Annotated in this window: 52 protein-coding genes and 2 pseudogenes; 23 read left to right on the top strand and 31 right to left on the bottom strand. The window is 71.6% G+C overall.

Annotated features, from left to right (window positions below; genetic code table 11):
- Both HLK59_RS20255 and HLK59_RS20250 read right to left on the bottom strand, forming a co-directional pair.
- Nucleotides 1-932, bottom strand: a pseudogene (locus HLK59_RS20255) (hydrolase); the annotation flags it as partial.
- A gap of 312 nt (nucleotides 933-1,244) precedes the next feature.
- On the bottom strand, nucleotides 1,245-2,159 hold the full coding sequence (locus HLK59_RS20250) for a helix-turn-helix domain-containing protein (RefSeq protein ID WP_171142888.1): 915 nt from the start codon (nucleotides 2,157-2,159) through the stop codon (nucleotides 1,245-1,247).
- Nucleotides 2,160-2,222: 63 nt separating this feature from the next.
- Here HLK59_RS20250 and HLK59_RS20245 point away from each other — a divergent pair, with 63 nt between their 5' ends.
- Nucleotides 2,223-3,029, top strand: a complete 807-nt coding sequence (locus HLK59_RS20245; protein ID WP_171142887.1) for a phytanoyl-CoA dioxygenase family protein — start codon at nucleotides 2,223-2,225, stop codon at nucleotides 3,027-3,029.
- 58 nt (nucleotides 3,030-3,087) lie between these two features.
- On the opposite strand, the gene HLK59_RS20240 is transcribed toward HLK59_RS20245, so the two are convergent.
- Nucleotides 3,088-4,056, bottom strand: a complete 969-nt coding sequence (locus HLK59_RS20240; RefSeq protein WP_171142886.1) for an aldo/keto reductase — start codon at nucleotides 4,054-4,056, stop codon at nucleotides 3,088-3,090.
- Between the two features lie 236 nt (nucleotides 4,057-4,292).
- Here HLK59_RS20240 and HLK59_RS20235 point away from each other — a divergent pair, with 236 nt between their 5' ends.
- The 5 genes from HLK59_RS20235 to HLK59_RS20215 all read left to right on the top strand — a co-directional run bounded on the left by HLK59_RS20235 (nucleotide 4,293) and on the right by HLK59_RS20215 (nucleotide 10,470).
- Nucleotides 4,293-7,040, top strand: a complete 2,748-nt coding sequence (locus HLK59_RS20235) for a LuxR family transcriptional regulator (protein WP_171142885.1) — start codon at nucleotides 4,293-4,295, stop codon at nucleotides 7,038-7,040.
- Between the two features lie 97 nt (nucleotides 7,041-7,137).
- A complete protein-coding gene (locus tag HLK59_RS20230) occupies nucleotides 7,138-7,962 on the top strand; it encodes an alpha/beta hydrolase (protein ID WP_171142884.1) in 825 nt (274 codons plus the stop codon).
- A 23-nt stretch (nucleotides 7,963-7,985) separates the two neighbouring features.
- On the top strand, nucleotides 7,986-8,819 hold the full coding sequence (locus tag HLK59_RS20225) for an alpha/beta fold hydrolase (protein ID WP_171142883.1): 834 nt from the start codon (nucleotides 7,986-7,988) through the stop codon (nucleotides 8,817-8,819).
- Nucleotides 8,820-8,838: 19 nt separating this feature from the next.
- Nucleotides 8,839-9,636 carry an alpha/beta hydrolase gene (locus HLK59_RS20220; protein WP_171142882.1) on the top strand — a complete coding sequence of 266 codons (798 nt, stop codon included), beginning with the start codon at nucleotides 8,839-8,841 and terminating at the stop codon, nucleotides 9,634-9,636.
- Between the two features lie 57 nt (nucleotides 9,637-9,693).
- Nucleotides 9,694-10,470: an MBL fold metallo-hydrolase gene (locus HLK59_RS20215; RefSeq protein ID WP_171142881.1), complete on the top strand. Its 777-nt coding sequence runs from the start codon at nucleotides 9,694-9,696 to the stop codon at nucleotides 10,468-10,470.
- On the opposite strand, the gene HLK59_RS20210 is transcribed toward HLK59_RS20215, so the two are convergent.
- Both HLK59_RS20210 and HLK59_RS20205 read right to left on the bottom strand, forming a co-directional pair.
- Nucleotides 10,460-10,975, bottom strand: coding sequence for a flavoprotein (locus HLK59_RS20210; protein WP_171142880.1), 516 nt, complete (start codon nucleotides 10,973-10,975; stop codon nucleotides 10,460-10,462). The genes HLK59_RS20215 and HLK59_RS20210 overlap by 11 nt on opposite strands.
- 9 nt (nucleotides 10,976-10,984) lie before the next feature.
- Nucleotides 10,985-11,443: a nuclear transport factor 2 family protein gene (locus HLK59_RS20205; protein ID WP_171142879.1), complete on the bottom strand. Its 459-nt coding sequence runs from the start codon at nucleotides 11,441-11,443 to the stop codon at nucleotides 10,985-10,987.
- Between the two features lie 95 nt (nucleotides 11,444-11,538).
- Here HLK59_RS20205 and HLK59_RS20200 point away from each other — a divergent pair, with 95 nt between their 5' ends.
- Both HLK59_RS20200 and HLK59_RS20195 read left to right on the top strand, forming a co-directional pair.
- Nucleotides 11,539-12,096 (top strand): TetR/AcrR family transcriptional regulator, encoded by a 558-nt coding sequence (locus HLK59_RS20200; RefSeq protein ID WP_171142878.1) that lies wholly within the window; start codon nucleotides 11,539-11,541, stop codon nucleotides 12,094-12,096.
- Nucleotides 12,097-12,285: 189 nt separating this feature from the next.
- On the top strand, nucleotides 12,286-13,092 hold the full coding sequence (locus HLK59_RS20195; protein WP_171142877.1) for a LysE family transporter: 807 nt from the start codon (nucleotides 12,286-12,288) through the stop codon (nucleotides 13,090-13,092).
- Here HLK59_RS20195 and HLK59_RS20190 read toward each other — a convergent pair.
- Nucleotides 13,055-13,519: a nuclear transport factor 2 family protein gene (locus HLK59_RS20190; RefSeq protein WP_171142876.1), complete on the bottom strand. Its 465-nt coding sequence runs from the start codon at nucleotides 13,517-13,519 to the stop codon at nucleotides 13,055-13,057. The genes HLK59_RS20195 and HLK59_RS20190 overlap by 38 nt on opposite strands.
- 185 nt (nucleotides 13,520-13,704) lie before the next feature.
- Between HLK59_RS20190 and HLK59_RS20185 the strand changes: the two genes are divergently transcribed.
- Together HLK59_RS20185 and HLK59_RS20180 are read left to right on the top strand one after the other, a co-directional pair.
- Nucleotides 13,705-14,154 carry a nitroreductase family deazaflavin-dependent oxidoreductase gene (locus HLK59_RS20185; protein ID WP_171142875.1) on the top strand — a complete coding sequence of 150 codons (450 nt, stop codon included), beginning with the start codon at nucleotides 13,705-13,707 and terminating at the stop codon, nucleotides 14,152-14,154.
- Between the two features lie 321 nt (nucleotides 14,155-14,475).
- A complete protein-coding gene (locus tag HLK59_RS20180; protein ID WP_171142874.1) occupies nucleotides 14,476-14,778 on the top strand; it encodes a DUF4235 domain-containing protein in 303 nt (100 codons plus the stop codon).
- A 2-nt stretch (nucleotides 14,779-14,780) separates the two neighbouring features.
- On the opposite strand, the gene HLK59_RS20175 is transcribed toward HLK59_RS20180, so the two are convergent.
- From HLK59_RS20175 to HLK59_RS20165, 3 genes are all read right to left on the bottom strand, one after another.
- Nucleotides 14,781-15,173 (bottom strand): VOC family protein, encoded by a 393-nt coding sequence (locus HLK59_RS20175; protein WP_171142873.1) that lies wholly within the window; start codon nucleotides 15,171-15,173, stop codon nucleotides 14,781-14,783.
- Nucleotides 15,174-15,251: 78 nt separating this feature from the next.
- Nucleotides 15,252-15,716, bottom strand: a complete 465-nt coding sequence (locus tag HLK59_RS20170; protein WP_171142872.1) for a pyridoxamine 5'-phosphate oxidase family protein — start codon at nucleotides 15,714-15,716, stop codon at nucleotides 15,252-15,254.
- A gap of 218 nt (nucleotides 15,717-15,934) precedes the next feature.
- Nucleotides 15,935-16,642: a TetR/AcrR family transcriptional regulator gene (locus HLK59_RS20165; protein WP_171142871.1), complete on the bottom strand. Its 708-nt coding sequence runs from the start codon at nucleotides 16,640-16,642 to the stop codon at nucleotides 15,935-15,937.
- A gap of 141 nt (nucleotides 16,643-16,783) precedes the next feature.
- Between HLK59_RS20165 and HLK59_RS20160 the strand changes: the two genes are divergently transcribed.
- The 3 genes from HLK59_RS20160 to HLK59_RS20150 all read left to right on the top strand — a co-directional run bounded on the left by HLK59_RS20160 (nucleotide 16,784) and on the right by HLK59_RS20150 (nucleotide 21,962).
- The gene (locus HLK59_RS20160; protein WP_171142870.1) at nucleotides 16,784-18,283 is read left to right on the top strand and encodes an APC family permease; all 1,500 of its coding nucleotides are present in this window, start codon (nucleotides 16,784-16,786) and stop codon (nucleotides 18,281-18,283) included.
- A 127-nt stretch (nucleotides 18,284-18,410) separates the two neighbouring features.
- Nucleotides 18,411-20,063, top strand: a complete 1,653-nt coding sequence (locus HLK59_RS20155) for an amidohydrolase (RefSeq protein WP_171142869.1) — start codon at nucleotides 18,411-18,413, stop codon at nucleotides 20,061-20,063.
- Nucleotides 20,064-20,243: 180 nt separating this feature from the next.
- The gene (locus tag HLK59_RS20150; protein WP_206327347.1) at nucleotides 20,244-21,962 is read left to right on the top strand and encodes a hypothetical protein; all 1,719 of its coding nucleotides are present in this window, start codon (nucleotides 20,244-20,246) and stop codon (nucleotides 21,960-21,962) included.
- Between the two features lie 70 nt (nucleotides 21,963-22,032).
- Here the strand turns inward: HLK59_RS20150 and HLK59_RS20145 are convergent, their stop codons facing one another.
- Genes HLK59_RS20145 through HLK59_RS20125 form a run of 5 tightly spaced genes read right to left on the bottom strand, consistent with a single transcriptional unit; the run spans nucleotide 22,033 to nucleotide 26,317 of the window.
- Nucleotides 22,033-23,283, bottom strand: coding sequence for a cytochrome P450 (locus HLK59_RS20145; protein WP_171142868.1), 1,251 nt, complete (start codon nucleotides 23,281-23,283; stop codon nucleotides 22,033-22,035).
- Nucleotides 23,280-23,885, bottom strand: coding sequence for an ATP/GTP-binding protein (locus HLK59_RS20140; protein WP_346779772.1), 606 nt, complete (start codon nucleotides 23,883-23,885; stop codon nucleotides 23,280-23,282). The genes HLK59_RS20145 and HLK59_RS20140 overlap by 4 nt, the downstream gene beginning before the upstream one ends.
- Entirely contained in the window at nucleotides 23,866-24,237 is a 372-nt protein-coding gene (locus HLK59_RS20135) for a DUF742 domain-containing protein (RefSeq protein WP_171142867.1), read from the bottom strand. Before HLK59_RS20135 ends, HLK59_RS20140 begins: the two co-directional genes overlap by 20 nt.
- Nucleotides 24,234-24,653: a roadblock/LC7 domain-containing protein gene (locus HLK59_RS20130; protein WP_171142866.1), complete on the bottom strand. Its 420-nt coding sequence runs from the start codon at nucleotides 24,651-24,653 to the stop codon at nucleotides 24,234-24,236. Before HLK59_RS20130 ends, HLK59_RS20135 begins: the two co-directional genes overlap by 4 nt.
- 5 nt (nucleotides 24,654-24,658) lie before the next feature.
- Complete coding sequence (locus HLK59_RS20125; protein WP_171142865.1) at nucleotides 24,659-26,317, bottom strand: sensor histidine kinase; 1,659 nt, start codon at nucleotides 26,315-26,317, stop codon at nucleotides 24,659-24,661.
- Nucleotides 26,318-26,648: 331 nt separating this feature from the next.
- Between HLK59_RS20125 and HLK59_RS51120 the strand changes: the two genes are divergently transcribed.
- Nucleotides 26,649-28,178, top strand: coding sequence for a helix-turn-helix domain-containing protein (locus HLK59_RS51120; RefSeq protein WP_346779771.1), 1,530 nt, complete (start codon nucleotides 26,649-26,651; stop codon nucleotides 28,176-28,178).
- Here the strand turns inward: HLK59_RS51120 and helR are convergent.
- From helR to HLK59_RS52020, 3 genes are all read right to left on the bottom strand, one after another.
- Complete coding sequence (gene helR, locus HLK59_RS20115) at nucleotides 28,168-30,333, bottom strand: RNA polymerase recycling motor ATPase HelR (RefSeq protein WP_171142864.1); 2,166 nt, start codon at nucleotides 30,331-30,333, stop codon at nucleotides 28,168-28,170. The genes HLK59_RS51120 and helR overlap by 11 nt on opposite strands.
- A 107-nt stretch (nucleotides 30,334-30,440) precedes the next feature.
- On the bottom strand, nucleotides 30,441-31,682 hold the full coding sequence (locus tag HLK59_RS20110; protein ID WP_171142863.1) for a glycosyltransferase: 1,242 nt from the start codon (nucleotides 31,680-31,682) through the stop codon (nucleotides 30,441-30,443).
- Nucleotides 31,683-31,824: 142 nt separating this feature from the next.
- Nucleotides 31,825-31,959: a hypothetical protein gene (locus HLK59_RS52020; protein WP_277349504.1), complete on the bottom strand. Its 135-nt coding sequence runs from the start codon at nucleotides 31,957-31,959 to the stop codon at nucleotides 31,825-31,827.
- Between the two features lie 218 nt (nucleotides 31,960-32,177).
- On the opposite strand from HLK59_RS52020, the gene HLK59_RS20105 reads away from it, so the two are divergent.
- Both HLK59_RS20105 and HLK59_RS20100 read left to right on the top strand, forming a co-directional pair.
- On the top strand, nucleotides 32,178-32,540 hold the full coding sequence (locus HLK59_RS20105; protein WP_171142862.1) for a DUF1304 domain-containing protein: 363 nt from the start codon (nucleotides 32,178-32,180) through the stop codon (nucleotides 32,538-32,540).
- Nucleotides 32,537-33,100 (top strand): TetR/AcrR family transcriptional regulator, encoded by a 564-nt coding sequence (locus HLK59_RS20100; protein ID WP_171142861.1) that lies wholly within the window; start codon nucleotides 32,537-32,539, stop codon nucleotides 33,098-33,100. The genes HLK59_RS20105 and HLK59_RS20100 overlap by 4 nt, the downstream gene beginning before the upstream one ends.
- A gap of 4 nt (nucleotides 33,101-33,104) precedes the next feature.
- On the opposite strand, the gene HLK59_RS20095 is transcribed toward HLK59_RS20100, so the two are convergent.
- Together HLK59_RS20095 and HLK59_RS20090 are read right to left on the bottom strand one after the other, a co-directional pair.
- Nucleotides 33,105-33,980, bottom strand: coding sequence for a hypothetical protein (locus HLK59_RS20095; RefSeq protein WP_171142860.1), 876 nt, complete (start codon nucleotides 33,978-33,980; stop codon nucleotides 33,105-33,107).
- A 66-nt stretch (nucleotides 33,981-34,046) separates the two neighbouring features.
- Complete coding sequence (locus HLK59_RS20090; protein ID WP_171142859.1) at nucleotides 34,047-34,997, bottom strand: helix-turn-helix domain-containing protein; 951 nt, start codon at nucleotides 34,995-34,997, stop codon at nucleotides 34,047-34,049.
- Between the two features lie 71 nt (nucleotides 34,998-35,068).
- Here HLK59_RS20090 and HLK59_RS20085 point away from each other — a divergent pair, with 71 nt between their 5' ends.
- Entirely contained in the window at nucleotides 35,069-36,019 is a 951-nt protein-coding gene (locus HLK59_RS20085) for an NADP-dependent oxidoreductase (RefSeq protein ID WP_171142858.1), read from the top strand.
- 70 nt (nucleotides 36,020-36,089) lie between these two features.
- On the opposite strand, the gene HLK59_RS20080 is transcribed toward HLK59_RS20085, so the two are convergent.
- A complete protein-coding gene (locus HLK59_RS20080; RefSeq protein WP_171142857.1) occupies nucleotides 36,090-37,196 on the bottom strand; it encodes an NAD(P)-dependent alcohol dehydrogenase in 1,107 nt (368 codons plus the stop codon).
- A gap of 40 nt (nucleotides 37,197-37,236) precedes the next feature.
- Nucleotides 37,237-38,691, bottom strand: a complete 1,455-nt coding sequence (locus HLK59_RS20075; protein ID WP_171142856.1) for an aldehyde dehydrogenase family protein — start codon at nucleotides 38,689-38,691, stop codon at nucleotides 37,237-37,239.
- A gap of 103 nt (nucleotides 38,692-38,794) precedes the next feature.
- Here HLK59_RS20075 and HLK59_RS20070 point away from each other — a divergent pair, with 103 nt between their 5' ends.
- Together HLK59_RS20070 and HLK59_RS20065 are read left to right on the top strand one after the other, a co-directional pair.
- Nucleotides 38,795-39,232 (top strand): MarR family transcriptional regulator, encoded by a 438-nt coding sequence (locus HLK59_RS20070; RefSeq protein WP_171142855.1) that lies wholly within the window; start codon nucleotides 38,795-38,797, stop codon nucleotides 39,230-39,232.
- 206 nt (nucleotides 39,233-39,438) lie between these two features.
- Nucleotides 39,439-39,819 (top strand): anti-sigma factor antagonist, encoded by a 381-nt coding sequence (locus HLK59_RS20065; protein ID WP_171142854.1) that lies wholly within the window; start codon nucleotides 39,439-39,441, stop codon nucleotides 39,817-39,819.
- Nucleotides 39,820-39,849: 30 nt separating this feature from the next.
- Here HLK59_RS20065 and tuf read toward each other — a convergent pair whose 3' ends face one another.
- The 3 genes from tuf to HLK59_RS20050 all read right to left on the bottom strand — a co-directional run bounded on the left by tuf (nucleotide 39,850) and on the right by HLK59_RS20050 (nucleotide 43,434).
- Entirely contained in the window at nucleotides 39,850-41,043 is a 1,194-nt protein-coding gene (gene tuf / locus HLK59_RS20060) for an elongation factor Tu (protein ID WP_171142853.1), read from the bottom strand.
- Nucleotides 41,044-41,099: 56 nt separating this feature from the next.
- On the bottom strand, nucleotides 41,100-42,053 hold the full coding sequence (locus HLK59_RS20055) for a ribose-phosphate pyrophosphokinase (protein WP_171142852.1): 954 nt from the start codon (nucleotides 42,051-42,053) through the stop codon (nucleotides 41,100-41,102).
- Nucleotides 42,054-42,243: 190 nt separating this feature from the next.
- Nucleotides 42,244-43,434 carry a cytochrome P450 gene (locus HLK59_RS20050; RefSeq protein ID WP_171142851.1) on the bottom strand — a complete coding sequence of 397 codons (1,191 nt, stop codon included), beginning with the start codon at nucleotides 43,432-43,434 and terminating at the stop codon, nucleotides 42,244-42,246.
- A 142-nt stretch (nucleotides 43,435-43,576) separates the two neighbouring features.
- Between HLK59_RS20050 and HLK59_RS20045 the strand changes: the two genes are divergently transcribed.
- Nucleotides 43,577-44,239 (top strand): DUF4230 domain-containing protein, encoded by a 663-nt coding sequence (locus tag HLK59_RS20045; protein WP_171142850.1) that lies wholly within the window; start codon nucleotides 43,577-43,579, stop codon nucleotides 44,237-44,239.
- Nucleotides 44,240-44,385: 146 nt separating this feature from the next.
- Nucleotides 44,386-45,000, top strand: coding sequence for a VanZ family protein (locus HLK59_RS20040; protein ID WP_240982529.1), 615 nt, complete (start codon nucleotides 44,386-44,388; stop codon nucleotides 44,998-45,000).
- A gap of 2 nt (nucleotides 45,001-45,002) precedes the next feature.
- Here HLK59_RS20040 and HLK59_RS20035 read toward each other — a convergent pair whose 3' ends face one another.
- Nucleotides 45,003-45,773 carry a sulfite exporter TauE/SafE family protein gene (locus tag HLK59_RS20035; RefSeq protein WP_171142849.1) on the bottom strand — a complete coding sequence of 257 codons (771 nt, stop codon included), beginning with the start codon at nucleotides 45,771-45,773 and terminating at the stop codon, nucleotides 45,003-45,005.
- Between the two features lie 71 nt (nucleotides 45,774-45,844).
- Nucleotides 45,845-46,081, bottom strand: coding sequence for a hypothetical protein (locus tag HLK59_RS20030; RefSeq protein WP_171142848.1), 237 nt, complete (start codon nucleotides 46,079-46,081; stop codon nucleotides 45,845-45,847).
- A gap of 111 nt (nucleotides 46,082-46,192) precedes the next feature.
- On the opposite strand from HLK59_RS20030, the gene HLK59_RS20025 reads away from it, so the two are divergent.
- Nucleotides 46,193-47,212, top strand: coding sequence for a PHP domain-containing protein (locus tag HLK59_RS20025; RefSeq protein ID WP_171142889.1), 1,020 nt, complete (start codon nucleotides 46,193-46,195; stop codon nucleotides 47,210-47,212).
- Nucleotides 47,213-47,506: 294 nt separating this feature from the next.
- Entirely contained in the window at nucleotides 47,507-48,472 is a 966-nt protein-coding gene (locus HLK59_RS20020) for an SDR family NAD(P)-dependent oxidoreductase (protein ID WP_171142847.1), read from the top strand.
- Between the two features lie 8 nt (nucleotides 48,473-48,480).
- Here the strand turns inward: HLK59_RS20020 and HLK59_RS20015 are convergent, their stop codons facing one another.
- The 5 genes and pseudogenes from HLK59_RS20015 to HLK59_RS20000 all read right to left on the bottom strand — a co-directional run.
- On the bottom strand, nucleotides 48,481-48,915 hold the full coding sequence (locus HLK59_RS20015; RefSeq protein ID WP_171142846.1) for a hypothetical protein: 435 nt from the start codon (nucleotides 48,913-48,915) through the stop codon (nucleotides 48,481-48,483).
- A 2-nt stretch (nucleotides 48,916-48,917) separates the two neighbouring features.
- Complete coding sequence (locus HLK59_RS20010; protein WP_171142845.1) at nucleotides 48,918-50,465, bottom strand: helix-turn-helix domain-containing protein; 1,548 nt, start codon at nucleotides 50,463-50,465, stop codon at nucleotides 48,918-48,920.
- Entirely contained in the window at nucleotides 50,462-50,743 is a 282-nt protein-coding gene (locus tag HLK59_RS20005) for a helix-turn-helix transcriptional regulator (RefSeq protein ID WP_171142844.1), read from the bottom strand. The genes HLK59_RS20010 and HLK59_RS20005 overlap by 4 nt, the downstream gene beginning before the upstream one ends.
- A 111-nt stretch (nucleotides 50,744-50,854) precedes the next feature.
- The gene (locus HLK59_RS52015) at nucleotides 50,855-50,986 is read right to left on the bottom strand and encodes a hypothetical protein (protein ID WP_277349503.1); all 132 of its coding nucleotides are present in this window, start codon (nucleotides 50,984-50,986) and stop codon (nucleotides 50,855-50,857) included.
- Nucleotides 50,987-51,151: 165 nt separating this feature from the next.
- A pseudogene (locus tag HLK59_RS20000) lies at nucleotides 51,152-51,247 on the bottom strand (TetR family transcriptional regulator); the annotation flags it as partial.
- Nucleotides 51,248-51,282: the final 35 nt, after the last annotated feature.

The following is a 51,282-nucleotide window of genomic DNA, read 5'->3' as shown; positions in this document are numbered from 1 at the left end:
GGGGTGGTGGGGGTCACGTCGAAGAAGGGTTCGCCGGGGACCGCCAGGGGCCGGGTCTGCGGCTGCTCGGGCACCGGCGCCGGTGCCGGCTCCTCCTGCACGGCGCTGCGGGACTCCGCGTAGGCGCGGCCGCCCCAGCCGAGCACGGCTTCCGCCAGGGCGACGCCGAGGTGGCCGTCGTTGAACTGGTGCAGTTGGTCGGCGGTGTCGCGGCAGTGCTTGCAGCGGTCCAGGTGTGCGTGGAGGTCGGGGTCGACGTCGACGCCACCGCGCCGGAAGGTGACGTCGAGCATCCTGACGTAGCTGCGGCACTCCTGTTCCGGGGCGAGTTCGCGGTGCACATGGAGGCACTCCTCGCGCAACCGCTCCCGGGCCCGGCGCAGTTCGACGCCGGCGTCCTCCTCGTCCAGTCCCAGGAGGGAGGCCGGAACCGACAGCGGCTCGGCCTCGACCTCGTTGTGCCACAGCAGGCAGCGGGCCGACTGGGGCAGCCGCTGGTACGCGCCGGACAGCAGCCGGCGCTCCGCGGGCGGCAGCAGACGGGCCGCGGCGCGGTCCCCGTCCCCGGTCCCGGAGCGCAGTTCGGGGTGGAGTTGTTCCTGTCTGCGGTCGCCGTCCCATTCGGCGGCGATCCGGCGCACGGTGACGAGCAGTTGGGGACGCCAGGCGGCGGTCGGGCCGTTCTGCCGCAGGGTTTCGCCGAAGAGCCGGGTGAAAGCCGCGGTCGTGAGCATTCCGGCCGAACGCGCGCTGTCGGTGCACAGCCGGGCATAGGCGAAGGCCGCTTCCCAGTGGCGGTCGAGGAGTTCACCGACGGGATGGAGCGCGGGCGTGGCCCCGGTCCACTTCTTCAGCTCAGCGCTGAGTTGTTCGTCCGTGGCGTCGGCATTCACGGCTGCATTCCTCTCGGGGGCATACGAAGCTAAGTCCATACCAAGGGGTATGCGGTCCCGACGACGACAGCTCTTGTGAAGCGTGGGGGACGTACGGGAGCGGTCAAAGGCGCGCGGATTCTCATGCCTGCACGCCGACAAGGCATAACCTTTGCACAGGTCAGCGAGATGTAACAAGAGATCATTCAGTTTTGTGCATTACGTTCGTAGCCAGCCCTATTGACGGCACGTCAATACTTGGAACCGATCCATGACGCCTTATCGACAACGTTATGGAGAACGATTTTCACCAGGCGTCGGCCCCAACCATTGAACGGCCACTCCACCCCGCGTCCGGCCGGTCCACGCACGTCACGCTCCAACCATTGGGCCGCCCGCCCGGTACACGCCGGGTGTCATACCGAATCGCTCCCGGAAGACCCGGTGGAAATGGAAGGGGCTCACGAAGCCCGATGCCGCCGCGACCCGTTCGACGGGCAGGCCGGTGCCTTCGAGCAGCCGCGCCGCGTGCCGCAGCCGCGCCTCTCGCAGGGCCCGCATCGGGGACTCACCGACCTGCCGGGTGAACAGGTGGGCCAGCCTGGAGGGCGACAGCGAGACCTGCGCGGCGAGCGAGTCGACGCTGTGCGCGGCGCCCGGGTCGGCGGCGAGGATCTCCTGGACCCGGCGGACACGGGGGTCGAGACCGGGCCGGGGCGTCGGCTGCCGCGCACCGGCGGCCGTGAGCAGGACGACCTCCTCCAGGGCGCACAGGGCCAGTTCACGGGCGGCGGTGTCGTGCGCCACGGCGATCCGGTCGTCCGGGACGGCCGAGGGACCGTCCGCACCCGGTCCGCGGGCGTCGACGAGCATCCGGTGGAACGCCGCCTCGACCCGGTCGTGCGGTGTGGCCGGGGCGGAGGCGACGACATGCACGCCGTCGCCGGTGCCGTACGGGCTCAGCCAGGGCAGCCAGGACGGTCTGGCCCGGCAGTGCACCCACCAGAACCGCCAGTGCCGCGCGCCCGGTTCGACGCCGTAGCCGTGCGGGACACCCGGCGCGAGCACCACCAGGTCCCCCGCGCCGGCCCGGACCGTGGTCACGCCCTGCCGCAGCCGACCCTGGCCCGCCGTGGTCCAGGTGAACAGCCAACTGTCCGAGCCCTGCGGCCGGTTGATGTCGTATCCCGGCGCCTCGTCGAAACGGCCGACCACCACGAGGCCCGGCGGCGGCGCCGGGGTGCCCTGCGCAGCAGTCCTGGACAGTCGGTCAGCGGTCACGGACATCCTCCCGGGGCGTGGAAAAACCTAGCGTGACATGCGAAGGGCATCCGAGCGAGGAGTGGACGCATGACAGTCACAGGCAGCACCCCCGTCCTGACCGAGGCAGGGCTTCGGCAGTTCCAGGAGGACGGATTCACCGTCGTACGCGGATTGTTCGGATACGACGAGATCGACCGGCTGTGCGGCGAGTTCACGGCGCTGCACGCGGCCGGCGCGGTGCCCGGGCACTTCGAGCCGCGGGGCGGCGCGGACCCGCTGGGGGTGTACCCGCGGGTGATGCAGCCGCACGAGATCAACGCGCGCGCCCGGGAGGTGCTGCTCGACGCGAGGTTGCGGGAGGTGCTGGAGGCGCTGTTCGGGGAGGAGGTGCTGGCCGCGCAGAGCATGTTCTACTTCAAGCCGCCCGGGGCGCGGGGGCAGGCGCTGCACCAGGACAACTTCTATCTGCGGGTCGAGCCGGGGACGTGCGTCGCGGCGTGGGTGGCGTGCGAGGTGATCGACCGGGAGAACGGGGGGCTGGAGGTCGTGCCCGGGACGCACCGGATGGACCTGTTCTGCCCGGAGGAGGCGGACGAGGGGGTGTCGTTCGCGCGGGAGTACGTGCCGCCGCCAGCGGGGCTGGCGACGGTGCCGGTCGACATGGCGCCGGGGGATGTTCTGTTCTTCAACGGGAGCCTGGTGCACGGGTCGCAGCCGAATCGCAGCGACGGGCGTTTTCGGCGGTCGTTCATCGGTCACTACGTGGGGCGGTCGGCGGAGCGGATCGGGCAGTACTACCGGACTCTGTCCATGCGGGGTGACCGCGTCGCTCTGGCCGAGAGCGAAGGTGCGGGCCCGTGCGGTACGGAGTTCGCACCGCAGGGGCCGCACTAGGGCGTATCGCGGCCGGGGGGACGTCGTGGCCGGCCGCGCCCCTTGAAGGGGCGGCGCCTCAGTGGCCGGAGATCGGACGTGCCGTGTACGGCTGCTCCAGTTCCTCGATCTCCTGCTCGCTCAGCTCCAGTTCCACCGCGGCCACCGCGTCATCGATGTGGTGCGGTCTGGCGGCGCCCACGATCGGTGCCGCCACCGTGTCCTGGTGCAGGAGCCAGGACAGGGCCACCCGGGCGCGGGGGACGCCCCGGTCGGCCGCGATGCGGGTGACCGCCTCGACGATGGTGCGGTCGCTCTCCAGGTAGAGGCGGCCGCCGAAGTTGTCGCCCGCGCTGCGTTCGGTGACGGTGCCCCAGTCGCGGGTCAGCCGGCCTCGGGCCAGGGGGCTCCACGGCAGTGCGCTCACGCCCTGGTCCGCGCACAGGGGCAGCATCTCGCGCTCCTCCTCGCGGTAGAGGAGGTTGTAGTGGTTCTGCATGGAGACGAACTTGGTCCAGCCGTGCCGCTCGGCCGTGTACTGCATCTTGGAGAACTGCCAGGCGTACATCGAACTCGCCCCGATATAGCGCACCTTGCCCGCCTTGACCAGGTCGTGGAGGGCCTCCATGGTCTCCTCGACGGGGGTGTGGGGGTCGTAACGGTGGATCTGGTAGAGGTCGACGTAGTCGGTGCCGAGACGGCTCAGACTGTGGTCCATCTCCGCCATGATCGCCTTGCGGGACAGTCCGGCGGCGTTCGGCCCGGTCCGCATCCGGCCGTTCACCTTGGTCGCCAGGACGATCTCGTCACGGTTCGCGAAGTCCCGCAGCGCCTTGCCGACGATCTCCTCGCTGGTGCCGTCGGAGTACACGTTGGCCGTGTCGAAGAAGTTGATGCCGGCGTCCAGCGCCTGGCGTATCAGCGGCCGTGACGCCTCCTCGTCGAGGGTCCACTCGTGGACGCCGCGGTCGGGCAGGCCGTAGGTCATGCACCCCAGACAGATCCGCGACACGTCCAGGCCGGTCGAACCGAGCTTCACGTACTGCATCGTTGGTGCTCCCACCTTCCGGATGGTCTTGCAGGGGAGGGTACGGCGTGCGGTGCGCGTGGGGTTCCACGTGTCACGAGCGTCTCGCCGGATCGCGTCACCGCGGACGCCGGGTAACCGGCGCGTGAACGCCGTGCCGTTCCCGGGACGCGACTCGCCCCTAATTGGTTGAATGACCGGACTTCACAAAAACTACAGAGTGCCCACACAATCGGGCCTTCCTGAAGGGCGTTCGCGTGATCCTCAAGGGGCGGGTCAGGGAACGGAAAGAGCTCGAAGGCCTGGTGTCGGCCCTGCGCGAGGGGCTGAGCCGGGTCGTGCTGCTGCGCGGTGACGCCGGGGTCGGGAAGACCGTACTGCTCGACCACGCGGCCGCGGAGGGCGCCGACCTGCGTGTGCTGCGGGTCGCGGGGGTGGAGGCGGAGTCCGGGTTCCCGTTCGCCGCGCTGCACCGACTGCTGGTACCGGTGCTGGAGGGGCTCAAGGAACCGGGTGCGCTGCCCGTCACCCAGTACGAAGCGCTGCGGGTGGCGTGCGGGCTGGCCGACGGGCCGGCCCCCGACCGGTTCCTGGTGGGGCTCGCCACCCTCACCCTCCTCGCGGAGGCGGCGAAGCGACGGCCGGTGCTGGCCTGCGTGGACGACGCGCAGTGGCTGGACGAGGAGTCCCTGGCGGTGCTCGCGTTCGTGGGCCGGCGGGTGCACGCGGAGGGCGTCGGGCTGCTGTTCGCGGCACGGACGGGGTTCGAGGCGCCCGCGGGGCTCCCCGTCACCGAAGTCGCCGGTCTGGAGGAGCCGTTCGCCCTGGAGCTGCTGCGGGAGACGGTCGCCGGACCGCTCGACGCGCGCGTCGCGGCACGCATCGTGGCGGCGACCGCGGGCAACCCGCTCGCGCTGGCCGACCTCGGCCAGGAGCTGACCGCCGACCAGCTCTCCGGCTCGCTCGCACTGCCCGAACCGCTCCCCGTGGGCGGCCGGCTGGAGGCGCACTACCAACGGCGGGTGCGCGCCCTGCCGGGACCGACGCAGACCTGGCTGCTGCTCGCCGCCGCCGAGCCGAGCGGCGACCTCGCCTACCTCACGGCCGCCGCGCGCCTGCTCGGGATCAGCCCCGAGGCGTCCGAGCCGGCGGAGTCCGCGCGGCTGGTGACGCTGCGCTCCACCGCGGAGTTCCGCCATCCGCTGGTCCGGTCCGCGGTGTACGGCGGGGCCACCAGCGTCGAGCGCACCCGGGTCCACCACGCGCTCGCCGAGGTCATCGACCGGCCGGCCGACACCGACCGGCGGGCCTGGCACCTCGCCTCGGCCACGAGGGGGCCGGCCGCCGCCGTGGCCGCGGAGGTGGAGCGCGCGGCGGACCGGGCGGGCGCCCGGGGCGGTGTCGCGGCCCGTGCCACCTTCCTGACGCGAGCCGCGGAGCTGACACCGGAGGCCGGCCCGCGCGCCCTGCGGCTGCTCGCCGCGGCAGAGGCCGCGCTGGCCGCGGGGGCGGCACTCCAGGCGGAGGCGCTCCTCGACGCGATCGACATCTCCTTCCTCGGCGACACCGAGCGGGGGCGGGCCCTGCTGGTCCGCTCGCACACGGTGTTCGCGCTCGGCGACGCCGGCTCCTTCGCCCGCGCCCCGGCGCTGTGTCTGCGCGCCGCGCGTCTCTTCGCGGGTCGGGCCCCCGAGCTCGCCCGCGAGGCCCTGCTGCGGGCCGCCGACCGCTCCATCACCGCGGAGCACCTCATGCAGGACGTCACCCTGGACGACATCGCCCGCGCCATCGACGAACTGCTGCCGCGCTCCACCGCCGTCACCGGGCCCGATCTGGTGCTGCGGGCGTTCGCGGTCCTCGTCAGCGACGGCTACGAGGAGGCGGTGCCGCACATGCGGCGCGCGCACGCGTACGTGCTGGACCCCGGCCTCACGGACGAGGAGGTGCTGCGGACCTATCAGCCGACCGTCACGCTGTCGATGATGCTGTGGGACGAGCAGGCGCAGAGTGCGGTCATGGCGCGGGCCGCGGACGCCGCCCGCCGCACCGGCGCCCTGTTCCAGCTGGACAGCGCGCTGTACTGCACGGTGATGCACGAGACGATCCTCGGCCAACTCGCCGTGGCCGACGACCTGTTCGTCCAGGGCAACCAGATCCGCGCGGCGATCGGCGCCACGGACGACATGTGGGCGCTCTACCGGCATCCGGAACTCCTCGCCTGGCATGCCGACGCGGAGGACCTGGAGACGGTGCTGCGCGGGTCGATGGAGTCCGGCACCTGGCTGGGCATCGGCGCGGTCGAGTCGATCGCCCGGATCGCCATGTCGATCCTCGCCCTGGGACAGGGCGACTACGCCCGGGCCCGCACCATCACCCACGAACTGACCGGCCACGACGCGCTGGGCATCCACTCCCGGCTGCTGCCCCCGCTGATCGAGGCCGCCGTCCGCGGCGGCGACCGGGTGCTGGCCGCCGCCGCCCTGCACACCCTCGCCGCCCGGGCCACGGCCACCGGCACCCCCTGGAGCCTCGGGCTGCTGGCCCGCTGCCAGGCCCTGCTCGCCACGGCGGACGACGCCGAAGCCCTGTACCGCAGGTCGATCACCCTGCTGTCCGCCACCCGCGCCCGCTCCGACCTCGCCGTCACCCGCCTCCACTACGGCGAGTGGCTGCGCCGCCGCAAGCGCCGCAAGGACGCCCGGGAACAGCTGCGCACCGCCTGGGAGTCGTTCGACGCGATGCGCGCCACGGCGTACGTGGCCCGGGCCGCCCAGGAGCTGGCCGCGACCGGGGAGAGTCCGGGCCGGGCGCCGGCCGGGGAGTCGGTCGCCCTCACCTCGCAGGAGCTGGCCATCGCCCGGCTCGCCCGCGGCGGTGCCACCAACGCCGAGATCGCGGGGCAGCTGTTCATCAGCGCGAGCACCGTCGACTACCACCTGCGGAAGATCTTCCGGAAGCTCGACGTACGGTCCCGGCGGCAGCTGAGGGAGACGCCGGGACTCTGAGACCGGTCAGGACTACGCGTTTCACGGGGTCCGGGAACACCGGCGGCCGAACGAGGATCGGGGCACCGGACAACGTCTCGCAGACGGGAGCGCTCCCATGCCGTACGTCACCGCAGCCGACGGAGCCGAGATCTTCTACAAGGACTGGGGTCTGGGCCGTCCCGTGGTGCTCAGCCACGGCTGGCCGCTGAACTCCGACAGCTGGGAGGCCCAGCAGCTCTTCCTGGCCTCCCACGGGTTCCGTGTCATCGCCCACGACCGGCGCGGGCACGGCCGGTCCACCCAGACGTGGACCGGCAACGAGATGAACACCTACGCCGACGACCTCGCCACCCTGATCGACACCCTCGATCTGCGGGACGCGACACTGATCGGCTTCTCCACGGGGGGCGGCGAGGTCGCCCGCTACGTGGGCCGGCACGGCACCAGCCGGGTCGCCCAGCTGGTGCTCGTCTCCGCCGTTCCGCCGTTCATGCTCAGGACCGACGACAACCCCGGCGGCGTGCCGGTCGAGGTGTTCGACGGGATCCGCGCCGGTTCGCTCGCCGACCGGTCGCAGTTGTACCGGGATCTGGCCGACGGGCCGTTCTTCGGCAACAACCGGCCCGGCGCCGATGTCTCCCAGGGCACTCGGGACGCCTTCTGGCGGCAGGGGCTCCAGGCCGGACACCGCAATGCCTACGAGTGTGTCGCGGCCTTCTCCGCGACCGACTTCCGCCCCGACCTGGACGCGTTCGACGTACCGACGCTGGTGGTCCACGGCGACGACGACCAGGTCGTGCCCTTCGATGTGGGCGGCCAGGCGTCGGCGGCGCGGATCAAGACCGCCACGCTGAAGGTCTACGCGGGCGCCCCGCACGGCATCACCGACACGCACAAGGACCAGCTGAACGCCGACCTGCTGGACTTCCTCAACTCCTGACCCCCGGAAGGGATCCCCAAGGCATGGTCTCCGAAAGCCAGTCCCGCCGTCGCGTCCTCGGCGGTCTCGTCGCGGCGGGCGGTGCGCTCACCGTCGGCACCGCGGCGACGCCCGCCTCGGCCGGCTCGGCCACCTCCGGCAGCAGACCGACCGTCGTCCTGGTGCACGGCGTGTTCGCCGACGCCTCCGGCTGGAACGAGGTCAGTTCCCGGCTGCTGAAGGCGGGTTACGACGTCATCGCCCCGGCCAACCCGCTGCGTGACCTCGCCGGGGACGCGGCCTACGTCTCCAGCGTCGTCGCCACGTTCCCCGGCCCGGTCATCCTGGTGGGCCACTCCTACGGCGGCGAGGTCATCACCAACGCCGCGCTCGCCAACCCCAACGTCAAGGCGCTCGTGTACGTGGCCGCGTTCGCCCCCGACGAGGGCGAGACCGCGCTGGAGCTGGCGGGCCGCTTCCCCGGCAGCCAGTTGCCGGGCGCGCTGCTCACCCGGCCGTACCCCATCCCCGGCAGCACCGATCCCGGCATCGACGGGTACATCGACCCGGCGAAGTTCCACGACGTCTTCGCCCAGGACCTGCCGCGCTCGCTGACCCGGGCGATGGCGGTGGCCCAACGCCCGGGCAGTCTGCGCGGGTTGGACTCCGCCAGCGGTGTGCCGGCGTGGAAGTCCCTGCCGTCGTGGTACGTCGTCGCCGGCACCGACCGGGTCATCCCGCCCGCCGCGCAGCGGTTCATGGCCGAGCGCGCCGGCAGCAGGGTCGTCGAGGTCAAGGGGGCCTCGCACGTCGTGATGATGTCGCGCCCGGACACCGTCGTCCGCCAGATCGAGGCCGCGTACCGCGCCACCCGCTGACACCTTCGAAGGAGGCGCCATGAGCGCTCCGGACACCATCGTCCTCATCCACGGCTTCTGGGTCACCCCGCGGAGTTGGGAGCAGTGGGCCGCCCACTACGAGAAGCGCGGCTACCGCGTCCTCACCCCCGCCTATCCCGGATTCGAGGTGGAGGTCGAGTCGCTCAACGCCGATCCGACACCGATCGAGAAGGTGACGGTCCAACAGATCCTGGACGGCCTGGAGACCTTGGTCCGCGGCCTGGACCAACCGCCCGTCCTGATCGGCCACTCCGCCGGGGGCGTCTTCGTCCAGCTCCTGCTCGACCGGGGGCTCGGGGCGGCGGGCGTCGCCATCAACTCGGCGCCCACGGAGGGCGTCGCGGTGGTGCCGCTCACCCAGATCAAGGCGGCGTTCCCGGTACTGAAGAACCCGGCCAACCGGCACCGTGCGGTCGGCCTGACCTTCGAGCAGTGGCACTACGCCTTCACCAACACGTTCCAGGAGGAGGAGTCCCGCGCGCTGTACCAGCGCTACGCGGTCCCCGCGTCCGGCAGCATCTTCTGGGACAGCGCCCTGGCGACGCTGCGGCCCGGACACCAGAGCACGTACGTGAACTACCACAACGACGACCGGGCACCCCTGTTGTTCGTCTCGGGCGAGCAGGACCATCTGATGCCGCCCAAGGTGCAGCAGTCCAACGCCCGGCACTACAAGTCGAACACGGTCACCGAGGTCAAGGAGTTCGCGGGCCGTCCGCATCTGCTGCCCGCCGCGCCCGGGTGGGAGGAGGTCGCCGACCACGTCCTCGACTGGGCCGTGTCGCACGCCAAGTAGCCCACCGTCCGGGGCGGTCGCCGTATGCCGCCCCGGACCTCCGGAAGGGACCGTCGTATGACCGAGATCCGTATCACGCACATCGGCGGTCCCACCACGTTGATCGAGGTCGCCGGTTGGCGGCTGCTGACGGACCCGACGTTCGATCCGCCGGGCCGCCGCTACTCCTTCGGCTGGGGCACCTCCTCGCGCAAGACCGCGGGACCGGCCGTGGCAGCCGCCGAACTCCCTTCACTGGACGCGGTGTTGCTCACCCATGACCATCACGCCGACAACCTGGACACGGCAGGGCGTGCCCTGCTGCCGAGGGCCGGCGTCGTGCTGACGACCCCGTCCGGGGCCCGTCGGCTGGGCGGCAACGCCCGCGGGCTCGACCCGTGGACGACCTGGCGGCTCCAGTCCCCGGACCGCCCCACCATCGAGGGCACGGCCACCCCGGCCCGCCACGGCCCCCGGTTCTCCCGCCCCGTCGTCGGCGAGGTGACCGGCTTCGCGCTCGGCTGGCAGGGGCAGTCCTACGGCGCGCTGTGGATCTCGGGTGACACGGTCCTGTACGACGGCGTACGCGAGGTCGCCCGCCGGGTGGACGTGGGAACCGCCCTGCTGCACCTGGGCGGTGTGCGTTTCCCGGTGACCGGACCGGTCCGCTACACGATGACCGCGGCCCGGGCGGTGGAGCTGTGCGGCCTGCTGCGGCCGCACACCGTGCTGCCCGTCCACTACGAGGGCTGGTCGCACTTCCAGGAGGGCCGGCAGAACGCCGAGAAGCTGCTCGCCGAGGGCCCGCAGGTGCACTGGCTGCCCATCGGCACCGCTTGGCAGCTCACCGTCTGAGCAGGTCCAGCGCCCGCCGCCACCCGAACTCCTCGCCAGGCTCCCCCGCGTAGGGCGGCCCGAACCGCACCCCCATCCCCCGCAGCCGTATCAGGCTGTCCTGGTACGCGGGATGGGCGGCCAACGCGTCGGCCACACACGGCAGTACGGCGATGGGGACACCGAGGCCCGACGCCTCGCACAGGGTGCCCACGGCCAGGGTGTCGCCCAGGCCCGCCGCCCATTTGTTGACGGTGTTGAAGGTGGCGGGCGCGACCACCACGGCGTCCGGCGGCGGGAAGGGGCGCGGGTCGGCGGGGGTGCGCCAGGCGGAGCGGATCGGACGGCCGGTCCGGGCCTCGACGGCGGCGGTGTCGAAGAAGCCGTTCATCGCCACGGGCGTGGCGATGACCCCGACCTCCCAGCCCTGTTCCTGGGCGGCGGCGACGAGTTCACCGACGCCCGCGGCGATCCCGGCGGCGCAGACGACGACGTAGAGGAAGGGCTTCTCGGCCTGTTCGGTCATCCGGTGACCCTACTGAAGGGGGAAGGACTCCCCGTGCTCGGTGCCGGGTCGCGGGCCGAGGATGCGGCGCTCCTTCTCCTCGATCGGTACGTCGTTGATGCTGGCCTCGCGGCGGGTCATCAGTCCGTGGTCGTCGAACTCCCAGAGCTCGTTGCCGTACGCGCGCCACCACTGGCCGTCGGTGTCCCGGCACTCGTACTGGAAGCGGACGGCGATGCGGTCGCCGTCGAAGGCCCACAGGTCCTTGCGCAGCGCGTAGTCCTGCTCGCGCGCCCACTTCGCGGTGAGGAACGCGACGATCTCCGCGCGGCCGGTGACGAAGGTGTCGCGGTTGCGCCACACCGAGTCCTCGGAGTACGCGAGCGCCACCTTGTGCGGGTCGCGGGTGTTCCAGGCGTCCTCGGCGGCCTGCACCTTCCGCGCCGCGCTCTCGCGGGTGAAGGGCGGCAGGGGCGGACGGTCGGTCATGTCATCCTCCGTGGCCAGAAAGGGAGAACGTGCGTTCTCCGGCATGGCTGCTACGGTAGGAGAACGCACGTTCTCACGTCAAGGAGTGACCCGGAATGGACAGCGCGACCGCCCGGGAGCAGGCGCTGGACGCCGCCGAGGAGCTGTTCTACGGCCGGGGCATCCAGTCCGTCGGCATGGACGACATCCGCGGCGCGTCGGGGGTCTCGCTCAAGCGGCTGTACCAGCTCTTCCCCGCGAAGGAGCAGCTGGTGGAGGCGTATCTGGAGCGCCGCGACCTGCGCTGGCGGGGGCGGCTCGCGGAGTACGTGGAGCGCGACGAGGACCCCGGGGCGCGGATCCTCGCCGTCTTCGACTGGCTGGAGCGGTGGTTCGGGGAGGACGGGTTCCGCGGGTGCGCGTGGATCAATTCCTACGGTGAGCTCGGGGCGACGTCGGCCCGGGTGACGGCTCAAGTGCGGGCACACAAAGGGGCGTTCCGCGCCTATCTCGTCACTCTCGTCGCGGACGCCGGACTCCCGGACGTCCTGGCCGGCCAGCTGTTCCTGCTGGCCGAGGGGGCGATGGTCACGGCCGGCATCACCCGCGGCGCCGGGCCGGCCGCGGAGGCGCGTGAGGCGGCCCGCTCGCTGGTGGAGGCCGCTCGGGCGTGAGCCCGCACGGCGACCGGGTCAGTCGGCCGCCGTGATGGCCCCCGTAATTCGGTTGTCACCGTCCCCCGGCCGCACGCAGAATCCGGCCATGCCTACCTTCGATGCCCTTCTGCCGCCGACCGCCGCCGTTCGTCCGGTGCGGTTCCAGCAGCAGTCCGGCCGACCGTGGGGGCCTACGCTTCCCACGTCGTGACCGCCGCGCTCGTCGCGGGGCTGCTCGCGGGATACGGCATCGCCGTGCCCGTCGGCGCGGTCGCGACCTATCTCGTCTCCCTCACCGCCCGTACCTCCCTGCGCACCGGTGCCAGTGCCGCGCTCGGCGTCGCGACCGCCGACGGGCTCTACGCCCTGGTGGCCGCGCTCGGCGGCGCCGCCCTCGCCGCCGCACTGCGACCGGCGCTCGGGCCGCTGCGCTGGGCCTCCGCCCTGCTGCTGCTCGTGCTGGCGGCACGGAGTGCGGTGATGGCCGTACGCCAGTACCGCGCCCGTCGGCTCACCACGCGCACCGACCCGCCTCCCCCTAGGCCCTGTCGTCACATTCCCGTCGTCCGCCCGGAGGGCGGGCCGCGCGGCGTCAGGTGCGTGCTCTCGGCGTGCCGGGCGCAGGCCCTCGTACTGGTGGTACGTGGGTCTGTGCCCGGTGCGGCGAGAGTGCGTGCATGGCGTCGCGGGGCAGGCGGGAATGTGACGACAGGGCCTAGCCCCGCGAGGGCGTATCTGGCGCTGCTCGGGATCACCCTGCTCAACCCGACCACCATGATCTACTTCGCGGCGCTGGTCCTCGGTACCCGTACCGCCGACGCGGTCCGGCCCCTGGAGCAGGGCGTGTTCGTCGTGGCGGCCTTCCTCGCGTCCGCGAGCTGGCAGCTGCTGCTGGCCGGGGGCGGCGCGCTGCTCGGCAGGGCGCTGACCGGCAGGCGGGGGCGGCTGGTGACGGCCGTGGTGTCGAGCGGGGTGATCACCTTGTTGGCCGTACGGATGATGCTGCCGGGGTGAAGGCCCGGGCGACGGCGAGGCTGTCCTCGTACACGTGATGGCGGACGATCAGACCGTCCTCGACGGTCAGATGCAGCGCGAACCTGGCGCGATACGCACGCCCCGTCGTCCGGGCGGTCTGCCGGATCTCGCCGAGGACCACCGCCTCGGCGCCGTCGACGAGGATGCGCTCGATCTCGGTGGCCGCCTGGCCCGGGACGTGCTGGGCGGCCAGTTCGCGGTAGTGGGCGGCGGCGTCCGCGCGGGTGGCGCGGTGCCGGATCCAGGGGGTTTCGGGGCGGCCGTGCTCGTCCTGCGGCCAGTTCAGCTTCCAGTCGCCCTCGTCGGCGTAGAGCTCGGCGATCCGCTCGGGGTCGCCCGCGCCGATCCGCCGCAGCAGTTCCTCGATGACGGAACGGGTCGTCGTCACGGCGGTGGTGGTGGTCATCGGTGATCCTCCCCTTGGGCCGGGTCCCACTGTGCCCGCGGGGGCCGGGCCGGGGCGATTACCTCCGAGGTCATGGGGTCCGGTCGAATCCGACCCCGCGGAACGGATGAATCCACGGGGTCCGGGTGTTGAAGGACGGTGTCAGTCAGCAAGCGGTAGTTCACGACGACGATGGGACGGATGCCATGCCTCTTGAGAGCGAGTACGAGCCCAGTCCTACCGGGTGGGTGCGCAATCAGGTGGAGCTGTACGAGAGCTCCGGTGGCACCGAGGGCACCACCCTCCAGAACACGGGAATGCCCGTCATCCTCCTGACCACCCTGGGGAGCAGGAGCGGGAAGATCCGCAAGACCCCGCTGATGCGGGTCGAGCACGACGGGCGGTACGCCGCCGTCGCCTCGCTGGGCGGAGCGCCCAAACACCCGGTCTGGTACCACAATGTCAAGGCCGACCCCCGGGTGGAGCTCCAGGACGGGCCGGCGAAGCGGGACATGACCGCCCGCGAGGTCACCGGCGCCGAGAAGGCCGAGTGGTGGGAGCGGGCGGTGGCGGCGTATCCGCCGTACGCCGACTACCAGGAGAAGACGGACCGGGAGATCCCGGTCTTCGTGCTCGAACCGGCCGACACGGACTGATCCGGACGCGAGTCCCCGCCCTCGGGCAAAAATCTTGGACGCGTACGCATGAAGCTCCACCCGCCGGGCACCTGAGCCTCAGGCCCCGCCGCGTTCCCCCGTCGCGGCGGGGCTTTCCCGTGGGCGGCCACCGGGCTGGACTCCGGCCCCGTCCGCGTCGTGCCGCCTTCGATATGACCATGTGCAGGACCATGTCGGCCATTGCGAGAGTGACGCCGAGCGCCGCCGTGCCGTCCTTTGAGTGCCCGCCTCTACCGGACGCCGGGCTTCGGTGGCACGGTCGACTTCGACCGCTGACCGACAGGGACACAGGAGACGTACGTGGCCAAGAAGAAGAAGCTGAAGCTCCCCCTCGTCTACAAGCCCGTCGGGTTGGTGCTGGGCTGGTCGAGCGGGGCGTTGGCGGGGCTCGCCTTCCAGCGGACGTGGAAGGCGATACGGCACGAGGACGACGCCCCCGACGCGCTGGACCGGGATCGTGGCTGGGGGGAGATCCTGCTGGCCGCGGCCGTCCAGGGCGCCATCTTCGCGGTGGTGCGCAGTGCGGTGGACCGCACGGGCGCGAAGGCCATCGAACGGTCCACCGGAGTCTGGCCCGCCACCGACAAGGGCGGCCGGGACTGACGTCAGCCTTGTTTGGGCGCCGTCGGCGGGACACAGCGCAGGGTGAAGGAGTGCCCCGCGGGGTCGGCGTACCCGCGTTCCTCGAACGGCCCGGAGGCGTCCTTCGTCTCCAGGGGCCGCCCGCCGAGCCCGACGACCCTGCGCTCGGCCTCGTCCAGGTCCTCGACGACGAAGTCGAGGTGGGCCTGGAGGGAGTTCTCGGGGCGCGGCCAGCTCGGCGGTGTCGCACCGGCGTCCCGGTGGAACGCCAGCCGGGTCCCCCCGGCGCCCAGGATCTCCACGCGGTTGGCGCTCTCGTGGGTCTCCTCGGCCTCCAGCAGTTCCTTGTAGAACTCGGCGAGTTTCTCCGGCTCGGCGCAGTCGAGCACCACGAAGCCCGCGGTGACCAGTGCCATGTCTCCTCCGAAGGGTCCGGGGCGCGGGACGTTCCTGTCCCGCGCCCTCTGCCTCCCGGTTATCCCGAACGGCCCGGTTCAGTCCGCGACCAGCCACTCCCCGTCCCGCATCAGCTCACGCCCGGCGAGTTCGTTGGCCTCGCGCCAGGCCTGCACCCTGGTCGGCCGGACCCGGAAGTACAGATAGGGCGTGGCGAGTCCACGCGGCTCGAAGCCGGTGGCGGCCGCGAAGCGGTCGGCGTCCTCCTCGCCCAGCTCGGCGGGGGTGGACGTCTCGACCGTGCCCTCGATCATCACGACGTCCCGGGTGGGCCCGAGGCCGAGACGGGTCCTGCCGGTCGCCTTCAGGTTCCGGCCGGTGGGACTGCCGGCCGGGGTGGCCAGCAGCAGTGTCGAGCCGTCCCAGAGGAAGGAGAGCGGCACGAGGAAGGGCACTCCCCCGTCGGGGTCCGCGGTGGCGACCCACACGTCCTCGTCGTGCTCCAGGCGGTTCAGGGTGTCCTTCTTGCGCTGCTCGGCGGGGCGTGCGGGCGGATTGGTCATCGGTGAACGCTCTCCTGTCGGGGCGGTGTCGACGGACGTGCCCAGTGTGGGCCCCGAGGGCTCGTGCTGGGCGCTCCGCTGGATGAGCAGTGAGGTGCCGTCGTTCGGCTGCGGCGCCGTCGTGGCCGGTCGCGCCCGCGCGGCGGTAGCCGCACATCGATACCGCCCCGCGCCCCTTCGGGGCGCGGCCGAACCACAGCGGACTTCGCCCGGCCCGCTCAGACGCCGGTCTCCGCAAGTCGTGCCGTCGCCGCGCTCAGCAGCATGTCCAGGGCGGCCGGGTAGGAGCTGCGCGGCATGTCGGTCACGAGGTGGCGGGCGGTCGCGGCGATGTGCGGGTGGGTGTCGGCGGGCAGCCTGGCGTACGTCGTCCGCCACACGCTGAGTTCCGCCTCCCGGGCCGGTTTCGGCAGCGCGGTGCTCGCCGAGTCGAGCGCGGCGAAGGCGAGGGCCTGGTCGACGAAGGCGTGGTAGATCCGTACCGCGTCCGCGTCGGGGAAACCCGCGTCGCGGAGCACGCCGAGGATGGTCTCCACGGCCTGGATCTCATGGCCGCGGCCGGTGACCCGGTGCGAGCTGAGCACCGCCGCGCGGGGGTGGGCGAGCGCGCTCGCGTGCATGCGCAGGCCGAGGTCGCGCAGGTCGGCGCGCCAGTCGCCGGTGGGGCGCCAGATCCGCAGCGTCCGGCCGATGAGCTCGTCGGCGACGGCCAGCATCAGGTCGTCGGTGTGGCGGAAGTAGCGGTACAGCGAGCTGGGGTCGGCGCCGAGGGCGTGGCCCAGCCGGCGCACCGAGAGGGCGTCGGCGCCGTGCTCCTCGATCAGCCTGAGGGCCGTCTCGACGATCAGCTCCTCGGACAGGACGACGCCCTGTTTGGTGGGGCGCCTGCGCCGCCGGGCGGCGGGTGGGACGACGCGGTCGCTCATGGGTGCCTCCGTGGGGCGCCGGTGGTCTGGCCTCCGTGGGCGCACCTTATGACAACAGCGTTGACCTGTTAAGCCCTGGGACAGTTTCATGTCAGCTCACCGGGGCCGACCAGGCCCCCCGGTGCGAGCGGAGAACCGGCCATGCCCGACCACGCCCCCTCCTCAGGGCCCACCCTGCGTAAATCCCTCGGCGTCCTGGACGGCGTCGCCATCGCCGCCTCCAGCACGGCCGCGACCACCAGCATCGGCATCGGGCTCGGCGTCACGGCCGGGGTCGTCGGACTGCATCTGCCGGCGATCATGCTGCTGGCGTTCCTGCCGGTCCTCGGCATCGCCGGCGCCTACTCACGGCTCAACCGCGTCGAGCCCAACGCGGGCAACGGCTATGTGTGGGTGGGCCGTTCGCTGAGCCCCTGGCTCGGCTTCATGGTCGGCTGGGTGAACATCGTGGCGACGGTGGCCTTCCTCGCCTACACCACGGCCGTCACCGGCTCGGCGCTGATCCAGCTGGCGGGCGACGCCGGACTGCACCGGCTGGGCGGCCTCGCCCTGGACCCGGGATCGACGGCGCAGACGACGGCACTGGGCGTGTTCGTCCTGGTCGCGGTCACCCTCACCGCCGTCACGGGGGTGCGCACCGCGGCCCGGCTCCAGGGCGGGCTGCTGGTCTTCGAGTACGTCGTCCTGCTGGGCTTCTGCGGATACGGCATCGTCACCGGCCCGCACCCCTTCAGCCTGAGCTGGTTCGACCCGTTCGCGATCCCGTCGGCGACGGCGCTGGCACAGGGCATGCTCCTGTCGGTGTTCTGCTACTGGGGCTTCGAGAGCGCGTTCAGCGTGTCGGAGGAGGTGCGTGATCCCCAGGACGCGTCCCGCGCCGGCCTCACGACCCTGGTGACCATGCTGGTGCTGTTCCTGATCGGCTCGGTCGCCTTCCAACGGGTGCTGTCCGAGCAGGAGTTGGCGGGGCACGGGGCACAGGGGCTGGCGTACTTCGGTGACCGGCTGGCCTCGCAGCCGCTGGCCGCGCTGCCCCTGGTGGCGCTGATGTTCTCGGCGGTCGCCTCCCTTCAGGCCGGGGTGATCCCGACGGCCCGGTCGATGTTCGCGATGAGCCGGGACCGTACGCTCGGCCCGGTGTGGTCCAAGGTCAGCTCCCGGTACGGGACTCCGGCCGCCGGGACCGTGCTGATCGGTGCCCTGGCGGCGGGGGTCGCGGCGCTCGCCCTGGTCATCCCGCGGCTCGCGGACATGATCATGGCGACGGTGAGCGCGGTCGGCATCGTGGTCGCCCTGTCGTACGCGCTGACGGCCCTCGCGGCGGCGGTACGCTTCCGCTCGCTGCTGCGCGAGGACCTCAAGGAGGGCATCCGGGCCGTGGTGCTGCCCACCCTGAGCGCGCTGGCCCTCCTCGGCCTCGGCGGCTATCTCGGCTGGTCCTTCTACACCTCCACCGACCACTTCGAACTCAGCGCGGACAACGGCTGGTTCCTGCTGAGCACTCCGCTGGCGATGATCGCGTCGGGCTTCGTGGCCGCCGCGTGGGCCAGGTGGGTGCGGCGCTCGCCGTACTTCCGTACGGGCTCAGGTACGGATGCGGACGCGCCGCAGCTGCTCAGCACTTCGCTGGAGGCACGGTGACTCGTCTGCGGGCCGGCGGGGGCTTGTCGCGCAGTTCCCCGCGCCCCTGAAAGGGCGCTTCCGCACCCGGCATCGGACTCCGCCCGGTCCTCTCAGACACGCCCAACTGACCTCACAGGAACGGAACATGTACGCAGATCTCCTCTTCACCGGCGGCCCCGTTCTCACCCCCGAGGGCCGTACCGCGACCGCCGTGGCCGTCACCGGCGACCGCATCACCGCCGTAGGACATGACGAGGTCCTGGATCTCAAGGGGCCCCGGACCGAAGTGGTCGACCTGGCGGGGCGGTTGCTGCTGCCGGGCTTCCAGGACGCGCACATCCACCCGGTCCCGGCCGGTCTGGAGCTCACCCAGTGCGATCTGACCCGGGCCAGGACGGCGAAGGAGACCGTGGACGCCGTGCGCGCGTACGCGGCGGCGCATCCGGAGCGGGAGTGGATCACCGGGGGCGGCTGGTCGATGGAGGCCTTCGAGGGCGGTACGCCGACGAAGGAGCTGCTGGACGCCGTCGTCCCCGACCGGCCGGTCTATCTGCCCAACCGCGACCATCACGGCGCCTGGGTCAACAGCCGCGCCCTCGAACTAGCCGGCATCACGCGGGACACGCCCGACCCGGTCGACGGGCGGATCGACCGGCAGGCCTCGGGCTCGGGCTCGGGCTCGGGCGAGCCGAGCGGCACGCTCCAGGAAGGCGCGATGCAACTGGTCGGGCGCCTCACTCCCCCGGCCACCCCGGCCGACCGGCTCGCCGCCCTGCTGCACGCCCAGCGCCATCTGCACTCCCTCGGCATCACGGCCTGGCAGGACGCGCTCGTCGGATCCTTCCTCGGTATGGACGACCCGTCCGACGCGTATCTGACGGCTGCCCGGGACGGCTCGCTCACCGCGCGTGTCGTCGGCTCCCTGTGGTGGGACCGCGAGCGCGGGGCCGAGCAGATCCCCGAACTGGTGGAGCGGCGCGCCGCGTTGAGCCACGGCCGGTTCCGGGCGGGCACGGTCAAGCTGATGCTGGACGGGGTCGCCGAGACCGGGACGGCAGCGCTGCTCGACCCGTATCTGGACAAGTGCGGCTGTGCCACCGCCAACAGGGGCACAAGCTTCATCGATCCCGGGCAACTTCCCAAGTACGTCACCGAGTTGGACTCGCTCGGCTTCCAGTGCCACTTCCACGCCCTGGGCGACCGGGCCGTACGCGACGCCCTGGACGCGATCGAGGCCGCCCGGGAGGCCAACGGACCGAGCGACACCCGGCCCCATCTGGCGCACCTTCAGGTCGTGCACCCCGACGACGTGCCGCGTTTCGCCCGGCTCGGCGCGACCGCCAACATCCAGCCCCTGTGGGCGGCTCACGAACCGCAGATGGACGAGCTCACCATTCCCTTCCTGGGCCCCGAACGGGCCGCGTGGCAGTACCCATTCGGCGCCCTGCTCCGCTCCGGTGCCACGCTCGCCGCGGGCAGCGACTGGCCCGTCAGCAGCCCCGATCCGCTTGAGGGCATCCATGTCGCGGTCAACCGCGTGACCCCGGACGGCGAGGGCGCGCCGGTGTTCCTGCCCGCCGAACGCATCGGTCTCACCGAGGCGTTGACCGCGTACACCGCGGGCTCGGCGTATGTGAACCACCTCGACGACTCCGGCCGGGTGCGTGCGGGGGCGCTGGCGGATCTGGTGGTCCTGGACCGCGACCCGTTCGACCGTCCGCTTGAGGAGGTCGCGGGGACGAGGGTGGCGCTCACCTATGTGGGAGGGGTGGGAGTGTACGCAGCTCAAGAGGCCTGAGCAGTAACGGAGATCACCACCGGGGTGCGGCGTAGATCATTTACGCTCTGGGGAGTCTCGTTCCGCTTTTCGGTTCAACTTCCTTACCGTGGAGTGGAGTTCGAGCGTGTGGGCGGTTCCCCTGCCGCCCATGCCCGCAGGGGCGGGGGGCTCTGCGCGCCGTCTCCCGAAAGGAACCACATGCCTCAGGACGTCACCCTCGGCCTCCCCGTCAGCAGAGATCCGGAGCAGCCGAACGCCCCGCTCCAGCCCTCGGAGGCGGGGAACGCCCTGGCCCGCCTCATGGGGGAACGTATCAAGGGGAGCACGGAGCAGTACCGAAGGTCCCAGAACGCCGCCCGGCAGCGCCTGGACGCACTCGGATCCGGCCACCGGGGCACCACGCTCCATGTGGAGGGAGCCTTCCGGCTGGCGCAGCCCTCGTACCTCCCGCCCGACGAGGAGGGTCACGCCAGGCTGAGCCGCCTCGACGCCGATCTGCGTCTGATCGAGGAGGCCTTCCCCCAGGTCGGCACCGATGTCGAGATCTGCCGGCTGACCTGCACGATGCTGGAGGAAGCTTGGCGGAGCCGGGCACTCGCCCCGCCGCACGAGGAGGAGCTCACCGCCGCCTGCGCCTGCCCGCTGTGCCGTCGGCTGCCCACGCCTCCCGCACGCACCCTGGGCGACTACGACTGGCGGCAGAGCGCCGGTCGCCCCCTGGCCGTCAAGACCTGGCCGCATCGCCGGGAACTCGACAGCGTCCTGACCGGTGGCTGGTCCTGGACCCGGCAGTTGAACGACCTCGAACGGGACATGGGCCACCGCCACCGCTTCGAGGACGACATCCTCGTCTTCCACGAATACAAACGCGTGATCGACACCATCGACGCCACGCGCCTCACCCAGCACATCGCGGGCCGCCTGGCCGAGAACTTCAGCACCAACAGCGCACGGGCCCTGGTCAGCGGACTCTTCGCGGCCCACAAGCGATCCGTCGACGAGTACTGGCTCCGCGAGCACGCCTCGGGCAGGGTCACGCTTCCCCAGGGCAACCCGCTCACCCAGAGCACCTACTCGCTCCTCCAGATGCTGGACTGCCTGTTCTGGCACGTCGCACCCGACACCGAACTCTGGCAGGAGGAGAACCTCGCCTCCCTCCTGCTGTGCCGTGTCATCGACGACATGACCGATGTGCGAGCCGACTCGCTCACCGGCGAGATCAGCAACTTCTGGCTCGCCGCGATGCCCACCCACACCAAGGCCCTCTACGCCGCCTGCGCCATAGCCCTCGTCAAGTACGGCTGCATGCCCGAGGCGCACGAGCCGATGTGGAACACCTGGCTGATGACCACCACCATCACCTGGATGGGGCTCACGGGCCGCCACGCCCTGTGGTTCGACGGCATCACCCAGGGCCTCCCCCCGGCCGAGGGGTGCCCGCTCTGCGACCTCCAGCCCAATCCGTGCACCGGCATCCTCACCGAGGGCACCACCCTCACCATCGCCCCGCGGCCCACCGCACCGGCACTGAGCACCCGGGCCGCCGAGCTGTCCGCACGCTGCCGGGACCAGTACCCCCGGACCTGGCCCCTCTTCGACGCCGAACTGCACGCCTTCGAAGCACTGCACGGACCCTGGTACGGCGACATCGACAGCGCGTGGGAGATCCTGCGCCGCACCTACATAGCCGCCGTGGAGGCATCCGGCGCCGCGCCCTCCCCGGCCCGCGCCCGTGAGGTCCAGGAAGACTCCGGCGTGGTCGGATCCGAGAGGTTCCACACCCTGCACGACCCTCGGACCGGAAGGGAGGACACCGCACTGCTCGCCTACATGTTCGCGGGCGCCCACCCGCACTTCCTCTGGAACGCCACCGGATTCCGTCCCACCGGTGTCGAAGGCGACTGGCTCGACGGCTGACGAGCCGGTCCTTTCCCCTGGACGACGCTGCCCGGCCGGAAACCGGCCGGGCAGTGGCCCCTGGCGTGGCCTAGACGGTGAACTCGACCGGCAGAGTGTCCAGCCGGAACTCCCATGTGGAGGCAGTCGAGCTGAGTTCCTCCGGCGGTACGGTCAGGCGCAGGCCCGTCAGCCGGTGCAGCAGGACGTTCACGCCGACCTCGATGATGGACTGGCCGATGTTCTGCCCGGGGCATTCGTGCGGACCGGAGCTGAAGGCCAGGTGCGACTGGTTGCCCTGGACCGCCACGCCGTCGTCGGGTCGTATCTCCGGGTCGACGTTGCCCGGGGCGAGGCCGAGCAGGAGCAGGTCGCCCTCCTCGATGCCGTGCCCGCCGAGCTCCAGTTCACTGGTGGCGAACCGCCCTGGCAGGACAGCCAGCGGCGGGGTGTTCCACATGACCTCCTCCACCACGGCGGACACGTTCAGCTGACCGCTGATCAGCCCGGACAGCCGCTCCGCGTCGCTCAGGACCAGCTGGAGCACCCGGGCCAGCAGGTTGCTGGTCGTGGTGTGGGCGGCGATCAGCACCAGACGCAGATGGCTGACGACCTCGTCCTCGTCCAGCGCCGCCGGGTGCTCCAGCAGGGCGGTGGTGAAGTCCGCACCCGGCTCGACCCGCTTGCGCGCGGCGAGTTCGCCCAGGATCTGCATGATGTGGCCGTTGTGCACGAGGGCGCCCTCGCCGCCCTTGAAGACCTGGGCGCACGACTCGATCAGACGGAGCCCGTCCGCCTTGGGAAGGCCCAGGATCCGGGTCAGCACCAGCATCGGCAGGTGCTCGGCGTAGTCGGCCACCAGGTCGGCGCGCCCGGTGTCGGCGAACACGTCGATCTGCTGGTTCGCGAAGTACGTGGCGTGCCGCCGGATGCCGCGGCTGGAGGCGGCCAGCAGTCCGTCGGTGACCGCGCCGCGCAGCCTGCGGTGCGGCTCGCCGTCCTGGGAGACGCAGTCGGGGCGCCAGCCCAGCATCGGCACCAGCGGCGAGGTCTCCGCGATCCGGCCCTCCCGCCAGTCCCGCCAGATACGGGCGTCCCGGCTGAACTGACGGGGGTTGTCCAGCACCCGCCGGTTGTCGCGGTAGCCGAGCACCAGCCAGGCGGGAACGTCACCCTCCAGGAGCACCGGTGCGACGGAGCCGTGCTCCTTGCGCAGCCGCTCGTAGAGGGCCTGCGGGTCGGTGGCCGCGTCCGGGCCGTACAGCCGCGTGAGTTCCGCCCCGCCGTGCGCGACGGGGCACCCGCGGGGCGCGTCGGGACCGTTCGGGGTCTGGTCGTTCATCTGGGCTCCAGAGCGACGACGGAGCGGTCCTTCACATGACGTATCAGGGCGATCAGTACGTCACGGCTGGAGGCCCGGTCACGGGCGTCGCAGGCCACGACCGGGATGTGCGGGGGGATGTCCAGGGCGTCCCGGATCTCCTCGACCGGATAGTGCCGGGAGTCCGGGAAGATGTTCAGGGCGACGACGAAGGGGACGTTCTGCCGCTCCATCTCCTCGATCGCCCGGAAGCTGGAGGCCAGGCGCCGGGTGTCGACCAGGACGACGGCGCCGAGCGCTCCCTTGAACAGGCCGTTCCACAGGAACCAGAACCGCTCCTGGCCCGGGGTGCCGAACAGGTACAGCATCAGGCTGTCGTTGAGGCTGATCTTGCCGAAGTCCAGGCTGACGGTGGTCTCCGTCTTGTCGGCGACTCCGATGAGGTGGTCGTCGCCGGCGCTGGCCTCGGTGAGGGTCTCCTCGGTGGTGAGCGGCTTGATGTCGCTCACCGAGCCGACCAGCGTGGTCTTCCCGGTGCCGAATCCGCCGGCGATCATCACCTTGACCGAGCGGGTTCCCCCGTCGTCCGGCCGGCCGAGCCGGTCAAAGCCGTTCAAGTCCACTGAGTACCTCCTCAAGGAGCGCGAGGTCGGGCCCGCGGCGGGCGTCGTGCGCCGGGACGGGGTCACGGGCTTCCACGCGGTCCGCCTCCAGCAGGTCCGTCAGCAGCACCGCGAGAATGTTGAAGGGCAGTCCCAGGTAGGCGGCTAGTTCGGCCACCGACAGCGGTTCGCGGCAGCGCCGGAGGATCTCCTCGTGCTCGTGCTGAAGTCCTGGGACGGGGGCGGTGCGGGAGACGATGAGGGTCGCCACGTCGAGGCTCGACGCCGAACCGCCCGGTCCGCTGCGTCCCCCGGTGAGGACGTAGTAACGCTCGAGACCGGACGGATCCGTGGGCCCGGAAGGAGCACTCATCCAGAGTGCTCCTCCAGGCGCGGAGAGGTGCCGAGGAGCTCGCCCATCCTGCGGGCCAGGTCCCTCATCTGGTGTCCGAGCAGGCCTTGGTCGAGGCCCTCACGGGCGAGCACACCGAGGTAGGTCTCCACACCCGCGCGCACGACGAAGAGGTGTCCGCCGTCGACCTCGATCATCGCCAGCCGCAGCTGTCCGCGCTGTCCGGCGGGCCGGGTGAACTGCTCGGCGACCGGCTGGGCCAGCGCCTGGAGGCCGGCCACCACCGCGGCGAAGCGGTCCACGTCGTCGGGGTCCTCGGCGCCGAAGGAGGTGATGGCCTTGCCGTCGCTGGAGGCCACGAGGGCGAAGCGGATCTCCGGGATGGACTCCACGAGGTCGCGGAGCGCCCAGCTCACGTCGGTTCCCTGTTGCGTCATGTGGACTAGTCGCTCTCTTCAGTGCGGTGCTCGGTGGACTCGCGGCCGTCGGCCTGTCCGGCCGCCTCCTCGGGCTCGCGGCCGGCGGTGGCGAACGCGGCAAGACCGGCGAACGACGCGTCCGGGGGGACGGCGAAGGCACTCGCCCCCGCGGTCCGCTCGGTGCGCTCGGCCGGCTGCTGCCGGGGCTCCTCACCGCGTCTGCTGCGGCGCCGGGGCAGTCCACCGGGTGTGGTGTCCGCCGCTTCTTCGGCGGTCGCCTGCGGGGCCGTTCCCCTGGCGGGGGCGGGCGCGGGCGCGGCGGTCTGCGCCACCGGTGCTGCCGCGGGCAGCGGGCTGAAGTACTTGTGCGGGACCACCACGACCACCGAGGTACCGAGCCAGGGCGAGTCCGCGAAGGTGACGCGGATGCCGTAGCGGCGGGCCAGGATGCCGACGACCCGGAGGCCGATGGTGGCGTCCTCGGTGATGCCGCCGAGACCCGGTCCGGCTCCGGTGCCGGTGAGCGCCTGCTCGGCCTCGAGCTTCTTCTCCTCGCTCAGGCCCTTGCCGGAGTCCTGGATCTCGATGCCGACGCCGTTGGGCACCTCCTTGCCGGAGACGATCACCGGCTCGGTGGGCGGCGAGTAGCGGGCCGCGTTGTCCAGGAGATGGGCGAAGATCAGCGTGAGGTGGTCCACCAGCCCGCCGTCGACGCCGAGTTCGGGCAGATGGCGTACGTCGACCCGCTGGAACTCCTTGATACGGCCGATGCCGCCGCGGACCACGCTGAGCAGCCGCTGGGGCTCCTGCCACTGCCGGCCGGGCCGGTCCGAGCCGCCCAGCACACCGATGCTGGCGGCGAGACAGTCGGCGGGGCCGATCTCCTGGTCGAGCTCCATCAGGCCGCGTGCCACGGAGGGCAGCCGGCCGTGCTCGCCCTGCATCTCGTGCAGACGGCCACGGAGCTTGCTGGTCAGCACATGGATACGGTTGCCGATGCTGATCACGGCCTGCTCGGCGGAGGTCGAGCGGTCGAACTCCTGCTCCACACCGATCAGCGAGGTCCTGAGGACCTTGCGCAGCTCGGCCTGGAGCTCGGCGCTCACCTTGGCGCACTGGTTGGTGGCCGGCAGCAGGTCGTCGATGGCATCGCCGGCCCGCAACTGCTCCAGCGCCTGCGGGAGTTGCTCGTCGGCGAGCCGGGCGACCGCGGACAGCTGGTGCGCCAGCTGCTCCTGCCAGATCTCGGCCCGGTCGGCGAGCTGGGACTCGTACGAGGCGGCCTGGTCGGCCAGCCGCTGCTCATAGGCGCGCGCCTGCTCGGCGAGCTGGGACTCGTAGGCGGCGGACTGTTCGCCGAGCCGGAGGTCCTGGGCGGTGTACTCGGCGGCGAACTTCCGCTCCAGTTGGCCCACATGCTGCTGCCACTGCTGGGAGTGCTCGGCCTGCGAGGTACGGAAGGATCCCTCGGCCCGCCGCAACTCCTTGCGGGTGCGGATCAGGAGCCGGACGCACACGGAGCCCGCCGCCGTCGCGGCGGCGCCGGCCACGGCCGCGGTGATGCGGTCCGAGCTCATGAACGTGGCGGCAACCGTCCCGCCTCCCAAGGCCAGTGGCATCAGCCACCAGCCGTACCAGGCGACAGGGGCCCGCGCCGCCGGTGGCGGAGTGGCGAGTTCCATCTGCATCCTTCGAAGCAACACAATCGAACAACGGGGGGGTGTGCAAGGGGAATCGCACTGAGGGGGACGCGTCACGGGACGACCGATGGTGATCGGGCCAACTCGCGGCGCCAGAGGGGAGCTTATCGGGTTTGAACACCAAAAGATCAACCTCACGGCCCGGCGGAAGTGAGGGTTCCGTCACGCTCAGCCAGCATGCGCGCATCGACAAATGTCCATACTGACCAGCACGGTTGCGCGAACGGACGTTGTCGGTAAGTGATAACCCCGCCCCCGACACCTGTTCGCCGGTGATAGACCCTGACGTGTTACCGACGGGTATCGTCGCCGCGTGTCGAAGAGAGCCGCGTTGGTGACCGACGAACCGGGCGGGCCGTTCAAGGCCCTGCCCCCGGGTCTGCACCACCACCTCAGACCGTTCTTCGCCGACATCACCGAGGAGGTCGTACGCGCGATCAGAACCGAGATCCCCGAGTACGCACGCCCCGCCGACGACACCTACATGCAGGCCGTGCACCGGGGTGTGGACCACGCGCTCCAGGGGTTCCTGGAGCGGATGGCCCAGCCGGACACCGACTGGGAGCCGGTGCAGGCGACCTACCAGCGCATCGGACGCGGGGAGGCGGAGGAGGGCCGCAGCCTGGACTCCTTCCAGTCCGCGCTCAGGCTCGGTGCCCGGGTGACATGGCGGCGGGTGAACGCGCTCGTCGACGCCGATCTGGTGCCGCGCACTGTGCTGGGCGCGTTCGGTGAGGCGCTGTTCCTGCACCTGGACGAGATGGCGGCCGCGACGACCGCCGGGTACACCGAGGCGCGGCTGCATGCCGCGGGCGAGCTCCAGCAGCGCCGGACGCGGCTGATCGACCTGCTCACCGCCGATCCGCCCGCCTCGGCCGAGGCCATCGCGGAGCTCGCGCACAGCGCGCGCTGGCCGGTGCCCCGGACCCTGGCGGTGGTCGCGGTCGACCACGGGCCACCGACCGGGAGCGGGCCCTTCGGGCCACGGCCGGGAAGCGGCCCGATCGAGCCAGCGTCGGGCAGCGGGCCCCTCGCCGGCGCGGCGGGAGCCGGTCCGGTCACGCCCACGGCGCGGGGCGGGCTCCTCGCACCGTCGCCAGGAGCGGGCCCGCTCGCGTCACCGCCGGGCAGAAGACCCCAGACGGCCTCGCCAGGAGCCGACCCGACCGCAGGCTCCGGACGCCCCGCGCCCCCGTCGGGGTCGGGCCCGATCGCACCGCCGGCCGGCATGAGGCCCCCTGCGGCCCTGTCAGGAGCCGACGCGATCGGGCCGCCGTCGGCCCGCGGGCCCATAGTGCCGCCGGAGTTCCTCGCCCGGTTCGATGTGCGGCCCGCGGTGCTGGTCGTGCCCGATCCCGAAGGCCCCGGCCGGGCACGGGCCGTCGCGGGAGCGTTGCAGGGCCGGCGCGCGGCGATGGGGCCGACCGTCGCCCTCCACGAGGGCGCGCGGTCGCTGCGCTGGGCGTGCGAGGCCCTGGACCTGATGCGCCGGGGCGTCCTTCCGGACACCGAACTGCTGCGCTGCCAGGACCATCTGGCCACGCTCCTGCTGCTGCGCGACGAGGCCCTGGTCGACGCGATGGCCGAACGCCGACTGCGCCCGCTGGAGCAGGTGCGGCCACCGCAGCGCGAACGGCTCGCGGAGACCCTGCTGAGCTGGCTGAACTCCGGGCACAACGCGAGCGAGGTCGCCGTCCGGCTCGCGGTGCACCCGCAGACCGTGCGCTACCGCATGCGCCAGCTGGACGAGCTGTTCGGTGGTCAACTGCACGATCCGACCGCCCAGTTCGAGATGCAGCTGGCGCTGCGGGCCCTTCAGTTGCGCAACGGCGTCAGCCGGTGAGGACGACGAGCTGCTGGGTGGCGCGGGTCATCGCGACGTAGTGGTCGACCGCCCCCTCCACGCCCTGGCCGAACTTCTCCGGGTCGACCAGGACGACCAGGTCGAACTCGAGTCCCTTCGACAGCTCCGGGGTCAGCGACCGCACCCGGGACGTCGCCCGGAACGCGGGGTCACCGATGACACAGGCGATCCCGTCGGCGTGCGCGGCCAGCCAGGTGTCGAGGACCGATTCCAGCTCCGCGAACTCCGCGTGGACGACCGGGACCCCGCTGCTGCGGATGGAGGTCGGCACGTTGGCGTCCGGGAGCGCGGCCCGGATGACCGGCTCGGCCTCCGCCATGATCTCCTCCGGCGTGCGGTAGTTGATGCTCAGGGAGGCCATCTCGATCCGGTCGAGCCCGACCCGCTCCAGGCGTTCCTGCCACGACTCCGTGAACCCGTGCCTGGCCTGCGCGCGGTCCCCGACGATGGTGAAGCTCCGGGACGGGCAGCGCAGCAGCAGCATCTGCCACTCGGCGTCGGTGAGTTCCTGGGCCTCGTCCACGACGATGTGCGCGAACGGACCGGCGAGCAGGTCCGGATCGGCGGTGACCAGTTCGGACTCGTCGACCAGGCTGACCTTGGCGTCCTCCCCGCGCAACATCGTCACCAGACCTTCACCGTCGTCCCCGTCGGCCCCGGAGTTGGACACGGCCTCGATCAGGTTGTCGACGACCCGTGCCATGTGCTCCCGCTGCACGGCGAGGGCGGCCTTGTGCCGGACCTGGCGCCGGGCCGCCTCCGGGTCACCGAGCCGCTGCCGGGCCGCGTCCAGGAACGGCAGGTCGGACACCGTCCAGGCCTGGGCCTCCGCGCGCTGGAGAACACGCACCTCGTCGGGGCCGAGCCAGGGAGCGCACATGCGCAGGTAGGCGGGTACCGTCCACAGGTCTCCGACGATGTCGGCCGCTTCGAGCAGCGGCCAGGCGCGGTCGAAGGTGGTGCGCAGTTCCCTGTTCTGCCGCAGCGACTTGCGGAGCAGGTCGGGCGACACGTCGCCCTCGTGCTTGTCGATCAGGATGGTGAGCAGTTCCTCCCAGACCTGGTCGCGCGCCTCGTTGTGCGCGGTGCCGGGTTCCGCCGCGTCGAACGCCACCGCCCACTCGTCGGCGCTCAGCGGGATGTCGGACCAGTGGGTGGTGACCGTCATCCCCTTGGCGGGCGGCTCCTCGTAGAACCTGACGGCCTTCTCGATCGCCCCCACCAGCTCCGCGGACGACTTGAGCCGGGCCGCCTCCGGGTCGGCCTCGGTCCCCGCTGTGGCTCCTTCGGCGACCAGGTCCCGCAGGATGCAGGTCTGCACGCCCTCCTCACCGAGGCTCGGGAGGACGTCGGAGACGTACGACAGATACGGCCGGTGCGGGCCGACGAAGAGCACGCCGCCGCGACGGTGGCCGAGGCGCGGGTCGGAGTGCAGGAGGTAGGCGGAGCGGTGCAGGGCGACGACGGTCTTGCCGGTGCCCGGACCGCCGTCGACGACGAGTGCGCCGCGCGATCCCGCGCGGATGATGGCGTCCTGGTCGGCCTGGATGGTGCCGAGGACGTCCCGCATCCGGGGCGAGCGGTTGCTGCCCAGGCTGGCGATGAAGGCGGACTGGTCGTCGAGCGCGGCATGGTGTTCCAGCCCGTCGGTGGTGAACACCTCGTCCCAGTAGTCGCTGATCCGGCCGCCGGTCCAGCGGTACCTGCGGCGGCTGGTGAGCCCCATCGGGTTGCCGTGGGTGGCGCCGAAGAAGGGTTCGGCGGCGGGCGAGCGCCAGTCGACGAGCAGTCGGCGGCCGGTGCTGTCGGTGAGGCCTAGCCGTCCGACGTAGAGGGGCTCGGAGTCGTCGGCGGAGACCATGTGTCCCAGGCACAGGTCGAGCCCGAAGCGGCGCAGGGTGCGCAGGCGGGCGGTCAGCCGGTGGATCTCCGTGTCCCGGTCCATCGCGTGGCGGCCCATGCCGCCGGGTGCCCTGCGCGCGGCGTCGAGCTGTCCGGACACCTCGGCGATGGACTGCGCGAGGCACTCGGCGAGGGCCGCGAAATGCTGCTCGTCGCCGGCGATCAGCGCCGGGTCGGCCTTGGACGAGAGTCGGTCGGGGAGGTCGAACGCGCTGGTGGGCAGGGTGTTCAAATGATCAGCTCCGATATGAGGTCGCGTATGACCATGGTGCACGGCGAAGGGTGCGGACCGGCCCGGCGGGCCTGGTGGCCGCCCCGGGACGCTCCGGTCGCGGGGGTTCAGGCGGACACGGTGGGCTTCCCCTGGCCGATGAGGTCGAGGACGAGCTTGGCGGCCACCGCCGCCCCGTCGGTCCGGACGGCCTCCCCCACGGTCCGGGCCCGCTCACGGGTCTCGGGGGCCAGGGCGGTGGCGAGCGCGGCGGACAGAGACGCGAAGGTCGGTGTCGGACCGTCGTGTGCCGCGCCGATGCCCAGGTCGGCCGCCCGGCCCGCCCAGTACGGCTGGTCCGCGAGCTGGGGCACCAGCACCTGGGGCACGCCGGCCCGGGCGGCCGTCGTGGTCGTGCCCGCGCCGCCGTGGTGCACGACGGCGGCGACCCGGGGGAACAGCGCCTGGTGGTTGGTGTCGCCGACGGCGAAGCAGTCGTCCTGGCCGTCGATCAGGCTCAGGTCGGCCCAGCCACGCCCGAGGAGCACCCGGTGCCCCTGCGCGCGGACCGCGTCGACGGCCACCTGGGCGACGTCCGTCGACTCACGCATGGGCATGCTGCCGAAGCCCACGAACACCGGCGGTTCACCGGCCTCCAGGAACGCCAGCAGGTCGTCCGGCAGCGGGCGTTCGTCCGGCAGCGCCCACGCTCCGGTCCGTACGACGTCGAAGTCCGCCGTCTCCTGCCACGGGTCCAGGACGGGGTCCGTGGCCAGCCACGGCCGGTCACCGATCACGTAGTCACGGACGTCGGCCACCGGGGGCAGGCCGATCGACGCCCGGCTGGAGTTGAGCGCCTCGCCGAACAGCGCGTTGATGTTCTCGGCGTCCAGCTTCCACAGCACCCGGTTGTCGGTCACGTCGGTCGGCAGGGGCCGGCCCGGATAGGCCAGTGGGCGGCGCAGCGGGGAGGGCAGGGTGAGCTGCTGGAAGGTGACGGACACGGCGGGGATGCCGAACTTCTCGGCCACCGACAGCGCGCCGGCCGCGGCCGAGATCATGCCGGTCGCCACCACCAGGTCGCATCCCTCGGCCGCCGCGGTGACCCCCTCCAGCTGGGCGGCGAGCACGGCGGCCGCGCGCTGGGGCAGGTTCGCGGCCGACGGCGGTGGCGCCTGGGTGGTCAGCGCCCGCGCGGACGGGCCGACCCGCACCAGCGGCACGCCGATCCGGTCCAGCAGCTTGGCGAACTCCTCGTCCGCCGGCGCGCACACCCGTACCTCCACGCCGAGCGCCTTCAGTTCCAGCGCGAGCGCCGCCATCGGCTGGACATCCCCGCGCGACCCGTACGTCGACAGCAGAACTCGCACTTCGGACTCCCCGTTCTCCGTGTTTTCCGGCTTCGAGCGGAGATTCTGCGGTACGGACGGGGCCTTGCCGCAAGCCCCCCGGTGCGCTATATGTTGAACATGGCAAGGAGGACTGTTCCCCTTGCCCTTTCTTTTTGCCGCCTCAGAGCGCCTGCCGCAGCGTGACCGACTGCGGTGCGAAACCTCCCCGTTCGTAGAAGCGGATCGCGTCGGTGTTGGCCGCGTACGCCGTCACCTCGGCTTGCTCGACGCGGACGTACATGCTGACCAGGGTCACGGATTTCACCGGCCGCATCGCCGTGGGCCCGGTGACCGAAACCCATCACGGGTCCCACTACCCGCCCCTGGCAATCCACCACGCGCACGAGTCGCTCCGGGTCCTCCACGAAGAGCCCCGCACTGGATCAGTCATGCCCGAAGGCTAGCGGGACCCCCTGACATCATGGACACCTGTCCAGCTATAGTGGACGCCTGTCCAAGAGACTGAGGGAGATCATGGAAGCGGTAGCGAACGTGCTGGTGGCTCTGGTGGCCGTGCTGCACGCGTACATCCTGGTGATGGAGATGTTCCTGTGGCAGAAGAAGCCGGGGATGTCCTTCCACGGCTTCGACCGGGAGATGGCCAAGGCCACCGCGGCGATGGCCGCCAACCAGGGCCTCTACAACGGCTTTCTCGCGGCGGGCCTGGTGTGGGGCCTGATCGCCGCCGACCCGACGGGCTTCCGCGCCCAGGTGTTCTTCCTGTCCTGCGTCATCGTGGCGGGCGTGTACGGCGCGGTCACCGCCAACATCCGCATCCTCGCCGCGCAGGCCCTGCCCGGTGCGCTCGCCCTGGGCGCGGTCCTGCTGGCCCGGTGACCCGCGCCGCACCCGAGGACCCCCGCGCGGCGCGCACCCGGGCGAAGCTCCGCGAGGCGCTGCTCGCGGAGTGCGCCGAGCGTCCGCTCGCGGAGGTCGGCGTGGCCGCGCTGGTCCGCCGGGCGGGGGTCGGACGGGCCACGTTCTACGTCCATTACGACGGCCTGGAGGCGCTGGCCGTCGACGCCTGCGCGGACGTCGTACGTGAGGCCGTGGAGGCGCTGCACGCCTGGCGCGGACGGCCCGACCCGGTGCACGCGCCGCCGGCGCTCCCGGCGTTCTTCGCCTCGCTCGCTCCCCATGCCGCGCTGTACCGGGCCCTGCTCGGCCCGGGCGGCGGCGGGCCGCTGGGCCGGGTCCTGCACCGGGACCTGCGGGCCTACAGCCTCCGCGAGCGCGAACTCGCGGGTGCCGCCGACGCCCCGCTGGTGGCCTCGGCGGTCGCCGCCACGTTCGCCGGCGTGCTGGCCGACTGGCTGCACGGACTGCTGGAGGGCGGCCCGCAGGACATCGCCGACCAGGTCTGGCAGTTGCTGGTCGCCCTGCACGCCAGCCGGTGACGGATCACGCGCAGCCCATGCCCTTCTTCACCTGCGGCCAGGCCTCCACACCGTCGGGGGTGCGGACGTACGCCGTCCTCTTGTCGTCCGTCAGCCACAACTGCCGCTCCCCCAGGCGGTATCCGGTGTCCTCGGCGTCGGCGGGCAGGGGGACGTCGCCGTCGTACGGGGCCTCCAGCATGTCGTCGCCGAGGACTCCGTCCGGATCACGGGCGTAGCTCAGCTCCTCCTTGCCCTCCCGCACGGACAGGAAGTGCGCCTTCTGCCAGTCGCAGTGGGCGGGCCCGATCGAGCTGCTGATGAGGGAGACCGGCACCCGCTCGCCGTCGCGATCGGTCCAGATCTCGTAGCCCTGGGAGTCGGTCCAGCTCGCCCGGAACTCCGCCGGGTCGCAGGACGCGCTGGTCTCCGGGCCCCAACCGGGCCGGTTCTTGCGGTCCTTGGCGACGATCACCGCCATCTTGGTCCGGCCGTCGACGTCGTAGGAGTACAGGACCCGGCCGCCCTCCTCACGCTCCACCCGGAAGCCCTCGCGCGGTCCGTCGGGCTGCTCGATCTCGAAGTACGCCCGCAGTCCGTCCTCCGGGGTCGTGCCGCCGTCGCCCTCGCTCCACGGTTCGCTGCCGCCCGCCGAGTAGATGTCCCAGTCGCACTCCAGGGCCCGGGCCGCGGCGCCCGTGTCGACGAGGTCGGAGCGGTCGTCCTTCTCCTCGTCCCACGCCTTGCCGGGGATGTACAGCGGTCCGCTGTAGGGCGTGGCCGGGGCCCCGCCCTCGACGACCATCTCCTTCCCGGACCCCGACCCCGACCCGGTCTCGGACCCGCACCCCGCGGCCGCCACCGCCATCAGCGCCGTCACAACCAGCAAGCCTCTGCGCATCCCCCACCCCTGTTCACCGGACACGGTCCTGATCCTCAGACGTGGCGGGGGCGGAGAACGTTCGGTTCAGCGGGCGGCCGTCTGGAACGTGCGCCGGTAGGCCTGCGGTGACACCCCGATCGCCGCGTGCAGATGCTGGCGCAGCGAGGCGCCGGTGGCGAAGCCGACCTGGCCGGCGATCTGGTCCACCGGCAGGTCGCTGGCCTCCAGCAGGTGCCGGGCCCGGGCCACCCGCTGCTGGATCAGCCAGCGGCCGGGGCTGAGCCCGACCTCGTCGTGGAAGCGGCGGGCGAAGGTGCGCAGGCTCATCCGGGCGTGGGCGGCGAGGTCGGTCAGGGTGAGGGGTTCGCCGAGACGGTCGAGGGCCCAGGAGCGGGTCGCCGACGTGCTCGCGGCGCCCTGCTCGGGGACCGGCCGCTCGATGTACTGCGCCTGGCCGCCGTCGCGGAAGGGGGGTACGACGCAGCGGCGGGCGACGGCGTTGGCCAGTTCACTGCCGTGGTCGGTGCGCACGATGTGCAGACAGACGTCGACTCCGGAGGCGGCTCCGGCGGAGGTCAGGATCCGCCCGTCGTCGACGAAGAGGACGTCCGGGTCGAGCGCGATGTGCGGGTACATCCGCCGGAAGCTGTCCGCGAGATGCCAGTGGGTGGTGGCCCTGCGGCCGTCGAGGAGTCCGGCCGCGGCGAGTACGAAGGCGCCGGTGCAGATCGACACGATCCGCGCGTCGGGGCGGACGAGGGCGAGGGCCGCCCCGACCCCCTCGGGGAGGTCGGCGGTCACACGGTCCCCCGAGACGGGCGCGATCACCACGATGTCGGCGGTGGCCAGCACCTCGGGGCCATGGTCGACCGTGATCGCGAAGTCGGCGTTGCTGCGCACCGGGCGGCCGTCGACCGTGCAGGTCAACACCTCGTACCGGCCGTCGGCGGCGCCGAAGATCCGACTGGGGATGCCCAGCTCGAAGGGGTACACGCCCTCCAGGGCCAGGACGACGACTCGCTCGGCACGCTGCATGGCACGATTCTATCGGAGGTTGGCAATCATGCCATTTCCCGTTCGGGCGGACCGGGGCAGGCTGGTTCACCATGAGCACTGTGAACACCATGCGAGCCATCAGTCAGGACGCCCTCGGCGGGCCTGAGGTCCTCAAGGAAGTGGAGCTGCCGCGTCCCGAGCCGCGCGCGAACGAGGTACTGGTCCGGGTGCGGGCCGCCGGGGTCAACCCCACCGACTGGAAGCACCGGGCCACCGGCGGCTTCCTCGGTCAGCCGCCCTTCGTGCTGGGCTGGGACGTGTCGGGCGTGGTCGAGGCCGTCGGGATCGGCGTCGCCCGGTTCAAGCCCGGCGACGAGGTCTTCGGCATGCTGTCGTACCCGTACGGCCATGGTTCGCACGCCGAGTACGTCACGGCACCGGCCCGGACGTTCGCGCACAAGCCGGCCTCGATCGACCATGTCGAGGCGGGCGCGCTGCCGCTGGTCTCCCTGACCGCCTGGCAGGCGCTGGTGGAGTACGCCGACGTCCGGCCGGGACAGCGGGTGCTGATCCATGCCGCGGCGGGCGGGGTCGGGCATGTGGCCGTGCAGATCGCCAAGGCGCGGGGCGCGTATGTGATCGGCACCGCGAGCGCGGGCAAGCACGAGTTCCTGCGCGGGCTCGGTGTGGACGAGGCGATCGACTACCGGGAGACGGACTTCACGGAGGCCGTCAAGGACGTCGACGTCGTGCTCGACACGATCGGCGGCGACACGTCCGTCCGCTCGCTGCACGTGCTGCGCCCGGGCGGGCTCGTGGTCTCGATCCTGCCGGCCGGATCGCCGGAGTTCTTCGAGGAGGCCGAGCGGCTCGGCGTCCGGTCGCTGCGCATGCTGGTCGACGCCTCCCATTCCGGGATGAAGGCGATCGCGGAGCTGGTGGAGGCGGGGAAGCTGCGCCCCGCGATCGCCGGCACCTTCCCGTCGGCCGAGGCCGCCGAGGCACACAGGCTCGGCGACACCGGCCGGACCACGGGAAAGCTGGTCCTGACGATGGACTGACCGGGGTACCCGGCTACCGGGCTACCGGGCTACCGGGCTACCGGGCTACCGGGCTACCGGGCTACCGGGGTCAGAACGTCAGCACGGGCTTGATGGCCTTGCCCGCGCCCATGTCCCGCACCGCCTGGTCGATCTCCGCGAACGGATAGGTGCTGATCAGGCGGTCCAGCGGGAGCCGGCCCGCCTTCACCAGGTCGACCAGGGCGGGGATGAAGGACTGTGTCTCGGCGTCGCCCAGGGTGAGCCCGACGATCCGCTTGCCGCCGAGCAGCCCGTTGACGTCGAGGGCGACCTCGGTGCCGAACGGCGGGGCGCCGACGACGACCAGGGTGCCGCGCGCCCCGAGCGCGTCGACGCCCTGGCGGAGCACGGTGACATTGCCGGTGGTCTCCACGATGCCGTCCGCGCCCTTCCCCCCGGTGATCACGGCGAGGGTCTCCGCGAGGTCCTCCTCACTCGCGTCGACGGTGTGGGTGGCACCCAACTCCCTTGCCAGGGAGAGACGTTCGCCGACGCGGTCGACGGCGACGATCGTGGTGGCGGAGGTGAGGGCGGCGGCCATCACGGCGGACAGGCCGACCGCCCCGGCGCCGAGGACCACGATCGTGCTGCCCGTGACCGGCTTCAGCACGTTCCACACGGCGCCGACACCGGTCTGTACGCCGCAGCCCAGCGGGGCGATCGACTCCAGCGGTACGTCGGGGTCGACCTTGACGAGGCTGCGCTCGTCGACCAGGGCCTTCTCCGCGAAGGAGGACTGGCCGAAGAAGTGGCCGCCCAGCGCCTCGCCGTCCCGGCTGACGGTGCTGCTGCCGTCGGCCCGGCGACCGCCGATGAGGTTCAGCGGCAGCCAGGTCGCGCAGTACGCCGGGTGGCCGCCGTCGCAGTTGCCGCACGCGCCGCAGGACGTGAACGACAGCACGACGTGGTCGCCGGGCTCGACGCCGGTGACGGCCGAGCCGACGGCCTCGACGACACCGGCGCCTTCATGGCCGAGGACGCCGGGCAGCGGGAAGGGCAGTCCACCGCTCGCCACGCCGAGGTCGGTGTGACACAGACCGGTGGCGACCATGCGGACGACGGCCTCGTGCGGCCCGGGCTCGTCCAGTTGGACGTCGGCGAGGGTGAACGGTGCTCCGCCGGACTCGACGACAGCGGCGCGGGTGGTGATGGGCATCGCGGGAACTCCCTTTGATCTCAAGTACGTTCGGACGAAGTCAGTCCAGCGAGACGACGACGGACTTGGTCCTGGTGTAGGAGGCGAGGGCCTCGGGACCGTACTCACGGCCGAAGCCGGAGTCCTTGACACCGCCGAAGGGGACCGCGGGGTCGAGCATCGCCCAGTCGTTGACCCAGACGATGCCCGCCTGGAGCCGGTCGGCGATCCGGTGGGCACGGGCGAGGTTGGACGTCTGGACGCCCGAAGCCAGGCCGTACGGCGTGGAGTTGGCGAGCCGGATCGCCTCGTCCTCGGAGTCGAAGGGCTGCACGGTGAGGACCGGGCCGAAGATCTCCTCCTGGATCACCCGGGAGTCGTTGGGCAGGTCGGCGATGACCGTGGGCTTGTAGTAGTAGCCGCCGTCGAGGTCGAGGCGCTCTCCGCCGCAGACGATGCGGGCGCCCTCCTTGCGGGCCAGCTCGACGTACTCCTCGACCTTCTTGAGGTGCTTCTCCCCCGCCATCGGACCGATGACGGTCTCCGGCTGCCGCGGGTCACCGAGCGGGACGCCGGGCACCGCCTGCTCCAGGATGCCCAGCAGGGTCGCGTAGACCGAGCGGGCCACCAGCAGGCGCGGGCCGCCCATGCAGAACTGGCCGGAGTTGAAGACGAAGCCCTTGATGATCGCGCCGACGGCCTTCTCCAGGTCGGCGTCCTCGAAGACGACGTGGGCCGCGTTGCCGCCCAGCTCCATGGTGACCGGCTTGAGGGCCTCACCGGCGACGCTCGCGGCATGCCGGCCGACCGCCGTGGAGCCGGTGAAGGCGATCTTGTCGACGCCGCTGTGCCGCAGCAGTGCCTCACCGGCTACCGGGCCCGCTCCGGTGACGACGTTGACCACCCCGTCGGGGACGCCCGCCTGCTGGAACAGCCTGGCCATGTAGAGGGCGCTGAGCGGGGTCTCGTCGGCGGGCTTGTGCACGACCGTGTTGCCCGCGGCGAGCGCCGGCGCGATCTTCGAACCGGCCAGGATCAGCGGGAAGTTGAAGGGCGTGATCGCGGCGACCACACCGAGCGGCTCGCGCCGGGTGTAGGCGAGGGCGTTCATGGGGGTGTCGCGGTTGGCCCCGTGCAGGGTGTGGGCGAGAGCGGCGAAGTGCTCGTAGTCGTTGGCCGCGTTGGTCACGTCGACGGCGTGCGCCAGCGTGATCGGCTTGCCGACGTCCAGGCTCTCCAGCCGGGCGATGTCCTCCGCGTTCTCACGGATCAGCTCCGCGACCCGGTGCAGGATGCGACCGCGTTCCCGGCCGCTCAGGCCGGACCAGGAGCCGTCGTCGAAGGCCTCCCGTGCGGCACGTACGGCCGCGTCCACGTCGGCGGCGCCCGCCTCCGCGACGGTGGTGACGACCGCGCCCCGGGACGGGTCGACCACCTCGGTGCGCGCTCCGTCGGCGGCTTCGCGCCACTGTCCCCCGATGAACAGCCGCCCGGGTTCGATCTCGAAGGTGGTCATCACCGCTCCTCAGCTCCATCGCCAAGACTTCAACAAACAGGATTCCTGTTGGTCCGCAGTCTCTTTACAGACAGGATTCCTGTCAATGCTCTAGGCTGAACTCATGCTCGACACCCAGGCGACCAAGGCGGCTCCGTCACTGCTCTACATGGTCAAACAAGTGGAACTCGTGGTCCGCTCCCATCTGGACGACCTGGTCAAGCCGTCCGGAATCACCGCTCTTCAGTACACCGCCCTGACGGTCCTGGAGCGACACGACGGGCTGTCGGCGGCACAGCTGGCCCGGGACTCGTTCGTCACCGCCCAGTCCATCGCCGATCTCGTACGGTCACTGGAGAACCGCGCGCTGGTGCGCCGGGAGCGGAATCCGCGCAATCGCCGGGAGCTGCTGATCCTGCTGACCGACGCCGGCCGCGAGCTGCTGGCTCGGCACGAGGGGCCGGTGCGGGAGCTGGAGGAGCGGATGGTCCGCGATCTCACGGCGCACCAGACCGAGCAGTTCCGCCAGGCGTTGTCCCGGGCCTGGCACGCGTTGTCGTGAGGCTCTGTCGCAATTCACAGACATATGTCAATCGAACATGCTCAAATTCACTCCATCGAGGGTAACTTGCAGTGCGGGGCAAGGATTTGCGCTCACTGGGGACCCGGAGACACGGCTGCGCTCGTACGCTCGCTGCACGATGTCACCCCGGCCCCCGGTGACCTGCGAACCCACCGCTTGAGGAGCTGGTTGGAGGCGATGTCGTCGTGCAGCAGGAACCTGCACCCCTCAGTCGGCATCTGCGTATCCACCAGGACCGGGGACACACGGTGCTGGAGTTCCGCGGCGAGATCGACATCGCGGCGGCGCTGGAGATCCTCCCGTACCTGGACCGGGTGACCGGGCGCGACGGCTCCCGGATCGTGATCGACCTCGGACAGGTCGAGTTCTTCGACTGCTCGGGGCTGCGCCTGCTCTACCGCGCCCGCGCCCGGGTCCTCGACCACGACGGCCGGTTACACCTGGTCTGCGCCCATCCCCTCACCCTGCGCATCATGCGGGTCACCGGCCTGCACCGGCTGCTGCCCCCGCACGCGACGCTGGACGCGGCCCTGGGACAGTCCGAGGCCACGTCCGGCTCGTTGTGAAGCGGTGAAGCTGTGAAGGTGTGAAGGTGCCTACTTGAGGATCTTGGTGACCTGACCGGCCCCCACGGTCCGCCCGCCCTCACGGATGGCGAACTTCAGCCCCTCCTCCATGGCGATCGGCTGGATCAGCTCCACGAGCATCGTCGTGTTGTCGCCCGGCATGACCATCTCGGTGCCCTTGGGCAGGGTCACCACACCGGTGACGTCGGTCGTGCGGAAGTAGAACTGCGGGCGGTAGTTGTCGAAGAACGGTGTGTGCCGGCCGCCCTCGTCCTTGGACAGGATGTACGCCCGCGCCTCGAAGTCCTTGTGCGGGGTGACCGTCCCCGGCTGGATCACGACCTGTCCGCGCTCGACGTCCTCCCGTTTGATGCCGCGCAGCAGCAGTCCCACGTTCTCCCCCGCCCGGCCCTCGTCGAGGAGCTTGCGGAACATCTCGATGCCGGTGACGGTGGTCCTCGTCTTCTGCTCGTGGATGCCGATGATCTCGACCTCCTTGTTGACGTGCAGGACCCCGCGCTCGATCCGGCCGGTGACGACAGTGCCACGCCCGGTGATCGTGAAGACGTCCTCGATCGGCATCAGGAACGGCTTGTCCACATCACGCTGCGGCTCCGGGACCGCGGTGTCGACCGCGTCCAGCAGATCGAGCACCGACCGGCTCCACTCCTCGTCGCCCTCCAGCGCCTTCAGCGCGGACACCTGGATCACGGGCACGTCGTCACCGGGGAACTCGTACTCCGTCAGCAGTTCCCGCACCTCCAGCTCGACGAGTTCCAGGATCTCCTCGTCGTCCACCATGTCCGTCTTGTTGAGGGCCACGACGATGTACGGCACCCCCACCTGCCGGGCGAGCAGGACGTGCTCCTTGGTCTGCGGCATCGGCCCGTCGGTGGCCGCGACGACCAGGATCGCGCCGTCCATCTGGGCCGCGCCGGTGATCATGTTCTTGATGTAGTCGGCGTGCCCCGGGCAGTCGACGTGCGCGTAGTGCCGACGCTCGGTCTGGTACTCGACATGGGCGATCGAGATGGTGATGCCGCGCTGCCGTTCCTCGGGCGCCTTGTCGATCTGGTCGAAGGGTGTGAACGGGTTCAGGTCGGGATACCTGTCGTGCAGCACCTTCGTGATGGCCGCGGTGAGCGTGGTCTTGCCGTGGTCGATGTGCCCGATGGTGCCGATGTTCACATGCGGCTTGGTCCGCTCGAACTTCGCCTTCGCCACTGGGGCCTCCAGGTCACCTGAGTGATGCCGGGTGTCACCCGGCTACCCCTCCATGTCTATTCGCTCCGTGGCGCGTCGAACAGGGCACTGACGGACTCGCCGTTGTGAATGCGCCGCACCGCCTCGGCGAGCGCGGGCGCGATCGACAGGATCCGCAACTTGTCCGTGCGCTCCTCCTCGGGCACCGGCACGGTGTTGGTGCAGACGATCTCCAGAACGTCCGGCTGCTCCCCGATCCGCTTGAGCGCACCGGCCGCGAACAGGCCGTGCGTACAGGCGACCCGGATCGAGCGCGGCTTCAACTCACGCAGCCGGTCCAGGAGTTCGAGGACGGTGCTGCCCTTGGCGATCTCGTCGTCCAGCACGATGACGTCCCGGTCGGTGACCTCGCCGATGACATCGCTGATGCTGACCCGGTCGTCGGCGTACCGCTGCTTGGCGCCGGCCGCCACCTGGGCCCCGATCAGCCGGGCGAAGGCGGCGGCCTCCTTTGCGTTGCCGAGGTCCGGGGAGACCACGGTGGTCCGGGACAGGTCGTACTGCTGGAAGTGCGCGGCCAGTTCGCGCAGCGCGTGCAGATGGTCGACCGGCACCGAGAAGAAACCGTGCACCTGCGGCGAGTGCAGCGTCATCGCGAGGACGCGGCCGGCGCCGGCCGACACCATCAGGTCGGCGACGAGCCGGCCGCCCAGCGAGATACGGGGGGCGTCCTTCTTGTCGGAGCGGGCGTAGGAGTAGTGCGGCATGACGACGCTGATCCGCCGGGCCGAGGCCCCGCGTGCCGCGTCGCACATCAGCAGCAGCTCGACGAGGTGCTCCTGGACGGGCTTGACCAGCGGCTGGACGAGGAAGACGTCCCGTTCCCGGCAGTTGGCCTGGAGCTGTACCTCCAGACAGTCGTTGGCGAACCGGCTGACCCGGGTGGGGCTCAGGGGCACACCGAGGTGTGCGCAGACCTCCGCCGCCAGCTCGGGGTGGGCACTACCGCTGAACACGGCGATGTCTCGCACGATCCGCTCCTAGCGTGATCACTTCGGGCTGCCGGGCCTCATGCTACTGACCGGGACATTCGCCCGCGGCCACGCACCCGGCACCCGCCATGACGGCGACGCCCACGTCGATACGGGTGACACCCGAACGGACGACGGCGCCATGCCGAGGCCCAGAACGCGCTGGAGGTCTCGCACGCGGCCTTTCCGGTCACCAAGAAACGGGCAGATGCAGTGGGCTGCGCGTCATCTGACCCAGCCGCCACTCGATCGTCTCCGATGTGAACTCGGCCCGTAGTCCCGGGAAGCGGGCGGCGAGGTGGTGCAGGGCGAGTTCGAGTTCGAGACGGGCGAGCCACGCGCCGAGGCAGTGGTGGGGTCCGGCGCCGAAGGTGATGCTCGGCGAGGTCAGGGGTGCGGACAGATCGGGCGGGCCCGGCGGGAAGACGTCGGGGTCGCGGCCCGCGGAGTTGGTCTGGAGCGCGACCACACCACCCGCGGGGATCAGCACCCCGCCGACCTCGACGTCCTCGACCGCGCGCCGGATCAGTCCTGGCAGCACCTTGCCCTCGCTGAGCGGGACCGTGCGCAGCAGCTGTTCGGCCGCGACCGCCGCGGACTCCTCGTCGCGGGCGAGCAGGGGCCAGCCGTCCCGTCCGTCGGTGAGGAGGTACACGACGGCGTTGCCGAGCGAGGTCATGGTGGTCTCGTGTCCGGCCACGACCAGCCCGCAGACCAGGGTGATCAACCGCCGTTCCGCGATGCCCAGTTCGTCACCGGCCGCCACGAGACCGCTCACCAGGTCGTCGCCGGGTTCCTTGCGCCGCTCGTCGATCAGCCCGGCGGCGAACAGGCCGAACTCCGTCATCGCCTCGACCACCTCACCCGCCCGGTGCGCGCCGCCGGACAGGGCGTGGTCGGCCCAGTGCCGGATCCGCTCGCGGTCCACGTGGTCCAGGCCCATCAGCCGGCAGATCACCGACACGGGCAGCGGCCGGGTGAACCCCTCGACGATGTCGGCCGGTTGTGGCCGTGCGGCGAAGTCGTCGAGGAGCGAGGCGACCACCGAGGACACCCAGGGCCGCCAGCGGGCGACGGCCCGCGGGGTGAACGCCCGCTGGACGGTGCCGCGCAGCAGTTGGTGGGCGGGGCCGTCCTGGTTGAGCAGACCTCCCGGGTCGTCCAGCAGGTTGGGGACGACGAGCAGCGGCGGGGCGTTTGGGGCGTGCAGGGAACTCCGGTCGAAACGGGGGTCCATGAGCACCTGACGCACCTCGGCGTACCGGGTCACGAGCCACACCGGGGTGCCGGTCGCGAGGGTGCCGGGCCGGGGCGGACCGTGCTCGGGGAGGCTGATGCGGTGCATGGGACAGAGCGGCCGGGATGTGCTGTCTGGACTCATCCGGGTCTCCAGAAGCGCCGGTTCGGAAGGCTTTCCACGCTAGTGCGCCGTCCGTGCCTCCGTCAGCGGTGGCAATCGGCCAACGCTCCGGTCTGACAAGGGTTTTGGAGGGCATTCGAAGAGCAGGAAGGAGGGCCGTCGCATGACGACTCCCATCAGGCGCGTGTCCAAGCGCATGCCCGGCTGGGCGAAGTTGGTGAGCGCCGTCGTACTGGTGCTCGTCGTGTTCTTCGCCGGCATCCGGCTGAGCCTGCTCCCCGGCCTCAAGGACCTGTTCGGCACGGAGACCAACGACCGCTCGGGGCCCGCGCTGCTCCAGTCCATCCAGGACCTCAGCCGCTATGACGCCGCCTCCGGCAATTTCCAGGTCGTCGTGGACCTGGAGAAGGACGCCAAGTACCTGCCCGACGCGATCCGCGGCAGCCGCACCCTGTACGTGGGGGCGGGCACCGTCGACGCGTATGTCGACCTCGGCAAGGTGGCCAAGGACGACGTGACGGTCAACGAGGACCGCACGTCCGCCACGCTGCACCTGCCGCACGCGCAGCTCGGCAAGCCCGCCCTGGACGCCGACCGCTCCTACGCGGTGTCCAAGCAGCGGGGTCTCCTCGACCGGCTGGGCGACCTGTTCTCGGACAACCCGAACGGTGAACAGGCCGTGCAGAAGCTCGCGGTGAAGCACATCGGCGACGCGGCCAAGGAGAGCGGGCTGACCAAGCGCGCCGAGACCAACACCAGCGACATGCTCGAAGGCCTGCTGCACTCCCTCGGCTTCAAGGAGGTGACCGTGTCGTTCGGCACCTGACCGTCCCGTCCGCGAACCGGCCCCGGACCCGGCTTCGTCCACGGCGTGGACCACACGTCGGCGAAGCCGGGTACCGCACCCGCATTGTCGGCTCGATCGCGGGTAATCGGCTTACGACGCAGGGAAGTTGAAGACTGGAGGACCGCATGGCCCGTACAGCCTTTCGTCCGCGATCCGCGCTCCGCCTGCGCACCGGCAAGGCGGCGGCGACCGAACCCGGGACCACAAGGACGAAGACCGCCAGGACGAAGACCGCGACGACGAAGACCGCCCGGACGAAGACGGCCAGGGCCGAGACCGCCCCGAAGCAGCGGCGCAGCCCCCTGGCCTTCATGCGCCGACTGGTGGGGATGGTGGCCGCGTTCGCGTTCATGGTGGCGTTCGCCGTCGTGCTGGCCCGGCTCACCCTGGAGCCCTCGCCCGCGTCGGAGGCGCTGACCCACACCAATCTGCACCCGGGCCGCTCGCTGCGGGCCTATCTCGATCAGCCGGAACTGCGGGACGCCGCCAAACAGGTCGGCGGCAACCTGCTGCTCGGCGTCCCGTTCGGCGTCCTGGTCCCCGTGCTCGCCCCGCGGACCCGGGGTGTCCTGCGTGTGCTCCTGCTGACGGCTGTCGTGATGCTGCTGGTGGAGTTCGCCCAGGGCGCGATGATCACCGGGCGGGCCTTCGACATCGACGACGTCATCCTCAACACCACCGGGGCCCTGATCGGCTACGTCCTGCTGGGGCGGCGGCTGAGCCGGGCGGTGCACCGCTGACGTCAGCGGACGGACAGCTGGACGATGGCCGCCGTACCCACCACGACGATGAGTCCGCGCAGGACCGCCGGGTGGAGCCGGCGGCCCGCCGCCGCTCCGGCCTGCCCGCCCACGGCGGAACCGACCGCGAGCAGGGCGACGGCCGTCCAGTCGAAGTCGGCGACGACGAGGAAGAAGAGCGCGGCGACGGTGTTGACGACGGCGACGAGGACGTTCTTGACGGCGTTGAGGCGCTGGAGGCCGTCGTCGAGGCGCAGGCCCATGAGCGAGACGTAGATGATCCCCTGGGCGGCGGAGAAGTAGCCGCCGTAGACGCTGGCCAGTGTCAGTCCGACGATCAGCGGCGGGCCGCCGTCGGCGGGCGCGGTGCGGCCTTCGCGGGTACGGCGGTCCCGCAGCCGTCGGCCGATCAGGGGCTGGAGGACGACCAGCACCAGTGCGAGGCCCACCAGGGCCGGCACGATCCGTTCGAACGCCGAGGCGGGCAGGGCGAGCAGGAGCGTGGCTCCCGTCAGGCCGCCCACCAGGGCGCCGACGCTCCACGTGAGGATGCGCCGGCGCTGGCCCGCGAGTTCCCGCCGGTATCCGATGGCCGCGCTGATCGAACCGGGGATCAGGCCGAGCGCGTTGGAGACCGCTGCCGTGACCGGCGGCAGACCGACCGCGAGCAGCACCGGAAAGCTGATCAGCGTCCCGGACCCGACGGCGGCGTTGACGGCACCGGCACCGAGGCCCGCGGCCAGGACGGCGAGCAGCTCTCCGAGATCTTCCATGAGGGGAGCTTAGGAACCGAACGCTTCGGCGAGGACCGAAACGTCCCGCGCACCCTCGACGGGCCCCGGTCCTAGTGCCGGGTCCAGGTGAACTTGTCTCCGCCCACCCAGCGCACCACGTCCGGGTCGTCCAGGTCGTGGACCGTGATGCCCCACGCGGCGGCGGCCGCCAGGACATCGGTGACGGCTTTCGCCTCACCGACCACCTCTCCGTCGATCTCCACGATCCGGAACGGCGGCGTACCGGGCTGCACCCCGAGCACCAGGATTCGTGGATTCGAGATGTACGGGCTCGCGATTTCGGTCATGCAATAGAGCGTAGAACGCATTCCGCAAGAGGGACATGAGAGGGCAAAGGCATCCCTGTGTCCGCCGTGCGGTCCCCGTACGGCTGGGGAACCCTGGAGGAGGAGGTGGCGATGGACCCCGTCGAGGCACTGGACCGGATCGCCTTCCTGCTGGAGCGGTCCCTGGCGCCGACGTACCGCGTGCGCGCCTTCCGTACGGCCGCCCGGGTGCTGGCGGCGCTGCCCGAGGAAGAGGTGCGCGAGCGAGCGGCGGCCGGGACCCTGGAGTCGCTCAAGGGGGTCGGACCGAAGACGGCGAACGTGGTGCGTGAGGCGCTCGCCGGAGAGGTGCCGGGCTATCTGGAGAAGCTCCGGGGCGAGACACCCACCGTGCCGGCCGTGCGGGGCGGACAGCGGCTGCGGGCGCTGCTGCGGGGCGACTGCCATGTCCACTCCGACTGGTCCGACGGCGGCAGCCCCATCGAGCTCATGGGCCGGACGGCGGCGGAGCTCGGGCACGAGTGGGCGGTGCTGACCGACCACTCCCCGCGGCTGACCGTGGCCCGCGGCCTGTCCCCCGAGCGGCTGCGCGAGCAGCTGGACGTGGTGGCGGAGCTCAACGCGACCTGGGCGCCCTTCCGGCTGCTCACCGGCATCGAGTGCGACATCCTCGACGACGGCTCCCTCGACCAGGAGGAGGAGCTCCTGCGGCGGCTCGACGTCGTGGTCGTCTCCGTGCACTCCAAGCTGCGCATGGACGCCCGCTCGATGACCCGACGCATGGTCGCCGCCGTACGCGATCCGCACGCGGACGTCCTCGGCCACTGCACCGGACGGCTGGTCACCGGGAAAGGACGGCCGGAGTCGGAGTTCGACGCCGACGAGGTGTTCGCCGCGTGCGCCGAGTCGGGCACCGCCGTGGAGATCAACAGCCGGCCCGAGCGGCTCGACCCGCCCCGGCGGCTGCTGCGGCGGGCCGTGGCGGCGGGCGTGCTGTTCTCCGTCGACACCGACGCGCACGCGCCGGGCCAGCTGGACTGGCAGATCTTCGGCTGCGCGCGGGCAGAGGAGTGCGGGGTGCCCGACGAGCGTGTGATCACCACATGGCCCCGGGAGAAACTGCTGGCCTGGACCCGGACACATGGGCGGTGACGCAGCTCACGCCATAACGCGACAGACCGGGGAACACCTATGGGTGGTTGTCCGTTGAACGACACGTGGGTGTGGATGGGACAGTGTCCCCGGGCCTCACCTTTTGCCCACAGGGACGATCGTTCGGCTGAAGCCCTGTGGAGCCTTTCGCCGAGAGGCGACCGCCATCCGCGCCCACGCCTTGACCGCCCCGACCGTGATTCCCCCGTCCGGTCGGGGCTTCCTCTTGCGCCGACCCCGCCCCGGAGGGTTCCGCTTGACTTCGAGCGCACTCCAATTCGTAGCGTTCCCGGCATGAGCACTGCACAGCACAAGATCGGATCGGGCTTCGACGCCCACAGCACCGCCGCCGACGTCCTCGCGGGCCTGGACCTCACCGGCAGGCTCGCGGTCGTCACCGGCGGCTACTCGGGGCTCGGTCTGGAGACCACCCGGGCGCTCACCGAGGCGGGCGCCCGGGTCGTCGTACCGGCCCGCCGTCCCACGGTCGCCCGGGAGGCGCTGGCGGGCATCGACGGCGTCGAGGTGGACGAGCTGGACCTCGGCGACCTGGACAGCGTGCGCGGCTTCGCCGAGCGGTTCCTCGCCTCCGACCGCCGTATCGACTTCATGATCGACAACGCCGGGATCATGGCCTGCCCCGAGACCCGGGTCGGCCCCGGCTGGGAGGCGCAGTTCGCCACCAACCACCTCGGCCACTTCGCGCTGGTCAACCGGCTGTGGCCGGCGATCGGGAGCGGCGGCGCCCGGGTGGTGTCGGTGTCCTCGCGGGGCCATCACTTCTCCGGGATGCGCTGGGACGACGTCCACTGGCAGCACGGCGACTACGACAAGTGGCCGGCGTACGGCCAGGCCAAGACCGCGAACGTCCTGTTCGCCGTCCACCTGGACCGGCTCGGCCAGGAGCACGGCGTCCGCGCCTTCTCGCTGCACCCCGGCGGCATCATGACTCCTCTTCAGCGGCATCTGCCCAAGGAGGAGATGATCGCGAGCGGCTGGATCGACGAGGACGGCAACCCGATCCCGCAGGTCGGCTTCAAGACCCCCCAGGAGGGTGCGGCCACCCAGGTCTGGGCCGCGACCTCGCCCCAGTTGGACGGACTCGGCGGTGTGTACCTGGAGGACTGCGACATCGCCGAGCCCGCCCCGGCCGACGGCGAGCGCAGCGGCGTCAAGGACTGGGCGATCGACCCGGAGCAGGCGGCCCGCCTCTGGGAGCTGTCGGCGGAACTGACCGGCGTGAACGCGTTCCGCACCTGAGCCGAGCGCTAGCCGACCCGGCAGTAGACGCCCTGCTCGCTGCGTCCGGCGCGGCCGGCGAGTGCCGCCAGATCGCCCACGATCCCGTGGGCGATCTCCGGCTCGAAGACCTCGCCGTCCCGCGCGCGCCACTCCACCCATGAGCGGGCGACGTCACGGAGCCGGGACTCCTCGGCCGCGGCGAGAGCTGCGCACAGCCGCGGCGAGAGCGCGAACACCAGGCACTCGTCCTCGTCCCGGTCGGCGACCGTACGGGGTTCCCCGGCGTCCACGAGGTCCTCGAACGTGGTGCCGACCAGGAGGCACTCCCACTCGACCACGGCCTCCTCGACGTCGAAGTTGCCGACGGAGAGCGGCTCGTGGGCGGGGCCCGGCCGGGCCCGCAGCGCCGTGGCGGCCGACGTGTCGTCCGGCGCCACGAAGAAGTCGATGACGGTGCTCACCGTCAGTCGTCCCCCTCCCCCGCGGCCGCGGGATCGACGTCCTCGCCGACGGTGTACGTCTCCTTGACCTTCACGTCGGAGACCCCGCGGCCCTCCGGGAAGACCGCTCGCCAGTCCCCGATGACGTGCAACTCGTCGGTGCCCATGGCGCGGACGACCATGAGGCCCTCCTCGTGGGCCTTGTAGGCCTTCGTCCAGAGGTTGGCGAAGGCCTGGGAGCGGATGAGGTGCATCCAGTCGGGGCGGTAGAGCTCACGGTTGTAGTTCGACTCGCCCATGGTGGAGACGAACTTGGAGTACATCGCCTTCACGTACTCCAGCGTCACGTCGTCGTCCTCGGCGATCGCCCGGTCCCGGGCGTCCTTCAGAGCGACGCGGAACTTCTCCAGAAGGCTCTCGGTCGCTCCCGAGGTGAACGACTCGTGGATCTCCGGCGGGTCGCACAGGCCGTACTTGGGACCCGACAGGCGCAGCAGCAGGCGCAGCGTCGGTTCGGTGACCCAGAGGGGGCCGGGCTCGTCACGGTTGCCGATCGGGTTGGGCAGGTGGGCGTCGTGGTCCCACTCGGAGGGGGTGATGAGATGGACGCCGGCCCGCCGGCGGTCGTGGTCGAAGCCGGTGGAGTGTTCCAACTGACCGATCGGCAGATGGGTCTTGAGCGCCGACAGGTAGGCGCCGTTGATGTCGAGGGCGGTCACCTCGTGGGCGCCGGACGGGAGTTCGGTCCGCGCCCACTTGGGACGGGCCTCCCAGATCCGGTCGGCACCGCGGGCGGACTGCTTGCGCAGGATGTCCGGGATCCAGGGGTGCGCGACGACGTCGTAGCGACCGCCCTTGCGGGTCTCGTCCAGCAGCGCCATGGCGTCCGGGATGGCCCGCTTGACCAGGGCCGCGGTCGCGGCCTCCAGATCGCCGCTGTGCTTCTCCAGAGCGGCGGCCACCGCGGCACCGATCAGGTCGGGCTCCTGCGAGGCGGTCTGCATACGGCGTCCGACGGGGACGACACGGACCGGCTTGTGGCGCCCTGCCGGGGCCGGTTCCGCACGCCGGGGAGGAGCGACCGGGGACGCCACCGGCTCCGGCTCTGCGGGCGCGGGCGTACCGCAGTCGGCGGGGTCCAAGTGCTGGGGGAAGCCCGCGACCTGGTGCTGGGCGGGCATGCCGCACAGGACGCACGGCTGGGGGGCCGACAGGGCCTCGACCTCGTCCGACTCACCCGTGTCGCCGGTCCCGTCCGGGGACTCGTCGGAGTCGTCGGTGTCGGTCTCCGGCTCTACGACGGGTTCGGCGGCCGTCTCTTCGGTCCGCGCCGCGAGTTTGGCCTGTGCCCCCTCCAGGAAGTAGGCGTACTTCTCGCGCACGTCCCCGCCCGGGTCCCGCCCGGCTTCCCAGCCGCCGACGGTGGAGGGGCTCACGCCGAGCGCCTGGGCCACCTGGGCGCGGGAGAGGTTGAGCCCCTCGCGCAGCTCGCGTCGCACCTCGGCCGGGGGCAGCGGCACCTCCTCGCGGGCGGCCGCGAGGAGTGCGTCGATCGCCTCGAAGTCCGTCATCGGGTCACCGCCGTCGGTCCTCCGGTACGGCGCCGCCGCACGGGCAGCGTCTCGCAGGCCCGGGTCGGCCCGGCGAGCAGATCGAGCACGTCGATGCCGAAGTGCGCGGCTAGCGCGTCGCAGTCGGCCAGGCTCCAGGCGGCGCTGCCGGACTGACGGCGGCTCACCTGTGCCTGACTCACCCCGAGCGCGACGGCGACCTCCGCCTGCGACTCACCCGTCGCGTGCATCAACGCGGCGACCGAAGACCTCACACGTTCTCCCAAGGACAGTCCCACCCGGCAACCCTACCCGGCCCCATGCGTCAGCCGTATGAACCATGCCGAGAACGCAAGACGCACTGGGCCCCTCCGCCGCTCGGGTGCGGGTGCGGCGGCGCGCCCACAGGGTCAGCCGGTGGGCTCGTCCGGTATCGGCGCTTCAGGGTGGAAGCCCGCCTGGCGGGGTGCGCACCGGCGGCCGGTGCCCGCCTCGTCGGTGTCGGGGACGTCGGTGCGGGGTTCTTCCTTGTCGGCGGCCATGGGGGCCTCCCTCCGCCCTTCGCCGGGGCCGGGCGACTCGCGGGTGCCTCCGGTCCCACCGGCGAGCCCTCAATGCGGAGCGCGTTCCTCCAGGGCGGTGCGCCAGGCCGGGTGGGGGCGCTGGTGGCGGGGACGCGTGCGCGCGGCGACGCCCGCCGGGGGGGGGCGGGCGTAGCCGACCGCCGCCAGTTCCGCCCAGGCCGCGTCCAGGAGGTCGGCCTCCAGCGCCGCTCCGCGCCGCCGTGTGGTCTCGCCGGGCATCCGCACACTCCCCTTTAGGAGACCTTGCGTCTCTT

Source organism: Streptomyces sp. S3(2020), assembly GCF_013044505.1.
GTDB lineage: Bacteria > Actinomycetota > Actinomycetes > Streptomycetales > Streptomycetaceae > Streptomyces.
Note: the sequence above shows the minus strand (reverse complement) of the source record. Positions and strands in the feature narration are given on the sequence as shown.

Bases quoted from the DNA above. Each gene is read 5' to 3' on its own strand.
- HLK59_RS20250 (WP_171142888.1), bottom strand. From the start codon at position 2,159: ATGTCCGTGACCGCTGACCGACTGTCCAGGACTGCTGCGCAGGGCACC.
- HLK59_RS20245 (WP_171142887.1), top strand. From the start codon at position 2,223: ATGACAGTCACAGGCAGCACCCCCGTCCTGACCGAGGCAGGGCTTCGG.
- HLK59_RS20240 (WP_171142886.1), bottom strand. From the start codon at position 4,056: ATGCAGTACGTGAAGCTCGGTTCGACCGGCCTGGACGTGTCGCGGATC.
- HLK59_RS20230 (WP_171142884.1), top strand. From the start codon at position 7,138: ATGCCGTACGTCACCGCAGCCGACGGAGCCGAGATCTTCTACAAGGAC.
- HLK59_RS20225 (WP_171142883.1), top strand. From the start codon at position 7,986: ATGGTCTCCGAAAGCCAGTCCCGCCGTCGCGTCCTCGGCGGTCTCGTC.
- HLK59_RS20220 (WP_171142882.1), top strand. From the start codon at position 8,839: ATGAGCGCTCCGGACACCATCGTCCTCATCCACGGCTTCTGGGTCACC.
- HLK59_RS20215 (WP_171142881.1), top strand. From the start codon at position 9,694: ATGACCGAGATCCGTATCACGCACATCGGCGGTCCCACCACGTTGATC.
- HLK59_RS20210 (WP_171142880.1), bottom strand. From the start codon at position 10,975: ATGACCGAACAGGCCGAGAAGCCCTTCCTCTACGTCGTCGTCTGCGCC.
- HLK59_RS20205 (WP_171142879.1), bottom strand. From the start codon at position 11,443: ATGACCGACCGTCCGCCCCTGCCGCCCTTCACCCGCGAGAGCGCGGCG.
- HLK59_RS20200 (WP_171142878.1), top strand. From the start codon at position 11,539: ATGGACAGCGCGACCGCCCGGGAGCAGGCGCTGGACGCCGCCGAGGAG.
- HLK59_RS20190 (WP_171142876.1), bottom strand. From the start codon at position 13,519: ATGACCACCACCACCGCCGTGACGACGACCCGTTCCGTCATCGAGGAA.
- HLK59_RS20185 (WP_171142875.1), top strand. From the start codon at position 13,705: ATGCCTCTTGAGAGCGAGTACGAGCCCAGTCCTACCGGGTGGGTGCGC.
- HLK59_RS20175 (WP_171142873.1), bottom strand. From the start codon at position 15,173: ATGGCACTGGTCACCGCGGGCTTCGTGGTGCTCGACTGCGCCGAGCCG.
- HLK59_RS20170 (WP_171142872.1), bottom strand. From the start codon at position 15,716: ATGACCAATCCGCCCGCACGCCCCGCCGAGCAGCGCAAGAAGGACACC.
- HLK59_RS20165 (WP_171142871.1), bottom strand. From the start codon at position 16,642: ATGAGCGACCGCGTCGTCCCACCCGCCGCCCGGCGGCGCAGGCGCCCC.
- HLK59_RS20160 (WP_171142870.1), top strand. From the start codon at position 16,784: ATGCCCGACCACGCCCCCTCCTCAGGGCCCACCCTGCGTAAATCCCTC.
- HLK59_RS20155 (WP_171142869.1), top strand. From the start codon at position 18,411: ATGTACGCAGATCTCCTCTTCACCGGCGGCCCCGTTCTCACCCCCGAG.
- HLK59_RS20150 (WP_206327347.1), top strand. From the start codon at position 20,244: ATGCCTCAGGACGTCACCCTCGGCCTCCCCGTCAGCAGAGATCCGGAG.
- HLK59_RS20145 (WP_171142868.1), bottom strand. From the start codon at position 23,283: ATGAACGACCAGACCCCGAACGGTCCCGACGCGCCCCGCGGGTGCCCC.
- HLK59_RS20135 (WP_171142867.1), bottom strand. From the start codon at position 24,237: ATGAGTGCTCCTTCCGGGCCCACGGATCCGTCCGGTCTCGAGCGTTAC.
- HLK59_RS20130 (WP_171142866.1), bottom strand. From the start codon at position 24,653: ATGACGCAACAGGGAACCGACGTGAGCTGGGCGCTCCGCGACCTCGTG.
- HLK59_RS20125 (WP_171142865.1), bottom strand. From the start codon at position 26,317: ATGGAACTCGCCACTCCGCCACCGGCGGCGCGGGCCCCTGTCGCCTGG.
- HLK59_RS20105 (WP_171142862.1), top strand. From the start codon at position 32,178: ATGGAAGCGGTAGCGAACGTGCTGGTGGCTCTGGTGGCCGTGCTGCAC.
- HLK59_RS20095 (WP_171142860.1), bottom strand. From the start codon at position 33,980: ATGCGCAGAGGCTTGCTGGTTGTGACGGCGCTGATGGCGGTGGCGGCC.
- HLK59_RS20090 (WP_171142859.1), bottom strand. From the start codon at position 34,997: ATGCAGCGTGCCGAGCGAGTCGTCGTCCTGGCCCTGGAGGGCGTGTAC.
- HLK59_RS20085 (WP_171142858.1), top strand. From the start codon at position 35,069: ATGAGCACTGTGAACACCATGCGAGCCATCAGTCAGGACGCCCTCGGC.
- HLK59_RS20080 (WP_171142857.1), bottom strand. From the start codon at position 37,196: ATGCCCATCACCACCCGCGCCGCTGTCGTCGAGTCCGGCGGAGCACCG.
- HLK59_RS20075 (WP_171142856.1), bottom strand. From the start codon at position 38,691: ATGACCACCTTCGAGATCGAACCCGGGCGGCTGTTCATCGGGGGACAG.
- HLK59_RS20070 (WP_171142855.1), top strand. From the start codon at position 38,795: ATGCTCGACACCCAGGCGACCAAGGCGGCTCCGTCACTGCTCTACATG.
- HLK59_RS20050 (WP_171142851.1), bottom strand. From the start codon at position 43,434: ATGAGTCCAGACAGCACATCCCGGCCGCTCTGTCCCATGCACCGCATC.
- HLK59_RS20045 (WP_171142850.1), top strand. From the start codon at position 43,577: ATGACGACTCCCATCAGGCGCGTGTCCAAGCGCATGCCCGGCTGGGCG.
- HLK59_RS20040 (WP_240982529.1), top strand. From the start codon at position 44,386: ATGGCCCGTACAGCCTTTCGTCCGCGATCCGCGCTCCGCCTGCGCACC.
- HLK59_RS20035 (WP_171142849.1), bottom strand. From the start codon at position 45,773: ATGGAAGATCTCGGAGAGCTGCTCGCCGTCCTGGCCGCGGGCCTCGGT.
- HLK59_RS20030 (WP_171142848.1), bottom strand. From the start codon at position 46,081: ATGACCGAAATCGCGAGCCCGTACATCTCGAATCCACGAATCCTGGTG.
- HLK59_RS20025 (WP_171142889.1), top strand. From the start codon at position 46,193: ATGGACCCCGTCGAGGCACTGGACCGGATCGCCTTCCTGCTGGAGCGG.
- HLK59_RS20020 (WP_171142847.1), top strand. From the start codon at position 47,507: ATGAGCACTGCACAGCACAAGATCGGATCGGGCTTCGACGCCCACAGC.
- HLK59_RS20010 (WP_171142845.1), bottom strand. From the start codon at position 50,465: ATGACGGACTTCGAGGCGATCGACGCACTCCTCGCGGCCGCCCGCGAG.
- HLK59_RS52015 (WP_277349503.1), bottom strand. From the start codon at position 50,986: ATGGCCGCCGACAAGGAAGAACCCCGCACCGACGTCCCCGACACCGAC.